The organism is Pedobacter psychrodurus, from assembly GCF_004331735.1.
GTDB lineage: Bacteria > Bacteroidota > Bacteroidia > Sphingobacteriales > Sphingobacteriaceae > Pedobacter > Pedobacter psychrodurus.
Genome location: NZ_SJSO01000027.1, coordinates 1 through 57,671, shown reverse-complemented (window position 1 = coordinate 57,671; position 57,671 = coordinate 1). Strand labels below are relative to the sequence as shown.

Annotated in this window: 56 protein-coding genes (1 of these 56 running past the window's edge); 29 read left to right on the top strand and 27 right to left on the bottom strand. The window is 37.8% G+C overall.

Annotation, left to right across the window (positions count from 1 at the left end; genetic code table 11):
* The 4 genes from EZ456_RS22320 to EZ456_RS22305 all read left to right on the top strand — a co-directional run.
* A protein-coding gene (locus EZ456_RS22320) for a PNGase F N-terminal domain-containing protein (RefSeq protein WP_131533987.1) crosses the window boundary here: on the top strand, positions 1 to 34 show its 3' portion. Its footprint begins 1,652 nt before the window's first position; the window shows 34 of its 1,686 coding nt (coding positions 1,653-1,686); its start codon lies off the left edge, out of view; it ends in the stop codon at positions 32 to 34.
* 432 nt (positions 35 to 466) lie between these two features.
* Positions 467 to 3,355, top strand: a complete 2,889-nt coding sequence (locus EZ456_RS22315; protein WP_131533985.1) for a DNA gyrase/topoisomerase IV subunit A — start codon at positions 467 to 469, stop codon at positions 3,353 to 3,355.
* Positions 3,356 to 3,848: 493 nt separating this feature from the next.
* Positions 3,849 to 4,469, top strand: a complete 621-nt coding sequence (gene pnuC, locus EZ456_RS22310; RefSeq protein WP_131533983.1) for a nicotinamide riboside transporter PnuC — start codon at positions 3,849 to 3,851, stop codon at positions 4,467 to 4,469.
* A gap of 35 nt (positions 4,470 to 4,504) precedes the next feature.
* The gene (locus EZ456_RS22305; protein ID WP_131533981.1) at positions 4,505 to 5,593 is read left to right on the top strand and encodes an acyl-CoA dehydrogenase family protein; all 1,089 of its coding nucleotides are present in this window, start codon (positions 4,505 to 4,507) and stop codon (positions 5,591 to 5,593) included.
* Here EZ456_RS22305 and msrA read toward each other — a convergent pair whose 3' ends face one another.
* The 6 genes from msrA to EZ456_RS22275 form a co-directional block, all read right to left on the bottom strand.
* Positions 5,594 to 6,136: a peptide-methionine (S)-S-oxide reductase MsrA gene (gene msrA / locus EZ456_RS22300; RefSeq protein WP_131533979.1), complete on the bottom strand. Its 543-nt coding sequence runs from the start codon at positions 6,134 to 6,136 to the stop codon at positions 5,594 to 5,596.
* A gap of 226 nt (positions 6,137 to 6,362) precedes the next feature.
* Positions 6,363 to 7,412 carry a hypothetical protein gene (locus EZ456_RS22295; protein WP_131533977.1) on the bottom strand — a complete coding sequence of 350 codons (1,050 nt, stop codon included), beginning with the start codon at positions 7,410 to 7,412 and terminating at the stop codon, positions 6,363 to 6,365.
* A gap of 98 nt (positions 7,413 to 7,510) precedes the next feature.
* Positions 7,511 to 8,392 (bottom strand): class I SAM-dependent methyltransferase, encoded by an 882-nt coding sequence (locus tag EZ456_RS22290; RefSeq protein WP_131533975.1) that lies wholly within the window; start codon positions 8,390 to 8,392, stop codon positions 7,511 to 7,513.
* Positions 8,393 to 8,495: 103 nt separating this feature from the next.
* Entirely contained in the window at positions 8,496 to 8,726 is a 231-nt protein-coding gene (locus EZ456_RS22285; protein ID WP_131533973.1) for a DUF2281 domain-containing protein, read from the bottom strand.
* Between the two features lie 21 nt (positions 8,727 to 8,747).
* The gene (locus EZ456_RS22280) at positions 8,748 to 9,500 is read right to left on the bottom strand and encodes an ABC transporter ATP-binding protein (RefSeq protein ID WP_086547603.1); all 753 of its coding nucleotides are present in this window, start codon (positions 9,498 to 9,500) and stop codon (positions 8,748 to 8,750) included.
* The gene (locus EZ456_RS22275) at positions 9,500 to 10,234 is read right to left on the bottom strand and encodes an MlaE family ABC transporter permease (protein ID WP_025145954.1); all 735 of its coding nucleotides are present in this window, start codon (positions 10,232 to 10,234) and stop codon (positions 9,500 to 9,502) included. The genes EZ456_RS22280 and EZ456_RS22275 overlap by 1 nt, the downstream gene beginning before the upstream one ends.
* A 145-nt stretch (positions 10,235 to 10,379) precedes the next feature.
* Here EZ456_RS22275 and EZ456_RS22270 point away from each other — a divergent pair, with 145 nt between their 5' ends.
* The 7 genes from EZ456_RS22270 (at position 10,380) to EZ456_RS22240 (ending at position 18,759) form a co-directional block, all read left to right on the top strand.
* On the top strand, positions 10,380 to 11,069 hold the full coding sequence (locus tag EZ456_RS22270) for an SDR family oxidoreductase (RefSeq protein ID WP_131533971.1): 690 nt from the start codon (positions 10,380 to 10,382) through the stop codon (positions 11,067 to 11,069).
* 19 nt (positions 11,070 to 11,088) lie between these two features.
* Positions 11,089 to 11,784 carry a PspC domain-containing protein gene (locus tag EZ456_RS22265; protein ID WP_165501394.1) on the top strand — a complete coding sequence of 232 codons (696 nt, stop codon included), beginning with the start codon at positions 11,089 to 11,091 and terminating at the stop codon, positions 11,782 to 11,784.
* Positions 11,785 to 11,789: 5 nt separating this feature from the next.
* Complete coding sequence (locus tag EZ456_RS22260; protein WP_131533967.1) at positions 11,790 to 12,767, top strand: LiaF transmembrane domain-containing protein; 978 nt, start codon at positions 11,790 to 11,792, stop codon at positions 12,765 to 12,767.
* An 86-nt stretch (positions 12,768 to 12,853) separates the two neighbouring features.
* The gene (locus EZ456_RS22255) at positions 12,854 to 13,468 is read left to right on the top strand and encodes an RDD family protein (protein WP_131533965.1); all 615 of its coding nucleotides are present in this window, start codon (positions 12,854 to 12,856) and stop codon (positions 13,466 to 13,468) included.
* Between the two features lie 239 nt (positions 13,469 to 13,707).
* Entirely contained in the window at positions 13,708 to 15,054 is a 1,347-nt protein-coding gene (locus tag EZ456_RS22250; protein WP_131533963.1) for an alpha/beta fold hydrolase, read from the top strand.
* 91 nt (positions 15,055 to 15,145) lie between these two features.
* Complete coding sequence (ispG, locus tag EZ456_RS22245; RefSeq protein ID WP_131533961.1) at positions 15,146 to 17,122, top strand: (E)-4-hydroxy-3-methylbut-2-enyl-diphosphate synthase; 1,977 nt, start codon at positions 15,146 to 15,148, stop codon at positions 17,120 to 17,122.
* A gap of 362 nt (positions 17,123 to 17,484) precedes the next feature.
* Positions 17,485 to 18,759 carry a mechanosensitive ion channel family protein gene (locus tag EZ456_RS22240; protein WP_131533959.1) on the top strand — a complete coding sequence of 425 codons (1,275 nt, stop codon included), beginning with the start codon at positions 17,485 to 17,487 and terminating at the stop codon, positions 18,757 to 18,759.
* A gap of 149 nt (positions 18,760 to 18,908) precedes the next feature.
* On the opposite strand, the gene EZ456_RS22235 is transcribed toward EZ456_RS22240, so the two are convergent.
* A complete protein-coding gene (locus EZ456_RS22235) occupies positions 18,909 to 19,733 on the bottom strand; it encodes an alpha/beta hydrolase family protein (RefSeq protein WP_131533958.1) in 825 nt (274 codons plus the stop codon).
* A gap of 241 nt (positions 19,734 to 19,974) precedes the next feature.
* Positions 19,975 to 20,415 carry a DoxX family protein gene (locus EZ456_RS22230; protein ID WP_205945154.1) on the bottom strand — a complete coding sequence of 147 codons (441 nt, stop codon included), beginning with the start codon at positions 20,413 to 20,415 and terminating at the stop codon, positions 19,975 to 19,977.
* Between the two features lie 139 nt (positions 20,416 to 20,554).
* Here EZ456_RS22230 and hemA point away from each other — a divergent pair, with 139 nt between their 5' ends.
* From hemA to EZ456_RS22145, 17 genes are all read left to right on the top strand, one after another.
* Positions 20,555 to 21,781, top strand: coding sequence for a glutamyl-tRNA reductase (gene hemA / locus EZ456_RS22225; RefSeq protein ID WP_131533956.1), 1,227 nt, complete (start codon positions 20,555 to 20,557; stop codon positions 21,779 to 21,781).
* A gap of 449 nt (positions 21,782 to 22,230) precedes the next feature.
* Positions 22,231 to 23,811 carry a hydroxymethylbilane synthase gene (gene hemC / locus EZ456_RS22220; protein WP_205945153.1) on the top strand — a complete coding sequence of 527 codons (1,581 nt, stop codon included), beginning with the start codon at positions 22,231 to 22,233 and terminating at the stop codon, positions 23,809 to 23,811.
* Positions 23,812 to 24,050: 239 nt separating this feature from the next.
* A complete protein-coding gene (gene hemB / locus EZ456_RS22215; protein WP_131533953.1) occupies positions 24,051 to 25,019 on the top strand; it encodes a porphobilinogen synthase in 969 nt (322 codons plus the stop codon).
* Between the two features lie 93 nt (positions 25,020 to 25,112).
* Positions 25,113 to 26,483 carry a glutamate-1-semialdehyde 2,1-aminomutase gene (gene hemL, locus EZ456_RS22210; RefSeq protein ID WP_131533951.1) on the top strand — a complete coding sequence of 457 codons (1,371 nt, stop codon included), beginning with the start codon at positions 25,113 to 25,115 and terminating at the stop codon, positions 26,481 to 26,483.
* 555 nt (positions 26,484 to 27,038) lie between these two features.
* Positions 27,039 to 27,905 carry a sensor histidine kinase gene (locus tag EZ456_RS22205; protein WP_131533949.1) on the top strand — a complete coding sequence of 289 codons (867 nt, stop codon included), beginning with the start codon at positions 27,039 to 27,041 and terminating at the stop codon, positions 27,903 to 27,905.
* Between the two features lie 8 nt (positions 27,906 to 27,913).
* Positions 27,914 to 28,618, top strand: coding sequence for a response regulator transcription factor (locus EZ456_RS22200; RefSeq protein ID WP_109926856.1), 705 nt, complete (start codon positions 27,914 to 27,916; stop codon positions 28,616 to 28,618).
* Entirely contained in the window at positions 28,618 to 29,133 is a 516-nt protein-coding gene (locus EZ456_RS22195) for a hypothetical protein (RefSeq protein ID WP_131533947.1), read from the top strand. Before EZ456_RS22200 ends, EZ456_RS22195 begins: the two co-directional genes overlap by 1 nt.
* Before the next feature lie 212 nt (positions 29,134 to 29,345).
* Complete coding sequence (gene hemE, locus EZ456_RS22190; RefSeq protein ID WP_131533944.1) at positions 29,346 to 30,371, top strand: uroporphyrinogen decarboxylase; 1,026 nt, start codon at positions 29,346 to 29,348, stop codon at positions 30,369 to 30,371.
* Between the two features lie 82 nt (positions 30,372 to 30,453).
* The gene (locus EZ456_RS22185) at positions 30,454 to 30,633 is read left to right on the top strand and encodes a hypothetical protein (RefSeq protein ID WP_131533942.1); all 180 of its coding nucleotides are present in this window, start codon (positions 30,454 to 30,456) and stop codon (positions 30,631 to 30,633) included.
* A complete protein-coding gene (locus tag EZ456_RS22180; protein WP_131533940.1) occupies positions 30,621 to 30,908 on the top strand; it encodes a type II toxin-antitoxin system RelE/ParE family toxin in 288 nt (95 codons plus the stop codon). The genes EZ456_RS22185 and EZ456_RS22180 overlap by 13 nt, the downstream gene beginning before the upstream one ends.
* A gap of 14 nt (positions 30,909 to 30,922) precedes the next feature.
* Positions 30,923 to 31,153 carry a hypothetical protein gene (locus EZ456_RS22175; RefSeq protein ID WP_131533938.1) on the top strand — a complete coding sequence of 77 codons (231 nt, stop codon included), beginning with the start codon at positions 30,923 to 30,925 and terminating at the stop codon, positions 31,151 to 31,153.
* Positions 31,153 to 31,713, top strand: coding sequence for a CopD family protein (locus EZ456_RS22170; RefSeq protein WP_131533936.1), 561 nt, complete (start codon positions 31,153 to 31,155; stop codon positions 31,711 to 31,713). Before EZ456_RS22175 ends, EZ456_RS22170 begins: the two co-directional genes overlap by 1 nt.
* Positions 31,714 to 31,903: 190 nt before the next feature.
* The gene (locus tag EZ456_RS22165; protein ID WP_131533934.1) at positions 31,904 to 33,061 is read left to right on the top strand and encodes a hypothetical protein; all 1,158 of its coding nucleotides are present in this window, start codon (positions 31,904 to 31,906) and stop codon (positions 33,059 to 33,061) included.
* A 355-nt stretch (positions 33,062 to 33,416) separates the two neighbouring features.
* A complete protein-coding gene (locus EZ456_RS22160) occupies positions 33,417 to 33,986 on the top strand; it encodes an RNA polymerase sigma factor (RefSeq protein ID WP_131533932.1) in 570 nt (189 codons plus the stop codon).
* A complete protein-coding gene (locus EZ456_RS22155; RefSeq protein WP_131533931.1) occupies positions 33,967 to 34,728 on the top strand; it encodes a hypothetical protein in 762 nt (253 codons plus the stop codon). The genes EZ456_RS22160 and EZ456_RS22155 overlap by 20 nt, the downstream gene beginning before the upstream one ends.
* Positions 34,729 to 34,824: 96 nt before the next feature.
* Positions 34,825 to 35,622 (top strand): outer membrane beta-barrel protein, encoded by a 798-nt coding sequence (locus tag EZ456_RS22150; RefSeq protein WP_131533929.1) that lies wholly within the window; start codon positions 34,825 to 34,827, stop codon positions 35,620 to 35,622.
* A 168-nt stretch (positions 35,623 to 35,790) separates the two neighbouring features.
* A complete protein-coding gene (locus EZ456_RS22145; protein WP_131533927.1) occupies positions 35,791 to 36,783 on the top strand; it encodes an ABC transporter ATP-binding protein in 993 nt (330 codons plus the stop codon).
* Between the two features lie 7 nt (positions 36,784 to 36,790).
* Here EZ456_RS22145 and EZ456_RS22140 read toward each other — a convergent pair whose 3' ends face one another.
* Positions 36,791 to 37,201, bottom strand: coding sequence for a hypothetical protein (locus EZ456_RS22140; protein WP_131533925.1), 411 nt, complete (start codon positions 37,199 to 37,201; stop codon positions 36,791 to 36,793).
* 134 nt (positions 37,202 to 37,335) lie between these two features.
* Between EZ456_RS22140 and EZ456_RS22135 the strand changes: the two genes are divergently transcribed.
* Positions 37,336 to 37,896 (top strand): DUF4230 domain-containing protein, encoded by a 561-nt coding sequence (locus EZ456_RS22135; protein WP_131533923.1) that lies wholly within the window; start codon positions 37,336 to 37,338, stop codon positions 37,894 to 37,896.
* A gap of 148 nt (positions 37,897 to 38,044) precedes the next feature.
* On the opposite strand, the gene EZ456_RS22130 is transcribed toward EZ456_RS22135, so the two are convergent.
* The 18 genes from EZ456_RS22130 to EZ456_RS22045 form a co-directional block, all read right to left on the bottom strand.
* The gene (locus EZ456_RS22130; RefSeq protein ID WP_131533921.1) at positions 38,045 to 38,395 is read right to left on the bottom strand and encodes a cupin domain-containing protein; all 351 of its coding nucleotides are present in this window, start codon (positions 38,393 to 38,395) and stop codon (positions 38,045 to 38,047) included.
* 120 nt (positions 38,396 to 38,515) lie between these two features.
* On the bottom strand, positions 38,516 to 39,766 hold the full coding sequence (ilvA, locus tag EZ456_RS22125; RefSeq protein ID WP_131533919.1) for a threonine ammonia-lyase IlvA: 1,251 nt from the start codon (positions 39,764 to 39,766) through the stop codon (positions 38,516 to 38,518).
* Positions 39,767 to 40,063: 297 nt separating this feature from the next.
* Positions 40,064 to 41,224, bottom strand: a complete 1,161-nt coding sequence (locus EZ456_RS22120; RefSeq protein ID WP_131533917.1) for a 2-isopropylmalate synthase — start codon at positions 41,222 to 41,224, stop codon at positions 40,064 to 40,066.
* 10 nt (positions 41,225 to 41,234) lie between these two features.
* Positions 41,235 to 42,326, bottom strand: a complete 1,092-nt coding sequence (gene leuB / locus EZ456_RS22115; RefSeq protein WP_057931994.1) for a 3-isopropylmalate dehydrogenase — start codon at positions 42,324 to 42,326, stop codon at positions 41,235 to 41,237.
* 142 nt (positions 42,327 to 42,468) lie between these two features.
* Complete coding sequence (locus EZ456_RS22110; RefSeq protein WP_205945152.1) at positions 42,469 to 43,938, bottom strand: ATP-binding cassette domain-containing protein; 1,470 nt, start codon at positions 43,936 to 43,938, stop codon at positions 42,469 to 42,471.
* A gap of 145 nt (positions 43,939 to 44,083) precedes the next feature.
* On the bottom strand, positions 44,084 to 44,671 hold the full coding sequence (gene leuD / locus EZ456_RS22105) for a 3-isopropylmalate dehydratase small subunit (protein ID WP_131533914.1): 588 nt from the start codon (positions 44,669 to 44,671) through the stop codon (positions 44,084 to 44,086).
* Between the two features lie 87 nt (positions 44,672 to 44,758).
* A complete protein-coding gene (locus EZ456_RS22100; protein WP_131533913.1) occupies positions 44,759 to 45,052 on the bottom strand; it encodes an antibiotic biosynthesis monooxygenase family protein in 294 nt (97 codons plus the stop codon).
* 135 nt (positions 45,053 to 45,187) lie between these two features.
* Positions 45,188 to 46,591 (bottom strand): 3-isopropylmalate dehydratase large subunit, encoded by a 1,404-nt coding sequence (gene leuC, locus EZ456_RS22095; RefSeq protein ID WP_131533912.1) that lies wholly within the window; start codon positions 46,589 to 46,591, stop codon positions 45,188 to 45,190.
* A gap of 107 nt (positions 46,592 to 46,698) precedes the next feature.
* On the bottom strand, positions 46,699 to 48,180 hold the full coding sequence (ilvC, locus tag EZ456_RS22090; protein WP_131533911.1) for a ketol-acid reductoisomerase: 1,482 nt from the start codon (positions 48,178 to 48,180) through the stop codon (positions 46,699 to 46,701).
* 326 nt (positions 48,181 to 48,506) lie between these two features.
* Positions 48,507 to 48,968, bottom strand: coding sequence for a DinB family protein (locus tag EZ456_RS22085; protein WP_225876599.1), 462 nt, complete (start codon positions 48,966 to 48,968; stop codon positions 48,507 to 48,509).
* Positions 48,969 to 49,176: 208 nt separating this feature from the next.
* A complete protein-coding gene (ilvN, locus tag EZ456_RS22080) occupies positions 49,177 to 49,815 on the bottom strand; it encodes an acetolactate synthase small subunit (protein WP_131533909.1) in 639 nt (212 codons plus the stop codon).
* Positions 49,816 to 49,945: 130 nt separating this feature from the next.
* Complete coding sequence (gene ilvB / locus EZ456_RS22075) at positions 49,946 to 51,697, bottom strand: biosynthetic-type acetolactate synthase large subunit (RefSeq protein ID WP_131533908.1); 1,752 nt, start codon at positions 51,695 to 51,697, stop codon at positions 49,946 to 49,948.
* 21 nt (positions 51,698 to 51,718) lie between these two features.
* Complete coding sequence (locus EZ456_RS22070; protein WP_131533906.1) at positions 51,719 to 52,291, bottom strand: ORF6N domain-containing protein; 573 nt, start codon at positions 52,289 to 52,291, stop codon at positions 51,719 to 51,721.
* A gap of 48 nt (positions 52,292 to 52,339) precedes the next feature.
* Positions 52,340 to 54,022 carry a dihydroxy-acid dehydratase gene (gene ilvD, locus EZ456_RS22065; protein ID WP_131533905.1) on the bottom strand — a complete coding sequence of 561 codons (1,683 nt, stop codon included), beginning with the start codon at positions 54,020 to 54,022 and terminating at the stop codon, positions 52,340 to 52,342.
* A 244-nt stretch (positions 54,023 to 54,266) separates the two neighbouring features.
* Positions 54,267 to 54,845 (bottom strand): O-methyltransferase, encoded by a 579-nt coding sequence (locus tag EZ456_RS22060; protein WP_131533904.1) that lies wholly within the window; start codon positions 54,843 to 54,845, stop codon positions 54,267 to 54,269.
* 96 nt (positions 54,846 to 54,941) lie between these two features.
* Entirely contained in the window at positions 54,942 to 55,832 is an 891-nt protein-coding gene (ilvE, locus tag EZ456_RS22055; RefSeq protein ID WP_131533902.1) for a branched-chain-amino-acid transaminase, read from the bottom strand.
* Between the two features lie 861 nt (positions 55,833 to 56,693).
* The gene (locus EZ456_RS22050) at positions 56,694 to 56,990 is read right to left on the bottom strand and encodes a HigA family addiction module antitoxin (RefSeq protein ID WP_131533901.1); all 297 of its coding nucleotides are present in this window, start codon (positions 56,988 to 56,990) and stop codon (positions 56,694 to 56,696) included.
* Positions 56,991 to 56,997: 7 nt separating this feature from the next.
* On the bottom strand, positions 56,998 to 57,279 hold the full coding sequence (locus tag EZ456_RS22045) for a type II toxin-antitoxin system RelE/ParE family toxin (RefSeq protein WP_131533899.1): 282 nt from the start codon (positions 57,277 to 57,279) through the stop codon (positions 56,998 to 57,000).
* Positions 57,280 to 57,671 lie beyond the last annotated feature (392 nt).

Sequence of the window (57,671 nt, the reverse complement as noted above, 5' to 3'; positions counted from 1 at the left end):
GAATGTTTCGGGTGTATTGTTGGGAGTGGAATAGGGACACGATTTATTAACCACCCCTTGCCTCAATTTCACTGATAAACACAATTGTTGTCAGTCTGAGCTTGTCGAAGACCTTTACTGGTCAAAAGAACATTTGTCCTTCGACGGGCTCAGGATGACAATATTTTTGTTTTCTTCATCGGATAATTATATTGGAGGTCGTTCTATACACCCTGCAACCTTAAATAGCACCACAAAACTATCTTTCTAAACCGGATTGAAGAGGAGATCCTTTTTTGCTGCCCAGGGCAGAGCTGGAGGCAAAAAAGATCGCATCGGAAAGCCGGATGAAACATTAAAAAGCCCTGCGGAACCCTGCTTTCCAAAACCATTAAAAACAAATTTTCGATCTTGAAATGTGAATAACCTCTCTTCATTCTATGAAATCATTTTTATTATATTTACGGCTGCCAATTTTTGTAAATAAATGAGTGAAGAATTAGATCAAAACGTAAACGAAGAGCACAAACATACCATAACCCCAATCAACGGTTTATACGAAAACTGGTTTCTCGATTATGCGTCTTATGTAATTCTCGATAGGGCAGTTCCACACATTAACGATGGTTTAAAACCCGTTCAACGACGCATTATGCACTCGCTTAAGGAGATGGATGATGGGCGTTTCAATAAAGCCGCCAACGTAATCGGTAATACGATGAAGTATCACCCACATGGCGATGCATCTATTGGCGATGCAATGGTGCAGATTGGGCAAAAAGATTTACTGATTGATATGCAGGGTAACTGGGGCGATCCGGTTACTGGCGATAGTGCTGCAGCACCGCGTTATATAGAGGCACGTTTATCAAAATTTGCTAATGATGTGGTGTTTAATGCGGATACCACGGTATGGCAGTTAAGTTACGATGGACGTAACAACGAACCCATAACTTTACCGGTTAAATTCCCTTTGTTATTGGCACAGGGTGCTGAGGGTATTGCGGTAGGTTTGGCTACCAAGGTAATGCCACACAATTTTATCGAATTGTTGGATGCATCGATAGAAGTATTAAAAAATGTCCGTCCAAATATTCTACCCGATTTTTTTACGGGTGGAATGGCCGATTTTTCGAATTACAATGAAGGGCAGCGCGGAGGTAAAATTCGCGTGCGTGCAAAAATAACCGAGAAGGATAAAAAGACTTTGGTGATTACCGAAGTTCCATTTAGCACCACCACGGGTTCTGTTATTGATAGCATTTTATCAGCTAACGATAAAGGCAAAATCAAAATCAAAAAGATTGAAGATAATACTGCAGCCAATGTAGAAATTGTGGTGCACCTGGCACCTGGCATTTCGCCCGATGTTACCATTGATGCACTTTATGCTTTTACAGCCTGCGAAGTGTCTATTTCGCCAAATACCTGTATTATTCAAGGTGATAAGCCACTTTTTTTAAGTGTGAACGATATTCTTATTGAGAATACAAAACACACCAAGAATTTATTAAAATGGGAATTAGAGATTCGTTTGCACGAGTTGCAGGAGAAAATTTTCTTTAGTTCTTTACTCAAAATATTTATTCAGGAGGGGATGTACAAAAATCCTGAATATGAAAACTCAACCAATTTTGAAAAGGTTGTAGAGGTATTACATCTTTTATTTGATCCATTTAAACCATCATTATATCGCGAAATTTTACCTGAAGATTTTAAGAAACTAATCGATAAGCCAATGAGTAGCATCACCCGTTTTGATGTGAAAAAGGCTGATGAGCAGATGAAAAATCTGGAAGATGAAATTAAAGTGGTTAAAAATCACTTAAAACACCTTACCGATTATGCTGTTGCCTGGTATCAAAAACTGAAGGATAAATACGGAAAGGGAAGAGAACGTAAAACCGAAATCCGTTTATTTGATCGGGTAGAGGCATCGAAAGTAGCGCTGGCCAATGTAAAGCTGTATATGAACCGTGAAGATGGATTTATCGGATCTGGTTTACGTAAAGATGAGTTCGTAGCAGACTGCTCGGATATTGATGAAGTAATTGTTTTCCGTGAAGATGGTAAATGCACTATCACCAAAGTTGCCGATAAGACCTTTGTAGGTAAAGGCATCATACACGCACAGGTATTTAAGAAAAATGACGAACGGACCATTTACAATATGGTTTATAAGGATGGCGCTAGTGGTACATCTTACATTAAAAGGTTTGCAGTTGTTGGTGTAACACGTGATAAGGAATACGATTTAACTAAAGGATCGAAGGGATCAAAGGTTTTATACTTTACAGCCAACCCGAACGGAGAGGCAGAAATTGTGAATGTTGCATTAAAACCGCACTCTAAATTGCGTAAACTTCAGTTTGATCAGGATTTTGCAGAAGTTGCCATTAAAGGACGTGGCTCGCAGGGGAATATCATTTCGAAATATCCCGTTAAGAAAATTATTTTGAAGAGCAAAGGCGTTTCTACCTTATCAGGACTGAAAATCTGGTATGATGATTTATTAAAACGCTTAAATGTTGATGGCCGTGGAAAATACCTTGGCGAATTTGATGGCGACGATCGTATTTTACAGGTACATAAAGATGGCTTTTACGAGTTAAGTTCTTTCGAATTGAGTAACCACTTCGATGACGGCCTGATCTTGATCCAGAAGTTCGATCCGGAGAAGATTTTTGCTGCGGTTCATTTCGACGGTAAAGCACAAAATTATTTTATCAAACGTTTTGCATTCGAATTGCAGGCCAACGGTAGAAAAACCATTTTCATCAGCGAGGAACAGAAATCGAGGTTATTGTATTTAACAGCTAATCCTGCTGCTAAAATTATTGTCGATGTTTTAAAAGGCAAAACGCAAATTCCAGAAACTTTGGATTTAACCTTGGCAGAACTGATTGATGTTAAAGGGCTGAAAGCGAATGGTAATAGGCTGTCACCACATGATGTTCAGAAAGTGGTGTTAGAAGAACCTGAGATAGAACTTGAAGAGGTTGAGGAAATAGCAGTTGACGAAGGAGAGGATTCAGCAATTGAAGATGGTGATGAATCAACTGCCGAAGATGGCGATACAAATGAGGAAGCAGCAACAGAAACTGAGCTGCCCCAAAAGGTGATCGATAAGCCTGTTGTGGAGCAGCCAAAACCAAAATTCGAACGTAAGGAAGAACCTGCTGTTAAGGCCGGAAAATCTGTTACTATAGAAAAATCGGTGGCTGAAAAACCAAAACCCGAGCCTGTTAAGCAGGAAGAGACCAAAGTTGAAGAAAAACCTGATACAGAAGAGAAACCCGTTAAAAAGGTAGATTTCGAAATCACCAATCCGGATGATATCGATATTGATGATAAAGGGCAGTTAGGCTTGTTCTAAATAGATTCTATGGTTGTCAATTTAATTGATTTGGCCATATATAGTCCTCGGCGGTTTGTCATTCTCACGCAGGTGGGAATCCTAATGTAATAAGCTTTAAGATTCCCAATCAAGTTGGGAATGACAAACCTCTTATAATAGCTATTTGAACACCAAAGCTTTGCTAAAAATTAACCTCTCAGAACTGCAAACTCGAATAAAAATCAAAACCCTTCATTTTTTAACCTATATTTGCCTTGCTCAAAGGGGTGCTTTTTGATGTTGCAATTTCTGTTGTCATCAATTTGCTGAGATTATACCCATTTAGAGGTTTAAGCCAAAAGGTTTAAGGTATAGGTTTTTTTAACCTTACACCCTACACCACAAACCTTCCACCTTCTAATGAACCTGATGCGGGTAATGCCGCCGTAGGAAGAGGTTAAAATTTACAAAACTGTTTCGCCCCGAAAACGGTATCTAATTATTTTACCGGCTGCAAAGCAAATTATTGTAAATGAATTTTCAAGATTGGTTTAAGCTTTTTCAGGAGCAGATTTTACACACCTCATTAATCGAATGGCTGGCTGTTGGTTTTGGGGTATCTGAAGTTTTATTGGCAAAGAAGAATAGTATCTGGCTTTATCCTACAGGAATAATTTCGATCCTGTTATCGATGTTTCTACTCTTAAATGTAAAGCTGTATGCAGAAACTTTGCTAAGCATTTATTATCTGGTCATGAGCGTTTACGGATGGATAATCTGGAAAAAAAGAAAACAAGATGGTGAAAACCAGGTTTCATGGTCGAGCAATAATGAATTAACCATTGCTGTTTTAATTTCTGTGATTGGTTTCGGGGTGCTTTATCTGGTATTGAAACATTATACTGATTCGGATGTGCCAGTTTTTGATGCCTTTGTATCTTCAACAGCATGGGCGGGCATGTGGCTGTTAGCCAAGCGTAAAATAGAAAACTGGATTTTCCTGAATATTTCTAATATTGTAGCCATTCCATTGCTGTTCCATAAAAAGCTTCCACTTATGGCTTGTTTAACTACGTTTTTGTTCACAGTAGCAATATTTGGGTTTTTAGACTGGAAGAAAATCATCAATAAGAGCAGACTCAAATTGGTTTAATTATCTTCTTACACGAAGCAAGAAAAAAAATAATCATGCAAGAAACATTAACCACCACCTGGCAGGAAAAAGTAAAAGCTTATGCCGCACTTTCAGAAGAAATGGGTAAACTTCATCCCGAAATTTTAGAACTGGCCTATCAGGAAAATTGGTTTAAGCTTTTTGTACCCGAAATTTATGGTGGACCAAATAAAAAGCTTCCTGAAATTTTAAGGCTAGAAGAAGAATTGGCTGAGGCTGATGGAAGTTTAGGCTGGACCATTACACTTTGTGCCGGTGCAGGCTGGTTTGCCGGGTTTTTAAATCCTGAATTGGCTGAAGAGATTTTTGCCGATCGTGAAGTTTGTTTTGCCGGGAGTGGTGCTGTTGGCGGCGTGGCCATTAAAACACAAACGGGTTACCTACTCAATGGGAAATGGAGTTATGCCAGTGGTGCATTACACGCCACCATATTTACAGCCAATTGCACACTTAAAAATGAAAATGGCGATGATATTTTGGATGAAAACGGAGAACCTGAAATTAAATCATTCATCGTTAAGAAGGAGGAAGTAAATATATTACCAGGTTGGTCTTACTTTGGTTTGATTGCAACAGGTAGCCATGCTTTTGAAGTTTGCGACTTATACGTTGATGAAAATAGAACCTTTAAAATTAATCAGCATATAGAAGTAGCTGATTCTGGCTTTGATTATCCTTTTTTACAGCTCGCAGAAACTACGTTAACGGTAAATAGTTTAGGAATGACCAATCATTTTATTAAACTGGTAGAACAATCTTTTTATTCGCGTTCTGGACTAGGAAGATATAACGAGGAGCAAATTTTGTTTTTCAACAACGAACTTAACCGTTGTAAAGAAGAAGTGTTAAACCTTCGTGCAAAATTCTACCATACGTTTGACGAATCCTGGAATCAGTTAATGGAGAATGGTGAAATTAATGAGGATAAATTAATTGAGGTGAGCTCAATCAGCCGTAAATTGGCCCATACCTGCTGGAAGTCGGCAGCTACTTTATTTCCGTACTGTGGTTTAGAGGCTGCAAAAAAAGAATCAGAAATTAATAGGGTTTGGAGAGATATTCATACTGCTAGTCAGCATGCCTTACTTACCTTCGAAGTTTAATTATTCCAAAAGCTCTGGTTTAATTTTATCTTTAAAATCTTTAGCAAATTTATTCAGCTTTGGTTGTATCACAAATGCACAGTAAGGCTTCCCTTGGTTGTCGCTGAAATAATTTTGATGATAGTCTTCAGCCTCATAAAATTCGGCTATAGGAGAAACTTCTGTAGCAATTGGCTTGTCGAAAATATGTTGTTGGGTTAAATCTTCTATCATTTCCTCCGTCTGTTTTTTCTGATCTTCATTTTCGTAAAAAATCACCGAACGGTATTGCGTACCAACATCATTACCCTGCCTATTTAGGGTTGTTGGGTTATGGGTTTTAAAGAATACCAATAGAAGTTCATTGAACGAAATAATACTTTCATCAAATGCGATTTGAATCACTTCTGCATGCCCGGTATTACCATTACAAATTTCCATATAGGTTGGATGCTTTAAATCTCCCCCCATGTAGCCTGATGTAATCTGGCTTACTCCATTTAACGTCTGAAAAATGGCTTCGGTGCACCAAAAGCAGCCTCCGCCAAATGTTGCTGTTTGCATATTCTACATATCTAAAATCTATTCCAACTTTTAAAACAATCAAAAAAAGACATTTTTTTGATATTACAGTATGACTAAAGACCGATTATTCTTATAGGTTTTGAAGCCAATAACTTACAGGGGATCAATATAGTATTTATACGCTGTACAAAAAATTATAAACTTTTTCTGTCAAAAATTATTTGATAAGCAAAAAGCCCGTGATTTTCGGTCACGGGCTTTAGTATTATTGATATTGAATATATATTGGTTTTGGAGTAAGCTTTAAGAGCTCTTCTGGAGTCATCAGGCGCTTAGGGTCTTTCTTTAGATCATTCTTGTAAAATATTTTAAAACCCGTAAACTGTACAGGTTCACCCTGTATAAAGTGGCGATAGGTTCCTTTTTTTAATTCAGGTTCACCCCATCCATCCATATGCATTACCACCTGAACTTCTGGGCGTAATTTGATACTTGGAGAATTGGTTACCATTTTCTTAGTAAAACGGTGCAATACAAATACTTTTGGAGGCAAATTGTATTTTTTAACAAGATCTGCTAAATAGCCCGTTACGTAATTAATATCAGCTGCATCGTATGTGCCGATTTTTTTGCCGGGTAATGTTCCGTCTTTCATTGAGAATTCAGGATCGATACCTAAATGAACGTATGGCAATTGCAGATACTTTTCGATATGTGGTAACTCAGCTTTTATAGTGCTTAAAGCCACCTGAAGATCTAGAAATACAATGGTGTTGGGTTGCATTTTGGCGATTTTCAAAACTGAGTCGATTTGTTTATTGCCCATTCTATTGATGTATTTTCCATCTTTTCCTGGTGTTCCACTTGCTACGGCAGCAATATAGTGTAATCCTGGTTGTACCGGAGTAGAAGGATCAGCTTTTTCCCAATGTTTAACCTCGGCATTTAAGCGCTGCCACATTTCTTTAGGCGCATATTCGCCAAGTGCACCCATTTTTTTTGAATGCAGGTTTCCATAATAAACAACTATGCGTTTAAAAGGTAAAATAGCCCCGGCCAAAGGATATGGTTGTTTTTTTACAGGCCATCTTCCGGTAGTATCTCCGTTTGCCAATTTTTTCACCAACGAATCGTAAAGCTTTGGATCAACCGGTTTCATTACGTTTACCGTTGAGTCCGTTTTCTTTTTGGTCGAATCAGATGAAAAGATTTTACCGATACCGCCACTACTCTTGCCGTCTGAATTACAGTTGGCAAATAAGCTGATTGCGGCAAAACCAAGTATTAGTGTGCCTGCTAATTGAGGAAATTTCATAGATATTATATAGATAATTAAAGTTTAGACAGTTTTCCGAATCTGTTTTGATGAAAGTAGGGTGGAAATCTGGTAGTTTAAAATAAAGTAATCAACATTTACACATTGCAGAATTTGCCAAAAACACCCAGCGGTAGTTTAATGCCCGATGTAGCCTGTAGAAACAATTCTCCTGTTTCGAGGTTTTTAGCAGATGGAAATGATGTACGGATTAAATTTTCTACAATTACCGACGAAAAACCTAGTGAATAAGTATTTAAGATTAAAAAATGCTCTGTTTCATCCAGAAGCTGTACCACATCCTGCATCATTTCCTGGATATGATCTTCGAGTTTCCACTTTTCGCCATTAGGGCCATGGCCGTAAGCAGGAGGATCTAAAATAATTCCATTGTATTTTTTGCCTCTTTTTAGTTCTTTTTTCACGAATTTTAGAGCATCTTCTACCATCCAACGGGTATCTTTCAATCCGGAAAGTTCCTGGTTTTCATTTGCCCAGGTAACTACCTGTTTAATTGAATCTACATGGGTAGTTTCAGCGCCTGCTGCATTGGCAATTAGTGATGCAGCACCGGTGTAGGCGAAAAGATTTAAAACTTTAGGCTGTGGCGTTTTAAATTTTTTAATCGAAGAAGAGATAAAATCCCAGTTTACAGCCTGCTCAGGGAATACACCTACATGTTTGAAAGAAGTTAGGCCTAAACGGAGTTTAATGGCCACTTCGTTGTTTTTATATTCTACATGCCAACGGTCTGGGATGGACTGATTTTTTTTAACCCATTCGCCAGAGGTAGCCGAACGGCCCCTGAAAGTAATATTGGCCGTTTTTTTCCAATCCTGTTCTGAATATGTTTTTTTCCATACTGCCTGAGGTTCGGGGCGGATAAGGGTTACATTTCCAAAACGTTCTAATTTTTCAAAATCCCCGCAATCTATCAGTTCATAATCTTTCCAGTGAGTTGGGGCAAGTAATTGTATCATGTATTATTATGTATAGTCCGTCATTGCGAGGCACGAAGCAATCTTAATGCGATAAATATACAGAAGGAGATTGCTTCGTGCCTCGCAATGACGATTTTATTTATTATAAATTTATCGGCTCGTTAAAATCATCAGAAACATAAAGAATTGTACCTTTTGCAGCACCATATAAGCTTTTTGGTTCTTCAACAATTTTTTTGTTTTCAGTTTCTGACTTATAAAGGTTCTTGGAGTGTTTGGCTTTTAAAAAATCAATAAAATCTTCAACCTCGTTTACCATGCTTTCTGGTAAGGTTTCCAATTTATGAAGGATATTTTTTGTGGCCGTAGTCATAATACAAATATAAGAATTTTCCTAAAACTTATCTTTTGCAGCTTTCATAAAGCGGCTAGCGAATACAAAATCATTTAATTCTTTAATATCCGTATGTGCAATTTCTTTGTTGCTACCTTCCCAGAATTTCTTTCCTTCGTGTAAGAAGAGAATATAATCACCAATACCCATCACGGAGTTCATATCGTGTGTTACAACAATGGTTGTGGTTTTGTATTCTTCAGTAATTTCCTGAATCAGTTCATCAATTACGATCGAGGTTTTAGGGTCTAAACCCGAGTTAGGCTCATCGCAGAACAAATATTTCGGGTTCATAGAAATGGCACGCGCAATACCCACGCGTTTTTTCATTCCACCAGATAGTTCTGCTGGGAATAATTTGTTTTTACCTGCAAGGTTAACCCGTTCTAAACAAAAATCAACTCTTTCAAGCTTTTCTTTTCTGCTTTGATCAGTAAACATGTTTAATGGAAACATGATGTTTTCTTCAACAGTCATACTATCGAAAAGGGCAGATCCCTGAAATAACATGCCGATTTCTTTACGCACCTCGATACGTTGCTCGTAGGTCATCGGTGTAAAATCGCGGCCATCGTACAATACCGAGCCAGAGTCTGGCTGATGCAAACCTACCATGCATTTCAGTAAAGTTGTTTTTCCTGATCCGGAACCACCGATAATTAAATTGGTTACACCTTCTTCAAACTTTCCGGATATGCCTTGTAATACATCATTTCCAGAGAACGATTTATAAATATCTTTAATTTCGATCATTACAATAAAAGTTGAGTAACTAAATAATCGCAAACAAGAATAGAGATACAGCTAATTACAACGGCTCTGGTACTGGCCTGCGAAACTTCTAAAGCACCACCTCGAACATAAAAACCTTCGTATGCCGGAACTGATGTAATGATGAACCCAAATACAAAAGCTTTTACTAGCGCAACTACGATGGTATAAGGATTAAAATCAGTAGTAATACCTTGTATGTATTCTGCAGGCGTAACCGCTCCAGAAATAGAACCACCAATGTAGCCACCTGTAATACTTAAGAACATAGAGATGATAACCAGCATAGGTACCATGGTTATGCCCGAAATAATTTTGGGAAGGATTAAGTATCCTGGAGCATTTATACCCATAATTTCCAGTGCATCAATCTGTTCAGTAACACGCATCGAACCAATTTCTGATGAAATGGCCGAACCAATTTTTCCTGCCAGTACAATGGCACTAATGGTTGGGCTTAACTCTAATATACTAGAGTCGCGGTTTACAGAACCGATAATTGTTTTGGGAATAAAATCACTAACCAGCTGGAAAGCAATTTGTAAAGTCATTACTGCACCGATAAAAGTAGAGATAATAGCAATTAACCCTAAAGAGCCTACACCAACATAATCCATTTGTTTGGCGATTTCTTTCAGGTAAATTTTCAGTTTTTCCGGCCTTCTGAATACAGACTTGAGTAGCAGGATGTATCTGCCGAAATTGGTAAAATTCATTCCGTATGTATTTGCTTAATTTAAATGATCATTATAATACTACAAAGAAACGATAAAAAAGTTGGAGCGCTTTGCTAATTGCAAAAATATTCGTGGTTTTGAATATAAATATGGTTTTTTGTTAACAAAAATTAAACCATAAATAATGAAAGCTGTAATTACGGGAGCAACTAAAGGAATTGGCAGAGCTATTGCGATTAAATTTGCCCAAAATGGGTACGATTTAATTTTGGTAGCAAGAGGTTTAGCTGAACTTGAAAAGTTTCGACAAGAATTAACCCTTTATGGGAATGCTATTTTTATCCAGGTAGCCGATTGTTCAGTTAAAGAAGAAGTGTATGCTTTTTTAAATTCGACCGCTATAAATTTTGATCATGTAGATGTTTTAGTAAACAATGTGGGGATCTTTTTACCTGGCAGTATGCTCGATGAGGATGATGAAACCTTCGAAAAGCAGCAGCATTTAAATACGAATGCCAGTTATTACATCAGTAAATTTTTTGGTAAAAAAATGCGCTCTGCAAAGCGAGGCCATATATTCAACATCTGTTCAGTGGCCAGTAAAGCACCTGTAAAAAATGGAGGTAGTTATAGTGTAACAAAAGCAGCGATGTTAAGTCTTAATCATGTATTGCGGCAAGAGTTAGCACCTCACAATGTAAAAGTAACTGCATTTTTGCCAGGCTCTACCAAAACTTCATCCTGGGAAGGAACAACAATTCCTGATGAAAAATTTGTACAGCCTGATGATATTGCAGAAACTTTGTTTACCATTTTAAACTTAAGTAAAGGGGTAAATGTAGATGAGGTTTTGATTACTCCGCTTGATTTTTAAACACAAAATGAACAACGTTATGGAAAAGAAGCTTTTTAGAAACGAACACGATAAGATGATTGCCGGTGTAGCTTCGGGACTTGCAGATTACATGCAGGTGGAGGTTACCATAATTAGATTATTGTTTGCATTATCGGCTATATTTATGGCTGGAGGTGGCTTGGTTGCCTATATTATAATGTGGATTATTGTTCCGGTTAATAATGATCCGGCTGCAAGATTCTCGAAATTTAATGATTATTTCGGTAATAAAAACCCAAATCCACAACCATTTGGAACTGCCGATCCTTTTGCGGGACCTGCTAATCAGGGAAATCAGAATTGGACACAACCTGTAGATGGTACACAGAAAACACCTTTCGAAACACAGCCCAATTTCGACAAATTCAATAAATCTAATGATACTGGCCGCACTATAGGTGGATTGGTATTGTTAGTGATAGGATGTTTTTTCCTGATGCGTGAAATGGATTTTATACCCGATTGGTTTAGTATCCGCAATTTATTCAGGTACATGTGGCCATTGATATTTATTGCCCTAGGTGTAAGTATTATAGCCAAATCAAAAAGAAAGAATGACTGGGCGGCTTTTCAGAATCAACAGGAGGCTGAACAACAAAAAACAGCCGATTTTTCTGGAACCATTGTAGAAAATGAGCCTACAACACCTGGTAACAAAGACGATAATTCAACATCCGCTAACCCTCAAGTATAAATAAAATGAAATTAGATAGATTAATTTGGGGTATTATCCTGCTTTTTATTGGCGGTGTACTTCTACTCGAAAATTTTGGCGTAATCAATTTTTATTGGCGCAACGTTTGGAGCTTTTGGCCGGTATTCTTAATCATAGCAGGTTTAAATATCCTGTTTAATAAAAACAATTCGCAAACAGGCAGTATCATTTCTATTGGCGTTTTAGTGGTGGCTTTGTCCTTCCTTTTTTATAAAGGGCAGCAAGTACCTGAGCGTGGTAACTGGTGGGGACGTCATTTTAAAAAAGATATAGATGTTAATATCGACCATAATGATGGCGACAACGATGATGAGGATAGCGACACTTCGTATAATCACCTAAGTTTATCTGAGCCATTTGTAGCTGCCGATAATGCGAAAAAAACGGTATTAAATATTTCTGGGGGTGGCATTTCATTTAATCTTGATGGCGAAACATCGGAGTTGATCAGTGCCGACGTAAAGAAAAGACATGGTAACTTCTCTTTAAAGAAATTGCTTACCGATAGTGCTACTGTACTTACTTTCCAAATGGAAGATAAAAAGAGCAAGTGGAATTTTGGCGATGGGGGCAACGATGTTAACTTTAAATTAAATAAAGAGGCCAACTGGGATATTTTAATGAAACTCGGTGCTGGTGAAGCAAACTTTGATTTTGCTAGTTATAAAGTGCGTACCTTCCGTTTTGATGGTGGAGCGGCAGCTTTGGATATTAAATTCGGAGATTTATTGCCAATTACCGATGTAGTTGTAAAATCTGGTGTGGCCGATGTGAAGATTAAGGTACCTACTAACTCTGGCTGCCGAATTAAAACCAAAACAGGTTTGTCAGCGAAAGATTTCGATGGTTTTGAAAAGTTGAGCGATGGCGTTTACGAAACCTCAAATTATAAAACCTCGACCAAAAAAATCTTTATTAATTTAGATGGTGGATTGAGTAACTTTGAGGTAAGTAGATACTAGAAAGGTTGAAGGTTTGAGGGTGGAAGGTTTAAGACTTTACATGGTCTGGCCTTTAAAAACTTTGATCCTAAAATCTTAAAATTCCAATGAATCCTGATAAAGAATATATAGTTGTAATTAATGGAAAGCCACAAGGCCCTTACAATTTAAGCGAACTGAAAGATTTAAACATCAGTGCGAATACTTTTATACGTAAGCCCGGAATGGACGATTATAAAGAAGCTCACGCAATTCCCGAATTGCGTGAGCTTTTGGGTTTTAGCTATCAAAAAACTGCACCTCAATATTTTGCCGCTTTTGATCAAAGGTTGTTGGCATCGGTGATTGATCATTTTATTATTTTTGGAATATATAGCATTATCATTTTAACGAGTTATCTTTTTATCGAAGGGAAAGATCAACGGATTATGGCTTTCCTCATCCCATTCCCATCAATATTTATCATTAAACTAATTTATGGCAGTATTGCCGAGGCATCAGCCAGCCAAGCCACTATAGGTAAAAAACTACTTAATATTAAAGTAACCGATTTAGAAGGTAGCCGGGTTTCTTTTGGTATTTCTTTGGTCCGGAATTTTTCTAAAATCTTATCCGTAATTCCTGTTTTCTTTGGTTATCTCTACAGTTTCCTGAATAAGAAAAATCAGTGTTGGCACGATATTGCGGCCAATACACTGGTGATAAAGGACCGACTAATTTAAGCAGAAAAGCAAGGTTATTACATCTATTTTCGTTACCCGGGCTGTACGCTATATCTCCGATGAAAAATCGGAGTATGCCGCTTTCATCCCGTTTATAAAACCTGGGCCGATGCAATAATGCCAAACCCACCCACGGTTAAAAAAGAACTCAATTTCAATTTACGCTTTCAGTTAAAAGATGTTAAATAAAATTAGGCGATTGTACTATTTGTTAGTTTTAGTGAAAATTAATCTAACATATGTTACGTTCACTTCTCACTGCAGCTTTTGCTTTTTATCAACTTACCTCTTTTTGCCAAACCGCATCAGATCCGTTAAAGCCGCTAAATAGTGAGTATAATCTGGGTTTTGAGAAGTTAATATTGGGAACTAAATTACCACTAGGGTGGAGCGTTGGTACTCCAGGTAGTGGTTATAAAATAGAAGTTGATTCTGCCGAAAAGCATAGTGGTAAATACGCGTTGTTGATTACAAAAACTGATGAAGAAATAAAATCAACTTATGATTTTTCAAAAATTGTTCTTCCTGTAAAATGTGAAGGCAATAAACTAGAGATAAAATTTTTTCTGAAATTAGAAAATGTAGATAATTACGTAGATTTTTCTTCCTGGGTTGAGGATGAAGATAATGGCATGTTACAATATACGAATTTATCGGCCAACAAAATTAATGGCACAAAAGGGTGGCAGCAATACAGCTTAAAGCTATCCCTTCAAAAAGAGGCTTCAAAAATTTATCTTTTTCCAGTACTTTACGGTACCGGGAAGCTGTGGATTGATGATGTTCAGGTATTGATTGACGGGGTAGATATTAGTGAAGCAAAAATAAAACTAGATTACGATCCTAATCCACAGCCCATTAATTACGGAGGCAATACAGCTGCAGCTGGCAGGGTGAAAGTAAAGGATGCCGAATTATATTACGAAACATATGGAAAAGGTGAGCCTTTGTTATTATTGCATGGAAACAGCCAATCGATCAGTGTTTTTAGAAAACAGATTAAAATATTCTCCAAAACATATAAAGTTATTGCAGTAGATACCCGTGGACAGGGAAAAAGTACCGATTATAGTACTGGACCACTTTCATATGATCTCTACGCTGATGATATGAAAACATTACTTGATTCTTTACATATCAGCAAAACAAACATTTTAGGTTGGAGTGATGGCGGAAATACCGGACTGATTATGGCGGCTAAATACCCTAAATATGTAAAGAAACTCGCCATCACGGGAGCATGTACAAATCCAAATGAAGCTGTTTCAGCTAGCACGCTAGAAGAAGTTGGCAGGGCAATTGAAAGTTTGAAAACAAGACCAGATGTTAAATCCAAGTATCAGGTTAGGTTATTTACCATGTTGCTTACTGAGCCACATATTACCACTTTAGATTTAAAGCGAATTAAGGCACCAGTTTTGGTAATGGCGGGGGAGAAGGACATGATTTTAGAGAAACACACTAAATTTATTGCGGCTAATATCTCTAAATCGCAGCTGTTTATTTTTAAGAAAGCTACGCATTACGTACCTCTAGAAATGGTTTCCGAATTTAATACTAAGGTGCTTTCCTTTTTAGATAAATAAAAACAAGTAAGGTTATTAGCCTTTCACTGGCTCCATCTTTTACAACATTCCAACATTAAAACATTCCAACAATCCTTATCTTTGCAAACAGATGGAAAATATATTGGCAAAACATGATCTGGCTGGCGGATATTGCAACAGTTTAACCGCTTATTCGAGGTATTTAACCCGCGAAGTGAATATTGGTGATATTGCATTGGGAGGGCATAATCCAATTAGGATCCAATCGATGACGACTACTGATACCATGGATACTTTGGGTACTGTAGCGCAGACTATCCGTATGGTAGAATCTGGCTGCGAATATGTTCGTATCACTGCACCGAGCATTAAAGAAGCCGAAAATCTGGCCAATATTAAAAAAGAACTACGTTTTCGCGGATATAATGTGCCATTAATTGCCGATATTCATTTTACGCCAAACGCAGCAGAAATGGCTGCGCGTATTGTAGAAAAAGTAAGGGTTAACCCCGGTAATTACGCAGATAAAAAGAAATTCGAAAATATAGAATATACGCAAGATGCTTATAATGCAGAGCTAAGCAGGATTTACAAAAAGTTTATCCCTTTAGTAAAAATCTGTAAAGAGTATGGCACGGCCATGCGCATAGGCACCAATCATGGATCGCTTTCCGACAGGATTATGAGCCATTATGGCGATACTCCCCGTGGAATGGTTGAGTCGGCAATGGAGTTTATCCGCATGTGCGAAGACCAGAATTATTATAATCTGGTGATCTCGATGAAAGCCAGCAATACACAGGTGATGGTTCAGGCTTATCGTTTGCTAGTAGAAACCATGGCTAAAGAGGGGATGAATTATCCTTTGCATTTAGGCGTAACAGAAGCCGGCGATGGAGAAGACGGCCGCATTAAATCAGCCGTTGGTATTGGAACTTTATTAGAAGATGGACTGGGCGATACCATCCGTGTTTCGTTAACGGAAGATCCTGAGTTTGAAGCACCAGTGGCTAAGGCTTTGGCAGACCGATACTCGAAAAGGAGTTTGGAGCTTGGAGTTCGGAGTTTTGAGTCGCCTGCAAAGGTCCCAACTCCCAACTCCCAACTCCCAACTTATTCCCCTTACGAATACAACCGCCGTATTACCACTGCTGTACAGCATATTGGTGGCCATCATCATCCGGTAGTGATGATCGATGTTTCGAAAGAAAACTTAAAAGATCCTTACTTTTTAAGTTCAGTTGGTTACAATTACAGCGCAGGTTTAGATAAATATAATTTAGCCGATCAGGCTTGCGATTTAGCCTTTTTAGGGGATAATTTGCCATCTTTTTCTTTCCCTGGAAATTTAAAACAGGTTTACAACTACCAAACCTGGTTAAAACTTAAAGATAAAAATAATTGTCATCCTTTATTTTCACTGGAAGAATTTAATAAAGCTGACCTTAAAGATGAGTTATTAAACTTTGTTGAGGTTGATGCACAGCAATTATCCAATTTAACAATTAACCAGTTAACCAATGTTGTTTTAATCCTCAAAACGTTAGCCGTGCACGGAATGGCAGAACAAAGAGCATTTTTTGTTGCTTTACAGGAGAAAAACATTCGGATTCCGGTTATTGTAAAAAGAACCTACCAGGATGTAAATGCCGACAATTTGATGCTGTATGCATCAACCGATATTGGTGCCTTATTTACCGATGGTTTTGGAGATGGTGTTTGGATTGATGCACAAGGTCAAAACCTGTCATTATTAAATTCAACCAGTTTTGGGATTTTACAGGCTACACGTACACGTATCAGTAAAACGGAGTACATCTCTTGTCCAAGCTGTGGTAGAACACTTTTCGATTTGCAAGAAACCACTCAGTTAATCCGTTCCCGTACCGACCATTTGAAAGGAATAAAAATCGGTATTATGGGCTGTATTGTTAACGGCCCAGGCGAAATGGCTGATGCCGATTATGGTTATGTAGGCACTGGGCCAGATAAAATTACTTTATATCGCGGTAAGGAAGTGGTAAAGAAAAATGTAACTACTGCCTATGCTTTAGACGAACTGATCGACATTATCAAAGATGACGGCAATTGGGTAGAGAAGGTTTAATAAGATAAACGTTGCGCGCCCTGGTCTGTGTCTCACAAATTACGGTGTTGTCATTCTGAGCGCAGCGAAGAATCTATATCCTGGTAGAAACGAACTTATCCCCTGGTCTGTGTCCTCACAGACCAGTATAAAGTGTAATTTAATTAACTCATTTTGTTTTCGGTGTGTGGGATGACAGACCAAGGAATTCTCAAATCATTTTGCCATATGTCATTCTGAGCCTGTCGAAGAACCTTAAGTTTTTGTAAATGTGTTTCGACTACTTGTCCCGATTTTTAATCGGGGAGCTCAATCTGACACTCGAAAAATTATCAATTAGGGTACCATTTAAATTTCTGATCAATAAAACCTAAATTGCCTTAATGAATATCCCGGAGTTTCAATCCATATTTAACGAGCTTAGAAACTGGCTTGCAGGCAAAGGCCTGGCTGGTGGCGAACTGATTTATTCTTACTTTTTTATTGGCCTTGTTGGGGTTACGTTATTCCTGTTTATTACCATATTTGTAACCCGACAGGTTTTTATCGGTGTGGTAAAAAGTGCCAAAACAAAGTCAGACTGGCAAAAAGCTTTATTCGAATTTAGGGTTTTCAGGGCTTTTGCTTTGATATTTGGGGCCTATATCATCTATAATGTTGTTCCTTATCTTTTTATCGATTTTAAAAACGGGTTATTTTATGCTTTAATATTTGCTAGAATCTACATGGTTTTAGCCGTAATGTTTGCTGTAAATGCGTTTCTGAATGCTTTGGTATCCATCATGGAATCATCAAAGAAATACGCTGATAAACCGATTAGGAGTTATAAGCAGGTAGCCAAAATTGTGTTTTACATTGTTGGTTTTGTACTTATTCTTTCCATTATTTTGGGTGAATCACCATTATATGTTTTCGGTGGATTTGGAGCGGTTACTGCTGTTTTTATCTTGATTTTTAGAGATCCGATTTTAGGTTTTGTAGCTTCGGTGCAAATGAGTGCCATCGACCTGGTTAGGGTGGGCGATTGGATTACCGTAGAAAAATACGGTGCAGATGGTGAGGTTACCGAAATTAATTTAACTACGATTAAGGTGCGGAACTGGGATAAAACCGTCACTATTGTTCCGAGTTATGCCATAGTAAGCGAGTCGTTTAAAAATTGGCGTGCTATGGAAGAAAGTGAGGGGAGGAGGATTAAACGGCACATCAACATTAAAATTTCGAGCATTAAATTCTGTGATGACGAATTGATTGGAAGACTGCAAAGTATTGATTTTCTGAAAGATTACCTCAAAGAAACACAAACTTTTATTGAACGTTATAATGCCGAAAATACAGTTAATCCCAATAATCTGGTTAATGGTCGCCATATGACCAATATCGGAACCTTCAGGATTTATGCAGAGAAATACTTGGAGAGTAATCCGCATATTAATACCGATTTAACATTTATGGTGCGCCAGTTACAGGCCACAGAAAATGGTCTTCCTATTGAGATTTATGTATTCTCGAAAGAAAAAGGATTAAAACGATTTGAAGAAGTGGCCGCAGATATTTTTGATCATTTGTTAGCTGCGGTACCTTATTTCGATCTGGAGATTTTTCAAAGCCCAAGCGGTAGCGATATGCGGAATTTTGTGAGGAGAGGGGATGATTAGACAGCCTTTGTGTGCGCCAAATAAAAAATATTGACCATTAAGGAGTTAAGGTGATTAAGATTTGATTTGCAGCATAGACCCTAAACTAAATTACCTTCGGTGAGTTCGCCAAGGCTCGGTTCAGGGTGACGACCACGAACTAAGGAACACTATTCTTCCAAAAATATCAAAACCTTTTCGCAAACCTTAAATAAAAGTGGTGGCAAAGTTTCGTTGGTATAAGGCTGGGTTGCCCCATAAACATGATTGGCACCTTCAATTTTAACTAACCTGCTACCAGGGTTGGCCTCTGCGAGGGTTTGTGCGGTTTCAAAAGGAACATTCACATCATCATCGCCATGGATAATTAACCAGGGAACGTTTACCCGTTTTGCTGCATCTAAAATATTCAATGCTGCTGCATTTTCTTCCATATCTTCTAATAAGGTTACGTTTAAAGGCATCTGCTCTTTCGTTCGGGCATTGGTAACGAATATTTTGCCATTCTTTTTCCAATCAGCCTCCTGTTCCTTTTTCCAGAGACTGCTAAAATCGCCAATTGCGCTCCAGGTAATCAGTTTGTTGATCCTTAAATCGTTCGAAGCCTCAATAATCGATAATCCACCGCCACGGCTATGACCAATCAGGTTCACCTTTGTGTCTTTACCGTATGCTTTTTCGATAAAATCGAGCACCGCATTTAAATCAAAAAGTTCTTTCGATACGGTATTACTGGCAAAGGCATTCATATCGGTTACATCTTTCGGATTATCAACTGGTACGCCACTGTGTGATAAATTGAATTTAATATAACGATATCCATTGCTGGCAAAATACCTGGCCACTAAATTATGCGCGCCCCAATCTTTAAAGCCTTTAAAGCCATGTACAAAAAGTATGATTGGTGTATTAGGGTTTTTCTCGTCGAAAGTAATATCACCGATAATTAATTTTCTGTCAGAACCGCTAAGGCTAAAGTTGCTTTGAGTAATCATAGTTTAAGGAATTAATACAAATTATAAACCTACGAAATCTAATTTTGTTGTGTGTTTTTGCAATGATTAGATTATGTATTTATTGGGCGAGCGTCAAGAAAACCGTTAATAATACCAAAGGCCACTGTTATCTAAACCCGATAACAGTGAAAATACTTTTTATTGCAACTACCCTAAATATGCTGTCATGCAGAGGCACGAAGCATCTGCTCCCGATGAAACAGGCTCTTTTCTCTTACGATCAACTTTTAAAATTCCGTAATCTCTTTTGTAAAGATTGCTTCGTCGTTCCTTCTCGCAATGACGACAAAGAATAATAATACCAGGCCCATCCGATAAACAACAACTGAAAAGGCAGTCTGATCCAAGCAATAAGCGGAGTTACCAGTATTTCCCCCAACATGAACGGCGCCATCTGGATCATGTAGATATGCGCCGGTAAAAATGCAATTAACATGAGTGTAATCAACAGTGCCGCTAACTTTCTGGTCTTCTTAATCAGTAATAAAACCCCAAAAACGATTTCTAATATTCCGGAAAAATAAATTAAAAAGCCAGGTGCAGGCAACCATTTTGGCATAATCACGTAATATACTGTAGTGGATAAAAAGTGGTTACATCCAGCCAGGACGTAAAAGAGGGCATAAATCCAGAGAAAAATTTTGCGGATTGGTTTGTTCATATAAATCAATATGCTTTGATTAATCTTTAGGTTCTTTATTTAAAACCGTTCTAAATTGATGTAAATTACAGGTTAATGACAGTCACATGCCTTCACCATGTTACTTTTGTATCCCGATAATAGTTAATAACGGAAGCACTTGGAATATTTAAAAGTAATAGCTTTTACGCATCACCACATCGACCTGAAATCTTTAGGGAAATTAGTTATTTGTGATCAGAGTTTAGATAGCAGGTTGAAGAATGTTCAAGCAGAGCTTCCCGTTAGCGAAATTTTTTATATTGGAACCTGTAACCGTGTAGAGTTTGTTTTCCTTACCAAAGAGAAAACCGACAAAGAATTTGTAACCAAATTCCTGACCGTTTTAGACATGGGGCTGCCTCCTGAGTTTATGGAGCGTTTTCTTGATAATGTTTCTGTTTACGAAAATGAAGAGGCTTTTAATCATTTACTCAGAACATCTTGTTCTTTAGAGAGTTTGGTGGTTGGCGAAAAGGAAATCCTTGCTCAGATCCGTAAAGCTTACGAAAACTGTCGTGATGCAGGATTTACCGGCGATTACATGCGTATGATTATGGATCGTGTGGTTAAAACAGCAAAAGAAGTTTATACGCACACCAATATTTCAAAAAATCCAGTTTCTGTTGTTTCATTGGCCTACCGTAAGCTAAGAGAGTTAAATATGTGTGGCAACTCACGTATCTTGATTATTGGTGCTGGCGAAACCAATCAGAACATTGCTAAATACCTCAACAAACATAAATATTCTAATTTCTCGATTTTTAACCGTACCTTTTCTAAGGCCGAGTCTTTGGCAGCAGAGCTTGGTGGTAAGGCTTATCCTTTAGCCGCACTTGAAGGTTTTAATGAAGGATTTGATGTAATCATTACCTGTACTGGTTCTACCGAAGCGATAATTACCGAAGCGTTATACGCTAAACTGTTAAATGGCGATCAAGGCAAAAAGGTAATTGTAGATTTGGCCATTCCGAACGATGTTACGCCAGCAGTGATCCATAATAACCTTGTACATTATATTGAGGTAGAATCACTGAAAGAGGTGGCACGCAAAAATATCCAGGAACGTTATAACGAACTGGTGCATGCCGAAGAAATTATCAGCAACAACATTATCGAATTTTTCTCTGTTTTAAAACAACGCCGTATCGAACTGGCGATGCAGGAAGTGCCAAGAAAGATTAAGGAAATCAAAAATACAGCCATAAATGGTGTGTTTGCCGATGAAATTAATCAAATGGATGAGGCGTCGCGCGAAGTGTTAGAACGTGTAATGAACTACATGGAGAAAAAATACATCAGCGTTCCGATGGTGATGGCCAAAGAAATTTTGGTAAATCAATCTTAATTTTAACCTCAAAGGGGGCTAAAACAATCGCAAAGAACGCCAAGTCTAGTTTTATATATCCCTTTATTCTGTCATTTTGAACGCAGTGAAGAACCCGAAGGCTCTGCGAAGCAAATCTTTTGTTTTTTAGATAAATCCCGCAACCAATTCCCTTATCGTCTGAACTTGCTTCAGCATCTTTCATTCAATCAACTTAAATGGACTTATATTCCTTATATGGTTCAACCGCCATCTAGCATAAATTACATTTGAATTTTATTTATGGAGAGAGTCGTGTCGCTTAGAGATTCTTCGCTGCACTCAGAATGACAAAACGTTGCATTGCCAATCGCATAATGTCATAGAAATCCTTTAAATCACCCATTCTGTAACCTCACTGTCTCATTTTTAAACAATTCATGGTATAAACCACTAATTAAATTAAATTTGCAACTCATTTAACCTTTATAGTGAAGAAATTAACCATCGGAACACGCGGTAGCGACCTGGCTTTATGGCAAGCAAATCATATAAAAGATGAATTGGCTGCAATTGGAATAGAAGCAGAAATAAAAATCATTAAAACGCAGGGTGATAAAATCCTGAATTTAAGATTAGATAAACTGGAAGGCAAAGGCTTTTTTACCAAAGAATTGGAAGAAGAGCTTTTGGGTGGAACAATTGATCTGGCTGTACATTGCCTTAAAGATTTGCCTACAACACATCCTGAAGGATTGGTTATTGCTGCTTTACCACCACGTGAAGAAGCAAGCGAATATCTTTTGATTTTAAAAGATTGTGTAGATGTTTCGCAAAAGCTTTCGTTAAAAAAAGGCGCAATGGTTGGCACTTCATCCAATCGCCGTAAAGCACAGTTATTGGGGTTACGTCCCGATTTAGAGGTTGAAGATTTACGTGGAAATGTACCCACCCGTATTCAAAAACTTCGTGATGAAGATTATGATGCCATTCTGATTGCAAAAGCTGGTGTTAAGCGCTTAAATCTTGATGTAAGCGATTTACATGTGGAAGAATTGGAAACTACTGAGTTTATCCCTGCGCCTGCACAAGGTGCTTTGGCTATTCAGATCAGGGAAAATGATACCGAACTTTTTGATGCACTACAAAAACTGCACGATCCTGAAACAGCGGAAACAGTAACTGTAGAACGCAAGGTGTTAAACCTTTTCGAAGGTGGTTGCCACATGCCTTTAGGTTGTTATTGCAAAAAAGAAAATGGAAAATTCGAAATTTGGACTTCAAAGGCCGAAACTGCCGACCATTTTCCTGAGCGTTTGTTTTTACGTGCAGAAAGTACCGAAGGTTTGGCAGAAAAAATTGTGAGCAAGTTTAATGTAGAAAGAAAGAAACCGGCAAAGGTTTTCATCTCGCGCGAAATTGGCGAACACAGTTATTTCCGTAGGGCATTAGAAAATAATAATATTGAAATAGAGGGACGTTCGTTAATCCGTACGTTCCCAATAGTAACTGTTTTAGATCAGTTTATCTTGAGGCATGTGGACTGGGTTTTCTTCAGTAGCCGCAACTGTGTGGAATATTTTTTCAACTTAAAACCAGTGCTGCCAAAGAAAACAAAATTTGGTGTAGTTGGAAGAGGTTCGGAAGATGCATTGCGTAAGTTTGGCCATTTTGCCGATTTTGTTGGTGAGAGTGGTGATATTACCGAAGTCGCAGAAGATTTTGCGCAATTGGTTGCTGGTCAGCAAGTATTGTTCCCAAGAGCACAGGATTCTTTACAATCTATTCAGAAATCATTACCAGCTGATGCTAAAATAATCGATCTGCCGATTTACGAAACGGTAATAGAAGAAGATATAGACCAGAGTTATGCCGATGTGCTCATTTTTACCAGCCCATCAAATGTTGATGCGTATTTCGCTGATAATTTATTGGAACCAGGTCAACAGGTAATCGCCATCGGAAATTCTACCGGTAAGAAATTTGATGAAATGGGGGTGAAATACGCTTTGCCTTATTCGCCTGATGAAATTGGATTGGCTGAAGCTGTTTTTGGGATAGAGATAAGGTAGGTTTAAGGCTGAGGTTATAGAGGTTGAAGGTGTATGGTGTTTAAAGCTAAAAGACCAAGGCTTAAAGCGAAGAAATCGATAACTCGTCATTGCAGGGCAATCTGCTACAAAAGGTCGTCATGCTGATCCGATAGCCATCGGATTCAGTTCAGCATCTTCGGCGCACAATGCTTTTTTCAAATAATAACAAAACAATAGTTCGCGTTAACGCTCGATACTAAATACTTGATACAGAGAATATGTTAAATCGTCCGCGTAGATTAAGGAAAAACCCACTAGTGAGAGAGATGGTAGCCGAAACCCGGTTATCGAAAGATATGTTTGTGTACCCTTATTTTATAGTGCCAGGCAACAATGTTACCCACGCCATTGATGCGATGCCAGGTGTAAACCATTATTCGATTGATACCCTGGTGAAAGATGTTGAGGCTGGAATGAAAAAAGGACTCAACAAAATTATGCTTTTCGGTGTTGGCGATGAAAAATCAGAAGACGCAAAATCCGCCTATCACGATCATTCTTTAGTGCCAACTGCAGTGCGCGAGTTAAAAAAACAATTCGGTGATGATTTATATGTAATTACCGATGTATGCGTTTGTTCTTATACCACCCATGGTCATTGCGGTATTTTAGAGAACGATTATGTTCAAAACGATAAAACGGTAGAGGTAATAGCTAAGATGGCTTTAACGCATGCCGAAGCTGGTGCTGATATGTTTGCGCCGTCGGATATGATGGATGGCCGGATTGAAGCCATACGTAATCTTTTAGATGATAACGGTTTTGTAAATGCAGCCATTATGAGCCATGCAACAAAATTTGCTTCTGCCTACTATGGCCCATTTAGAGAGGCCGCAGATTGTGCGCCAAGCAAAGGCGACAGAAAAGCTTATCAGATGGATTTCAGAAACCCATTAGAAGCTTTGCGCGAAGCACAGCTGGATGAGAAAGAAGGTGCAGATGTTTTAATGGTGAAACCAGGTTTAGCTTATCTGGATATTATTCAACGGTTAAAACAAGATACCAATTTGCCAATTGCAGTTTACAATGTATCTGGCGAATACTCAATGGTAAAAGCAGCTGCCGAACGCGGCTGGGTAGATGAACAAAAAGTAGTGATGGAAACTATGCATGCCTTTGCCCGCGCAGGTGCAAGTATTATTACCACTTACCATATTAAAGATATTTTAAATAACGACTGGATGTAATTAAGCAGAAAGACTAAAGCAGAAAGATCAAAGCGCTGTGTGGCGATTAACTCTGACTTTAAGCTTTAGTCTTTTAGCTTTTAGCTTAAAATAATGTTAGATTCATTAAAAAAAATGTTTTCAGGCAACGAAGCCGATATTCCTTTAAATACAGGAAGTAAGCCTGATATTTCGAGGGTAAAATCTGCCGAATTATACGAGAAATCAAAAACGTATTTCCCTGGTGGAGTAAACTCACCTGTAAGAGCTTTTAAATCTGTTTATGGCACACCACTTTTTATCGAAAAAGGTGATGGCTGCTTTATCTGGGATGCCGATGGTAATCAGTTTATCGATTTCTGTGGTAGCTGGGGGCCGTTGATTTTGGGGCATAACAATCCTAAAATCCGCGAGAAAGTTACCGAAGTAATGCAGAACGGAATGAGCTTCGGCGCACCAACAGCTTTAGAAAATGAATTGGCCGAGCTAATTATCAAAAACAACCGTTTTGTTGAGAAAATCCGTTTCACGAGCTCAGGAACTGAAGCTGTGATGTCGGCGATACGTTTGGCAAGAGGTTTTACAAGTCGCGATAAAATTTTAAAATTCGAAGGCTGTTACCACGGTCATAGCGATTCGCTTTTGGTTAAAGCAGGTTCTGGTTTGGTTACTTTTGGCGAAACATCTTCTGCAGGGGTACCAAAATCTTTTGCCGAAGAAACTATTGTTGTTCCATTAAATGATAAAACAGCTATTGAACAAGCTTTCGACCAGTTTAAAGATCAAATTGCTGCGGTAATTATAGAGGGTATTCCAGCAAATAATGGACTGATTATTCAAGATGAAGAATATATTCATTTCTTGCGTAAAATCTGTACTGATAATGGTTCTCTTCTGATTTTTGATGAAGTGATTACTGGATTCAGGGTAGGTTTTGAAGGAGCAGCGGCACATTACGGTGTTACACCTGATATTGTTACTTATGGCAAAATCATAGGTGGTGGATTACCTGTTGGTATGTATGGTGCCCGTGCTGAAATTATGGCACATATTTCTCCTGATGGTGGTGTGTATCAGGCAGGAACCTTATCCGGAAATCCGGTGGCCATGGCAGCAGGAATTGCCACTTTAACAGAACTGAACAAATCGAGCTTTTACAAAGATCTGAATAATAAGACACAAGAATTTGTGGCCAGTATTCAACGTTTTGCAACAGCACGTAATTATAAATTTAAAGTATTTACCATAGGCTCTATCTTCTGGTTTGCTTTTACAGATAAAGATAAAATCCAATCTGCTGATGATATTGATGCGAGCAGCATGGAGAAATTCAAAATTATGCACCGGGAGTTATTGAATAGAGGAATTTATTTAGGCCCATCGGGATATGAAGTTGGTTTCGTATCTTCAGCACATACTAAGATCGAATTAGAGAAAGCGAAAAGGGCTATTTTTGAAGCATTAGATTTGGTGTTTAAGAAGTAAGTTTTTTGTTTAACCACAGAGGACACTGAGTTTTTACAGAGAACAAAGAGGTTCTTAACCTTATAAGACATATAAGTTGGGTTATAAAACTTTGAGGGTTTTACTCCCATCCTTATTTCAAGGAGGGGTGCCTGAAAGGCGGGGTGGTCTTAAGTTAAAGCGAATAACTTATGTTATCTAAACCTGATTGGAGTGAATGCCGATCCTTTACCGATAAATCGGCACTAAATTAGCATCGGCAGAAAACGGAAAGCGGGGCTGGGATAACCGAAAAGCATAGAAACCTGCTTTTCAAGTAAAATTAAAATGGTTCGTGAAGACACGAACCATGGGGAGTTTTCTTAATAGATTTATTTTATTAAAATAGCTATATTAATAAGATTGCTTCGTCGGCTGAAAAACCCTTACAGCAATGACGGACAAGAAAAACAATCTGTGTAATCAACCCATAAGGAAAAAATGGTTCGTGAGGACACAAACCATGGCGATAAATAATAAAAAATAGTAATGGTTAAGGAATAAATATTAAAATCCTTAAATCATAAAAATCCTGGCATGAAGAAATCCATTATCATATTTTACGCATTATTGCTTTACGCACTCATTCAACTCATTTCGTGGGGAACATTGGTGGTGCGTTTGCAGCCAAGCCGCATGACCATGATTATGGGCGAAGGTTCTGTGTTTTTGTTTTTGCTGTGCATTGGTGGGTATTTCCTTCATCAGTCGTTAAAACGCGAAGATAAATTAAGAGAGCAGCAACAGAATTTCTTGATGTCGATTACGCATGAATTAAAATCTCCTTTGGCTGCGATTAAACTTTCTATCCAAACTATTGTTAAAAGAGATTTGGACAAGGCGCGTCAAACTTCATTGCTAAATAATTCGTTAAAAGACATTGAGCGTTTAGATGATCTGGTCGAAAATATGTTGTTGGCCACCAAGATCGAAAACCGTTCCTACACTTTTCCAAAGGAAGAATTTAACTTCTCGGAGTTGGTATACAAAATCACGGATAGGCTACAGGTTCATTCTTGTGGATGCGAACAGATCATAAACGCTAAAATTCAGCCAAATTTGCAGATAATGGGTGACAAATTTGCCTTATCGTCAGTAGTAACTAATTTAATTGAGAATGCAGTAAAGTATTCGAACCCATGTGATGAGATAAATGTGCATTTAAACAAGGTTGATGGGCATATTCAATTAAGTGTGATGGATCAGGGGCCAGGTATTTCAGATGCCGAAAAAATGTTGATATTTGATAAGTTTTACCGCGTTGGTAACGAGAATGTCAGAAAAGCGAAAGGAACAGGTTTAGGCTTGTTTATTGTGAAAGAGGTTTTACAATACCATGATGCAGATATTACAGTAAAAGACAATCTGCCTCAAGGAAGTATTTTTGAAGTAACATTTAGTTAATCTCAATTATGTCACAAAAATTAAGAATTCTATTGGTAGAAGACGAGGATCACTTGTTAGATGCTATCAAATTAAACCTCGAACTTGAGGGTTATAAAGTTCACGCCGTTAAAGATGGCAAAACCGCTCTTAAAATTTTTAAAGAAGAACGCTTCAATCTAATTATTTTAGATGTAATGTTGCCTGAAATGGATGGTTTCCAGGTTTGCGAAACAATCCGTTTAGAGAATGCAGAAGTTCCAATTATGTTTTTAACAGCTAAAAATACTTCGGAAGACCGTGTTTTAGGTTTGAAAAAAGGTGCTGATGATTATTTGGTTAAACCTTTCAACTTAGAAGAATTAATTCTTCGTGTAGGTATTTTAGTTAAACGCAGTTTAAAATCTGATGATTTAAAAGAATTGAATTCTTATAAAATCGGCGATAAAACAATCTATTTTAACTCTTTCGAATTGAAACATGATGATGGTACCATCACACCGTTAACCAAAAAGGAAACGATGTTGTTGAAACTGTTGATTGAGCGTAAAAATGATGCAGTTTCGAGAGAGCAGATTTTAGAAACTGTTTGGAATTATGATGTTTACCCATCAACCAGAACAATCGATAACTTCATTTTAACGTTCCGTAAGTATTTCGAGCCAGATCAGAAAAATCCTGTTTATTTCCATTCCATCCGTGGTGTAGGCTATAAATTTACCGATATTCATTAATGTACAATAATAAAGGCAGATATGCTTTAATGGCAGTTTTTGTGCTGTCTGCGTTGGTTTGTGTTTTTTACAATCAATACCAGTTGGCAGCTGTTTCAGGGCTATTATTTGTCTTTGTTGTTTGGAGCCATTTTAAACATGGTTCGGTGTTAATGGCATCGAAGCATTTCAAAAATAACGAATTCGGTAAAACCAAAGCTTTATTGGCTGAGGTGGTTAAGCCAGAGCGCTTGGCCAAAAGCCGAAGGGGTTATTACGAATTTATGCAAGGTAATATGGCTTTGAAGGAAGAAGATTATGATAAGGCTGAATATCACTTTCAGCTGGCGAGTCGTTTTCCGGTTGGAGGTAAGAACGAGAAATCGTATGTACTGATCCATTTGGCTAACCTGGCTTTGAGGAAGAAAGACAGAGAAAGGGCAGAAGCATATACCAAATTGGCCAAAGAACTTGCCGAAACGCAACGCTCGAAAGATATTATCGTTAAAATTGAAAAAGAAATAAGCAAAATATAATATTAGTATTGTCATTTTGAATAACGAAGCACCGGTTTAGGAATAAAAAGGTACTTCGTTTTTTTTTTATTTATACCTTTGCGCAATTAAAATTTTAGACCACTCGTCATGCTGAACTTGTTTCAGCATCTTTTTTGCTATTAAGACCCTGAACTAAATCCGATAGCTATCGGATCAGGGTGACGTTGACTAATGAACACCAAATACAAATCATGAAGAATAACTTATTTTTAGACGCAGCATTTTCAAAACAAACCGAACGCCCACCAGTATGGATGATGCGTCAGGCAGGTCGTTTTATGCCACAATATTGGGAAATTAAAAACAAATACTCTTTTTTAGAGATGTGTAAAACCCCGGAAATTGCAGCAGATGTGACCATGTTACCTGTTGATTTGTTGGATATTGATGCGGCAATCTTATTCTGTGATATTTTGGTAACTGGCGAGGCTATGGGTGGCGATTTAAGTTTTACTCAAGGCGTTGGCCCTAAATTTGCCAACCCAGTACGTACTGCTCAAGATATTGAAAACTTAAATGTAGATTGTCTAGACGAATTGCAATATGTTGCTGATGCCATTAAAGTGATCCAACAACGATTGGACGGAAATATTCCTTTAATCGGTTTTGCAGGTGCACCATTTACGGTAATGAGTTATTTAATTGAAGGAGGTTCTTCTAAAGATTTTAAATTAACCAAGCTCTTTATACACAACCAACCAGAGTTGGCGCACAAACTTTTGGCTAAAATTGCAAAGGTAACGACTGATTATCTAAACCTTCAGATTGCTGCTGGCGTTAACGCTGTTCAAATTTTCGACAGTTGGGCGCTTGCCTTATCATGGAATGATTACCAGGAGTTTTCTCACCGTTATATTCAGGAAATTATTGCTAACTTAAACAGAAAAGATATTCCTGTGATTTCTTTCTGTAAAGGAAGTTCGGTTTTTGCACCAATTATGGCAGAGGCTAAACCAGATGTCATTTCAGTTGATTGGAATGCCGATTTATTGAATATTAAAAATGCTTTGCCAAAAGGTATTGCTGTTCAGGGAAATTTAGACCCACACATTTTATATGCTGATAAAGCGGTAATTAAGGCACAGATCCATAAATTATTCGAACGCATGCGCGGTACTGAAGGATTTATCTTCAATTTAGGCCATGGTATAATGCCAGATATTCCTTTCGATAACGTTAAATACGCAATTGAAGTAGTTAAAGAGTTTAGGTATTAACCCCTAAGAAGGACTTTGGATAGCAAACACAAATTGTTATATTTGGATATATAAGGGCTAAACTTATTCTAAAATTTTTCTAATGAAGAAGATCGAAGTTATAGATACGTTGAAAGAGATGCCAGATGAATTTTCTGCAGATGAATTAATTGAAAGAATTTTATTACTTCAAAAAATTGATGCAGGATTGAATCAGGTTGGAACGGGTAAAATTTATTCTGAGGAGGAGGCCGAGAAAAAATTAGAGAAATGGCTAAAATAGTCTGGACAGAAATAGCCATTGATGATTTAAATAATATTGCCAATTTTCATAGTCAGTATTCTCATAATTTTGCCGCAGCTATAATTAAGAAACTCTTTAACAAACCTAAGATTTTAAAGGAAATGCCTGAATTGGGTAGGATTGTTCCTGAAAGAGATAATGAGTCAATCCGTGAACTTATAGAAGGGAATTATAGGGTTATTTATTTTTTCGATAAAGAAATTGATACTATTGAGATCATAACTGTTCATCATGCAGCCCAACCCTTTTTGTAGTATCATAAATTAGTATGCCTGCATCCACACAATATGATAATGATTTAGCTATAACAGAAATGATTAAAGCTATAAATAAACATATGAAAGAAATTCATAGTGTCATCTCTGCTTTGGATTTGGGAATAACAGAGGTTAAAGACGATGGCGTTTATAGAACATTCAACAACGGCGATGTTCTAAAAATAGCCTCTGGGTCATATAAAAAACTTCAAGTACCATCTAAAAGAATTAAACTCTTCTAATGATAGAAACCCTGTTGCCGTATTACCAATATTTCAAAGCAGTACATATTGTATTTGTGATTAGCTGGATGGCTGGATTGTTCTATATCCTGAGTCTTTTTATTTACCATACTGAGGCAAACGATAAGCCCGAACCAGAAAAAAGTATCCTCCAAAAGCAGTTTGTTAAAATGGAGGCCACTTTATGGAAAATTATTGCTACTCCGGCAATGATCATTTCTGTTCTGGCAGGAGCATCCATGTTGACTTTAAACCAAGGTTTGCTCCAAGCCGATTGGATGTGGGTTAAACTCGCTTTTGTTGTTGGTTTACTAATCTATCACTTCATCTGCCAAAACATCGTTAAACAGCTTAAAAATAACGTTTATAAGCTAAGCAGCTTTCAGCTGAGGTTGTGGCGTGAGCTGGCTACCATTTTTATGATCGCTATTGTATTTGTGGTGATCTTGAAAAATGCCATTAACTGGATTTACGGTTTAATTGGCATAATGGGGATAGCCATGGCCATTATGATTGCGGTTAAACTATACAAGAACTATCGTAAAAAACGTGGCGAATAATCTTATACCACAAAGTCACTAGGGCACCAAGAATATTGCTTGTAATAAGAGGTGTTAAGAAAAACTTTGTGTTCTTTGTGCCTTGGTGGTCAACCCATAAGTAACTTTGTTTCCTTTGCGTAAACTTCGCGTTCTTTGCGGTTAAATAAACCAAAAACTATTCTAAATTTGGGCGATAAAATTTAAGCGCATGTTTACATCTACAGGTCTGAAAAAGACCTTACTCTTAATATCTTTTCTTTTTAGTTCTTATTTGGCTTCGGCCCAGTTCAATCAATCGGCTTTCGAAAATCGCATCCGTCCTGATAGCAGCTTAACCAATGAAGTTCACTTTAACTTTTACAATTTAAACTACGTCCGCAATTACGAGTACACCAATGATTTCCATGATGGTTATACTTTATACGGAACGCAGTTACAGCCACAAATTGTTTATTACGCGCATCCAAATTTGGCCATCACTGCAGGTGCTTTTATCAGAAAAGATTTTGGAAGAAACGGAATTTCGGATGCGAAACCTTTATTCAGCGTAAAATACCATAAAAGAAACCTCACCTTAATTTTTGGAAGTTTAGAAGGTAATATTCAACATAAGTATATCGAGCCATTATACGATTTTGAAAGAACCTTAACTACGCCGATTGAATATGGAACACAGTTATTGGTTGAGCGTAAGAAATTTACATTAGATGCCTGGATAGCCTGGCAAAAAATGATCTATAAGGGCGATCCTGCAAAAGAGGAAATTATAGGTGGTTTATCAACAGAAACTACAATTGCAGAAGGTAATGGTTGGAAATTTAGTTTCCCTGCGCAGTTTTTGGCCTTCCACCAGGGCGGACAGATTGATGTGCTCAAGGAAATCCCGATTACCACCATGTTTAACGGTGCAACTGGTTTGAAGTTACATAAAGCAATTAATGCCAATATTAAACAGCTATATACTGATAACTATATTGCCGTTTACAAAGATTTATCTCCTGATAAAAGAAGAGCTTACCAAGGTGGCTTTGGTTTATGGTTAAACGCCGGTGTAGAAAGTAAATGGGGAAGCTTGGTGGCTTCTTACTGGAAAGGAAATAACTTTATTTCTATTAAAGGTATGCCGCTGTACGAATCGGTTTCTGACAATCTGTATAGTCCTGGGTTGAAGCAAAGCGCCAGAAACATTGTTTCGCTGCGTTATGCTTACCAAAAAGAATTAATTCCACATTTATACCTTGATGTGCGTTTCGAGCCACATATCGATTTAGACAATACCGATAAACAACTTCAGTTTAACCACTCCTTTTTCTTGACTTATAAACAGGATTTTAAATTGTTTAAGGTGAAAAAGGATGGAAGGTAGAGGGTAGGAAGGTTTAGGAGAAAAAATCACTTAAAATTTAGACCTCGTAGGTTTCCAAATCTACGAGGTTTATTATTTTTAAGCCGTTCCCCTGGTTTCTAAACCCGATAGCAGCGAAAAACACGAAGGTGAGGAACGAACTGAGGCTTTGAAGCGAATAGCGGGACTGCTGACTCCGATGAAATGCTGAATGTTCATTTTCAAATAAAAAATCTATATCTTTCTTGAAAATTATTTAAGCTGTATCTGTTTGATAATCAGTAAGTATTAGGCTAATTTTAACTTTATTTAACTTTTTTTCTCTCCCTATGCAACCATTGTTTGTAATCTGCCATCTTCTATATACAAACACACAATGAAATTGACGCGAAGCTATACGATAAACGATTTGATGGAAGGCTGCAAAGCTGGCGACCGGAAGATGCAAGAGCTGCTTTACAAGCAAACTGCATCGAAAATGTTGGCCGTTTGCATGCGCTATGCCAAAGATAGGATGGAGGCAGAAGATGTGCTACAAATGGGATACATCAAAATCTTCCAAAAGATAAAAGAGTATAGGGGCGATGGTTCTTTTGAAGGTTGGATTAGAAGGGTAATGGTGAACACTGCAATTGAAAGTTACCGTAAAAATTTACGCAGCTTAAATGTGGTTGAAATAGATGAAGCTTACGAGCAACCATCAACCGGATTTGATTTTGGCACTTTAGGGATGCAGGATTTAATGAAGGTAATACAAAAATTGGCAGATGGTTATCGCATGGTTTTTAACATGTACGTAATAGAAGGCTATTCGCACAAAGAAATTAGTGAAACGCTTGGGATCTCAGAAGGCGCGAGTAAATCGCAATTATCGAGAGCAAGAGCAATATTAAAAGAAGAAATTATAAAAATGGAGGGATTTGGTTATGCAACCTATACGGGATAAGGATTTTGATCAGTTATTTAAGGATGCTTTTGCTGATGCAGAAGTAGCACCTTCGAGGGATTTATGGAGCAATATTGAAAGCGAAATAACGCCTAAGAAAAAAAGGATCATACCTATTTATTGGTTATCGGCAGCAGCGGTGTTATTGATTGCTACCATCGGAATTTTCGTTTATCAACAACAGGATACCACTAATGCAGGCAAGCAATTAGCCAGTACCACAATTGAAAAAACTAAACCAGCAGTGCAATATCCGATTGTTAAAGATTCTGCAACAAAGCTTGTTGAGCCAGTTGAAAATATTGCACCAGTTTTGCCAGTTCAACCTAAAGCGGTAAGTACTATTGCTAAAACAAAGGTAAAACAAGGCTTTAAACATTCTGTGGAGCAACCGCGCATAGTTACAGGCCCTGAAATGCTAAAGCAAGAAACAATGATTGCTCAGGTTGAAGATCTTAAACGTGATATTAAAGCACAAATTGAAGCGGCAATTCTTGAGCAGCCTAAAGTAGATATTGCAATTGCAGCCAATCCAACAACAGTTAAAACGGACGATGCTGTTAATGAAAACGAACAAAGTAATAAAGGCATCCGTAATGTTGGCGATGTGGTAAACCTGATTGTAAACAAGATGGATAAAAGAAAAGATAAATTAATTCAGTTCCGTACTGATGATGATGATTCTTCTTTGGCATCAATCAATATCGGTCCATTTAAAATAGGGAAACGGAATAAAAAATAAGCTAGGATTGATCAGAATTTACAGATTTTAGGATTTAGGTATCACAGCATTCTCTCATTCAATAATTCACTCATTCAACATAACAAACACACATATATGAAACGTCTAATTTATACAACACTTTTGGTAAGCGGGCTTGCCGGTGTTATGGCTCCAGGAGCTTTTGCTCAACAAGATAGTACAAAGAAAAATAGGAAAGATTTGAACTATGGTATTGTTAGCATTACCAGAGATGAAAAAGATAGTACTAAAATAGATTCTAAAAAAGGTCGATTTGTAGGTGGAATTACTTTTACCAGGGTTGATTGGGGTTTCTCGAGGTTAATTGATAATGGCAGTTTCAATTTATCTCCTAACAACGAGTTCTTAGATTATAAAGGTGGTAAAACCAGTACATTTTCTTTTGATGTTTTACAGTTTGGCTATCGTTTTAATTCTAATTTTAAAGTTTATGTGGCAGGTGGATTCGACTGGACATTAATCCGTTTACGAAAAGATATTACCATTGCTAAAAATTCAAACGAATTTGTATATACCGATCAAGCGCCTGTACATTTCTCTAAAAACCGTTTCTCTAGTAGCTATGTGCACATTCCCTTAAATTTCGAATTCCGAACTAAAGAAAACCATAACAGCAAAAGATTTTATTTGGTTTTAGGTCCAGAAGTTAGTTTTTTACTAAATGGAAAAATTAAACAGGTAAGCGAAGAGCGTGGTAAAGAAAAACAATATGACAGCTACCACTTTCAATCGGTTCGTTACGGCGGAACAATTAGATTTGGCTATGGTGGTATAGGTTTGTTTACCAAATATTACTTTAACGATATGTTTACTACCGCTCAGCAAGCTGGCTTAAAGAATATGAGTTTCGGGGTTACTTTCGGATTAAATTAACCCCTAAACTCCTTAAAGGGGACTGATAAAACCCTCCTGAAAGATAGGGTGTCAATACACAAATAAAACAGATCCTGTTTCGGTTAGGCGAGACAGGATTTTTTGTGTGCAGTTTTTTGCTTTAAGCTTTAGTCTTTACACTTTAAGCTTATTCATTATCTTTACCGTGTGAGCAATACCATAATCAGCGTTAAAAATTTAACCAAGCAATACCAGGCAGAACAGGCCGGTGGAATTAAAAATGTAAGTTTCGAAATTAAAAGGGGCGATGTAGTAGCCATTATTGGCGAAAGCGGAAGCGGAAAATCGACCTTACTGAAATCTATTTACGGGTTGTTAAAAACCGATGAAGGTGAAATCTTTTTCGAAGATAAAAGGGTTAAGGGACCCGATGAACAATTGATCCCTGGGCATAAACAGATGAAAATGGTTACGCAGGATTTTTCATTAAACATTTATGCCAAGGTTTACGATAATATTGCCTCACAGTTATCGAACACCGACCTTAAAACCAAAGCTGAAAAAACGCTTCAGATTATGGAGCATCTTCGGATTTTACCACTTCAAAATAAAAAAATTATTGAATTGAGCGGGGGAGAGCAGCAGCGCGTAGCCATAGCAAAAGCAATGGTTGCCGATACACAGGTTTTACTTTTAGACGAACCTTTTAGCCAGGTTGATGCCTTACTTAAAAACCAGCTACGCGCAGATATCAAACGTGTAGCCTCAGAAACCGGTGTTACCGTAATTTTAGTCTCCCATGATCCTGCCGATGGCTTATTTCTGGCCGACCAGTTACTTATTCTGAAAAATGGAGAACTGTTACAAACCGGAAAACCTTCAGAAATTTATCAGCATCCAGCGCATATTTATACCGCTCAGATTTTAGGTAATGCTGTGGTTTTATCGAGAGCTGATGCTGAAAAAATTGGTTTAAAAACGGAAAAAGATTCGGTTGTATTTTATCCCGAGTGGGCCGAAATAAGCAATAGCTGGAGCAGCAGACGTTTTGAAGTAAAAGATGTGTATTACAAAGGTTTTTATGATGAACTGCTTTTAGAAAGAAATGGTGTTAGCATCCGTGCCTTGCAGCTGAACAGGGGAGAGCATAAAAAAAACGACCATGTTCAATTGAACATCAGTCGTTTTTTGGAGTTTTAAATAATAGTTATAAATCGTTTCCAACAAGAACTATTTTTACCCTTACTGTTGATGTAGGTTTTATTGGAGTTGTTGCCTGATAATCTGAGCTTTGCACGTCGATAGACACACCACCTTTGTATACCTCGAAGCTATAGGCATCTACATTATAAACAAACGGTAGTGCTATATAACTTGCGCCACTATTGTAAGAAATGTAAACCAAAGTTCCTTCATTATCAAGGTGGAATTGATCTATTTCTGGAACGGCAATATTCGCAGAAAATGTTTTTCCATCGCTACTTAATGCCCAGGCATTAGTAGAAATGTCTCTAACTACGGTTAAAATTGTATTGTTTTGTTGAACAAGTGTTTCTTTTTTGCAGGAAGCTAGGCCTAGCGTAGCAATGCAAAGCATTAAGATGGTAAGTTTTTTCATTGTGATTAGTTTTTATTTGTGTGTGATATTGGTATTACAAATCTGCTGCCAAAAAAATATAATTAAAGATTTATGGATTAATTATTGTGCAACACATTAAATACACAAATATTAGTAACCTATTTTTTTTAATTATGAAGCTCTTTTTTCGCCTCTTACCCTGGTTAATTTTAATCGTTGCAGGGTATTTGTTTATCTCCAAAAAATTTAGCATCAATACCACTGTAGAAAGCAAACATCAGCTTCTGGTAGAGAAAATTGAAGCAATTGGGAAGTTAGAGCTGGTGAGATATCAGATCAGTGATGTTTTGGAACACAAAAACAAAACAGATTTTTTGCCCGAAGCCAGCGTTTTATTGATTGTTAAAGCCGAAGCAGTAGGCTGTATCGACTTAACTAAAATTACCCGCGAAGATATTGATATTGATGCGGATACCGCTGTAGTAAATTTGCCACAGCCTGAAATATGTTATGTAAAAATCGACCATAAAAACTCTCGTGTTTACGATACGAAGATGGCTTTCTTCCGCGAGGCTGATTTGGTAGATGAAGCGTATAAAGCAGCTGAAAGGCAAATTACTGCTGAAGTTAAAAAATCAACCATTTTAACGCAAACCAAAACCAATGCTACGACGGTACTTAAACCGATTATTGAAGGATTGGGCTATAAGAATGTGAAATTTACTTTTGAATAGGGCTAAAGGTGAAAGGTTTTGGGCGTAAGGTTAAGCGATCGTCACATAGTGTCGTCATCTCGACCGGAACGCAGTGGAGCGGAGAGATCTTCCTCGAGATAGATTTCTCGACTGCGTTGCACTCCGCTCGAAATGACGTCCATCGGTTTTATTTCAAAAAATCTTCTCTGTGCGGATTAAAAACATCAACCAATAATCCAGCTTCTAAACAAAGTACACTATGGAATACATTTGATGGGGCAAAGAAAACGTCGCCCTCATTTAGTATCTTCTTATCATCGCCCATGCTAACCTCAAAACTTCCTTTTGCTACATAACTCATTTGCAAATGAGGATGATTGTGAATGGTACCAATGGCATCTTTTTCAAAGTCTACCTTAACCAGCATCAGCTGATCATCGTAAGCCATAATTTTGCGTTTAACGCCTCCTCCTAAATCTTCCCAATCGATATCGCTATCAGAAATTAGTGCTTTGTTGGTTAACTCTTTGAAATTCATTTTTTTTATTTTTTGCGTCACCCTGAATTTAGTTCAGGGTCTTCTATACTAGAAAGATGCTGAAATAAATTCAGCATGACGATTGTATTAGAACCTTGTGTGCTTTGCGGTTAAATATCCTTAAACTAAATATTCAAACAAAGTTTGATCTTGGTTCAGTTCGATAATCTCGAATTTAAAATCTTTCATGCGCTGCAATAAACTTGCATAGTCGTTTTTATTAGAAAGTTCTATACCAACCAATGCAGGGCCATTTTCTTTATTCGTTTTTTTAATAAACTCGAAACGGGTAATATCATCCTGTGGGCCCAAAACTTCATTTACAAATAATTTTAATGCACCTGGTCTTTGTGGGAAACGTACAATGAAATAATGTTTCAAGCCTTCGAAAAGTAAAGATTTCTCTTTAATCTCCTGCATGCGCTCAATATCGTTATTTCCACCGCTTACAATACAAACTACAGTTTTACCGGCAATCTGGTCTTTCAGTTGATCTAACGCAGCAACAGAGAGTGCTCCGGCAGGTTCAACCACAATAGCATCTTCGTTATACAGTTTTAAAATAGTCGTACAGATTTTTCCTTCAGGGATTAAATGCATCTGATCTAGAAGCTCCTTACAATACTCGTAAGTAATATGGCCTATTCTTTTTACAGCTGCACCATCCACAAAACGGTCTATCTCTTCTAAGGTAAAGGGGCCGCCATATTCCATAGCGGTAACCATTGATGGTGCACCCAGCGGTTCAACACCTACCAATTTTACCTCTGGTTTAACGGTTTTCATGTAAGCACTCACGCCCGATGCCAAACCGCCACCTCCTACAGGCATTACGATCATATCCAAATCAGGTAGATCTTCGTAAATTTCTACACCAACCGTTGCCTGGCCTTCAATTACTTTTTCGTCATCGAAAGGTGGGATAAAAGTGGCTGCTTTTTCAGCACTATAAGCTAAAGCTTCTTTTAAACAATCATCAAAAGTATCGCCCACTAAAATTACTTCAACGTTGTCACCACCGAACATGTAGGTTTGTTTAACCTTTTGTTTCGGTGTAATTTCTGGCATAAAAATAACACCCTTAATACCGAGTTTTTTACATGAATATGCTACACCTTGTGCGTGGTTACCAGCACTTGCGCAAACTACACCATTAATTAATGCATCTTGTGGCAAGGAGCTAATTTTATTATAGGCACCACGCAATTTGTATGAGCGCACAATCTGTAGATCCTCTCTTTTTAAGTAGATATTGGCATTGTAATGAGCAGAAAGTCCGGCGTTAAACTCTAAAGGTGTGCGTTTTACCACGCCTTTTAACCGTTGCGATGCAGATTGAAAATCTAATGTATTCGGTGTTGTAGTATTCATAATTTAGTATCAAGAAGGGAGATAGTTTAGTGTGCTAAGAATCAAGTATCTAGTAGCAAGACTGATATTCTCCTTATATTTTTTTGTAAAGCAGGGTTCGGTATTCCATCGGAGGCAGCTGTCCTGCTTTACATTTTATTCCGCTGCGCTTCATGCTCATTCCAATCAGGTTTAGGGAGCAAGGTTTGTGTTTCAAACTTAAATCCTCCCCCTGCCCCCTCCAAAGGGGGACACCCTCTCAAAGTTTTTAAGGCATTCTCAGCTTGCTTTTAGCTTTAGTCTTTAACCTTTCAGCTTTTACGCCAAATGCAAAGCAACCAATTGGTTTAAGTCATGGTCGTTTATACCTTGTTTACCATCAGCCAAAACCAAGAATTGTTTGTAAACAATGTCCAAATGATCTTTTTCCAATTTGTGGCCTAAACGGTCTAAATGGTGTTTTAAAGCATGGCGGCCACTTCTTGCAGTTAATACAATTGTTGCATCAGGGAAACCAACATCTTCTGGCTTAATAATTTCGTAGTTCTCGCGGTTTTTTAAGAAACCATCCTGGTGGATACCCGAGCTATGAGAAAATGCATTTCCACCAACAATTGCTTTATTAGGTTGAACAGGCATATTCATTTGGTTTCGCACCATGTGACTCATTTCGTAGAAACGGGTAGCATCAATCTGTGTGTTTAAGCCTAAAATCTTGTGTGTTTTCAAAATCATGACGACTTCTTCCATAGATGTATTGCCTGCACGCTCTCCGATGCCGTTTATGGTACATTCTACCTGGCGGGCACCATTTTGTAAGCCTGCGATAGAATTCGCTGTAGCCAAGCCTAAATCGTTGTGGCAATGCACAGAGATAATGGCTTTATCGATATTTTTTACGTTTTCTTTTAAGAAAAGGATTTTCGAACCGTATTGATCTGGTAAGCAATAACCGTTGGTATCTGGGATGTTTACCACAGTTGCACCGGCAGCAATAACAGCTTCAACCATTTTTGCTAAAAATTCGATGTCGGCACGGCCGGCATCTTCTGCGTAGAACTCAATATCCTCAACATACTTTTTAGCATATTTTACAGCATCAACAGCACGTTCTAAAATATCTTCACGGGTACTGTTAAATTTATGTTTAATATGAAAATCTGATGCGCCAATCCCGGTGTGGATACGTGGCCTTTTTGCATAACGTAAAGCATCAGCAGCAACATCGATATCGTTTTTATTTGCACGGGTTAAAGCGCAGATAATTGGGTTGGTTACTGCCTTTGATAATTCAATTACACTATTAAAATCTCCTGGGCTAGATACCGGGAAACCTGCTTCAATCACATCAACGCCTAAAAGCTCAAGTGATTTGGCGATTTCTACTTTTTGGTTTGTATCTAACTGGCAGCCTGGAACCTGCTCACCGTCACGCAATGTCGTGTCGAAAATATAAACTTTGTTCGGGTCGTGAATCATAATCTTAAGTTTAGGAAGTGATTAATTTTTGGGATAAAAATTTAAGTACCAATTTGCCCATTTCAGCTGTGCCTAAAACTTTAAATCGGTTTGTATTTTGGTCGGCAATATCATGTGTTCTAAAGCCTTCTTTCAATACCTGGTCGATGGTATCAACCAATAATTTGGCTTCTTCTTTTAGTCCGAATCCAATTTCTAACATTAATGCTGCCGATAGGATAGAAGCTAATGGATTAGCTAAATCTTTACCTGCAATATCGTGTGCAGAACCATGGATAGGCTCGAAGAAACCAGTGCTTTCGCCAACAGATGCAGAAGCCAGCATACCCATTGAACCTGCAATTTGTGAAGCCTCATCTGTTAAAATATCTCCAAATAAATTGGCCGTTAAAACAACGTCGAATTTTTTAGGATTTTTGATCAATTGCATGGCAGCATTATCAATAAACATATGTTCAGTTTCTACGTCAGGATATTGTTTTGCAATTTCCTGAACGGTTTCGCGCCATAGGCGAGAACTTTCTAAAACATTTGCTTTATCTACTGAACATAATCTTTTGTTACGTTGCTGTGCTGCTTGGTAGGCTTTATGTGCAATGCGCTCTACTTCATAACGGTGATATATCATCAGGTCTGAAGCGGTATTGCGATCTTCAGAACGTATTTTCTCGCCAAAGTATACATCACCAGTTAATTCACGGAAGAACAAAATATCGGTTCCTCTTAAAATTTCCGGTTTGATGCTCGATGCCTGAAGAAGTTCATCAAATAGTAATATCGGGCGGAGGTTAGCAAAAAGACCCAGTTCTTTGCGAATTTTCAGCAGGCCTTGTTCTGGTCTAACTTTTAAACTAGGGTCGTTATCATATTTGGCATGACCAATTGCTCCAAAAAGGATAGCATCACTTTGTCTTGCTTTTTCTAAAGTTTCATCTGGCAAAGGCTCACCAGTAACTTCAATAGCCGCATGGCCCATTAAAGCTTCTTCGAACACAAATTCATGGCCAAAAATTTCGGCAATTTTTTCTAATGCTGCTTTTCCCCAAGTGGTAACTTCGGGTCCAATACCGTCTCCAGGTATTACTAAAATGTTCTTCTTCATTGTTGACTCCTCTTTTGGCGATGCAGTTTTTACCACAGATTTTCACAGATAAACACAGATTGATTCTGTGCCATGGTTTGTGTCTTCACAAACCATTAGATTTTTATCTGTGTCATCCTTTTTATCTGTGGTTAATTTTGCATCAGCTTAATATTTCTACGTTTAAACTTTCGACGACTTTTACCTCGCCTTTTTCTAACAATATTCTTTTTTCTATGCAGGTTGGCAGCTGCGATTCAAAATGGCCAACATAAATTAAGGTCATTCCATTGCTGCACAATTCATCAACCAATTGGTTAAAATGCCGTGTTTGCTGCTGGTCTAAACCCTGGCAAGGTTCGTCCAGAATTAATAGTTCCGGGTTTTTTATAATTGTCCGCGCTAACAATACCAATCGCTGTTTGCCGAGTGGAAGTGCGGTTAATAATTCATTTTTACTAGCTGTTAACCCAAAATATTCAATCAGTTCATCAACTTGTGCTCTCTTGCTATAAGGTAATTGTTGAAACAGGCCCACGGTATCGTAAAAGCCTGAAGCAATGCACTTCCAAACGGTTGAATTGGCATCGAAATACCAATGAAACTCGGGAGATATTAAGCCGATATGCTGTTTTATATCCCATATACTTTCGCCACTTCCACGCCTAATACCGAACAAATAAAGTTTGTTGGCATAAGATTGAGGGTGATCGCCGTTCACTAAGCTCAATAACGTAGATTTCCCTGAACCGTTAGGGCCTTGTAAAAGCCATTTTTCTCCAGCTTTAACTTCCCAGTTGATATTTCTTAAAACCTGTTTTTCGCCATAACTGATGTTTATATCAACCATTTTTACGATGTCAGTTGAGGAATAAATCGGCGACTCCTTTAAAAAAGCAGGGATTTTCTTTTTGTGTATTTCAAGTGGAAGATCTCCAATTTCTCTTGAAAATGATGTTACGATCTGCCCATCTATAATCTCTGCAAAACAATCGATGCTTGCAGGGAATTCTAAGTCGTTACAGATTAAAATTAATTGTACACCTTCTGCTGTAATCTGCTCCAAAAGCGTATTCAGGTTTTTGCGGGAAGCAGCATCTAAACCGGTATAAGGCTGATCGATAATTAGCAATTGGGGTTTTAGCCATAAGGCTTTAACCAACTGCAGCTTTTTATGTTCGCCGCTCGATAATTCGATTAGTTGTGAACTGGCGAATGTTGCAAATCCCAATGCTTCTAAAATTGGTTCAACCCGATCGAAGTGCAAGCCTTTTTCTTTACCATAACTAACCAATTCTGCATGAACGGTCAAAGTTTCTTTTGCCTGCTGACTGGTATAACGTTGTTGGTAATAAAAATTGGCAACTCCTTCCAGGTTTTTAAACTGATACCAGCTTTCTACAAATAAGACTTCGGCAGGTAATTTCCTTTGGACATCGTAATTGATTTCAATGCTTCCCTGTGAGGCGATTAAACCCGCAATAGCTTTAGCCAAAGAAGTTTTTCCGCTGCCACTTTCGCCCCATAAAACCCAATTTTGGCAAACATTTACTTCCCAATACAAATCCTTTAGCACCACTTTGTTGTGGTAACTTAAGTTTAAATTCTGTATGTAAAGGAATGGTTTAAACATTATTTCTCTGTAATTTTAATTTTGGATGCTGGTGAAACTCCCTTTATTCTCCTTTCGGGATGATTACACTGATTAAGCGATTACACCGATTTTTTACTTTGGTCTTTCTGCTTTAGTCTTTTAGCTTTTCAGGCCTTTAACCTTCCTACCCTCTACCTTCTTCGAATTCTTCAATTAATTTTTTTTGGTTTAAGATGAAATCGATATCATCATAACCATTGATCAAACATGATTTTTTGTAAGGATTGATCTCAAATGATTCCTGAGCACCAGTTTCTACAATCGTAACCGTTTGATTTTCTAAATCAACTTCTAAAGCCGATTTTGGATTGTTGTCGACCGCTTTGAAAATCTGCGACAAGAACTCTTCACTCACCTGAATGGGTAGCAAACCATTGTTCAAGGCATTTCCTTTAAAAATATCGGCAAAGAAACTGCTGATTACTGCATCAAAACCGGCATCTTGAATGGCCCATGCCGCATGCTCGCGACTACTGCCACAGCCAAAGTTTTTTCCAGCCACTAAAACCTTACCGCTGTAGGTAGGGTTGTTCATTACGAAATCAGCTTTGGGCTGGTTATCGTTTTCATAACGCCAATCGCGGAACAAATTTTCGCCGAAACCCTCGCGGGTAGTCGCTTTTAGAAACCTCGCAGGGATAATCTGATCGGTATCGATGTTCTCTATGTTTAAAGGCACTACTGCCGATGTTAATTTTGTGAATTTTTTCATTGTTAATGATGATTACACAGATTAAATGATTTCACCGATTTAGGGTGATTTCATAGATTTAATATTTATAATTTGGTTTTCAAACCTTCAGCCTTCCACCATGGTAAAATGTTCAACTGTAGGGAAAGGATCATAAAAGTGATGCAATAACTTTTTCCAATTCTGATACTCTGCTGATTCCCTGAAACCTTCAGTGTGCGATTCTAAAGTTTCCCAATTTACCAGCAGGATATATTTGTTTTCTACCTCTACACATTTTTGAAGCTGATGCGAAATGTAACCTTCCATCGAAGAAATGATTTTTTGTGCTTCGCCAAAAGCTTTTTCAAAATCTGCCGATAATCCGGTTTTTACATTTAATATGGCAACTTCTAAAATCATATATTTATTTTTCCGTCATTGCGAGGTACGAAGCAATCTATTTGGCCTGAAATCGCATTAAGATTGCTTCGTACCTCGCAATGACGATTAGGTTAGGGATTCGCTTTTATCTTCAACCTTCTGTCTTTTAGACTTCTACCTTTTTAGCAAATCCCTCACATCAGTAATTTTTCCGGTTACGGCTGCTGCTGCTGCGGTAAGTGGACTTGCTAATAAGGTACGTGCATTTTGTCCTTGTCTACCTTCAAAGTTCCTGTTTGATGTAGATACACAGTATTTACCTGCGGGAATTTTATCTTCGTTCATTCCTAAACAGGCACTGCAACCTGGTTCGCGTAATTGGAAACCAGCGGCTTCGAAAATCTTATCCAAACCTTCGTTTTTAGCCTGTTGTTCTACTTGTTTCGATCCCGGAACAATCCAAACGGTAACGTTATCTGCTTTGCGTTTATCTTTAACAAAATCGGCAACTTCGCGTAAATCTTCAATGCGAGAGTTGGTACAGCTTCCAATGAACACATAATCAACCGGTTTTCCGATCAAAGATGAATCGTCATCAAAACCCATGTAATCCAATGCTTTCTGATATGATAATTTTTCTTTTTCTGGTTGTGCACCAGTTGCCGGAATATGCTCTTGGATACCCATTCCCATTCCTGGGTTTGTACCGTAGGTAATCATAGGAGCGATATCTTTAGCATCGAAAGTTAAAACACTATCGAATTTGGCATCAGCATCGCTATATAATGTTTTCCAATAAGCCAAAGCTTTATCCCACTCTTCGCCAGCTGGAGCAAACTCTCGTCCTTTAATGTAATCGAAAGTGGTTTGGTCTGGTGCAATTAATCCACCGCGTGCACCCATTTCGATACTCATATTACAGATTGTCATACGAGCTTCCATACTTAAAGCCTCGATTGCGGAACCCGCATATTCAATAAAATAACCTGTACCGCCAGCGGCAGAAATTTTGGCAATAATGTATAAGATAATGTCTTTCGCTCCAACACCTTGTCCAAGTTCGCCGTTTACTTCGATTTTCATGGTTTTAGGTTTCGACTGCAATAAACATTGCGTTGCGAAAACCTGCTCAACCTGCGAAGTGCCGATACCAAATGCTATGGCCCCAAAAGCGCCATGGGTAGAGGTATGGCTATCGCCACAAACCATTGTTTTACCAGGTAAGGTGATGCCCAGCTCAGGACCGATAACATGCACAATCCCTTGGAAAGGATGCCCTAAGCCATACAGCTCCACTCCGAATTCTGAACAGTTTTTGGTTAACATATCTACCTGATAGCGCGAAAGCTCCTCTTTAATTGGCAACAACTGGTTTAACGTAGGTACATTATGATCGGCAGTTGCAACAGTCTGCTTTGGACGCAAAACAGGCAACCCTCTTTTGCGCAAGCCATCAAATGCCTGCGGAGAAGTTACCTCATGTATTAAGTGTGTATCAATGTATAAAATATCAGGAAATCCTTCTTCACTTTTTACAACGTGAGCATCCCAAATTTTTTCTACTAATGTTTTTGACATTTTAACCCCCTAGCCCCCTAAAGGGGGAATTTAAGTTTGTAATTATTATTTTTATAAGACCTGTCCAAAGTCCCCTCTCTTTTAGGAGAGGGGATTTAGGGGTGAGGTTATGCAGTTTTAATTGCTTTCATTGCAGTCATTGCCTTACGCAAAGTAGCACCGATTTGTTCTACTTCGTGTGAGCGGATAGCCTCGTTGATATCGATTAATTGTCTGTTGTCAACTGCACCGTCTTTACCTTCGTTAAAGTTTTTACCAACTAAATCAGTATCTACTTTTTTCATGAAATCACCTAAAAGTGGTTTACAAGCCTGATCGAATAAATAACAACCATATTCAGCAGTATCAGAAATTACGCGATTCATTTCGAACAATTTCTTACGTGCAATGGTATTGGCAATAAGTGGTGTTTCGTGTAAAGATTCGTAGTAAGCCGATTCTGGTTTAATACCAGCCTGTACCATGGTTTCGAAAGCCAATTCAACACCAGCACGAACAAAAGCAACCATCAAAGTATAGTTATCGAAATATTCTTGCTCACCGATTTTAACGTCACCGGCAGGCGTTTTTTCGAAAGCGGTTTCACCAGTTTCAGCTCTCCAAGCCAATAGGTTTTTATCACCATTTGCCCAATCTTCCATCATGATACGGCTAAATTCGCCGCTCATAATATCATCCTGGTGTTTTTGGAACAACGGACGCATAATGTCTTTCAATTCTTCCGAAATTTCGAAAGCTTTGATTTTAGCTACATTGCTTAATCTGTCCATCATGGCAGTAATACCACCTTGTTTTAAGGCTTCGGTAATTACCTCAACACCGTATTGCACCAATTTAGAAGCATAACCTGCGTCGATTCCTTTTTCTACCATTTTATCGAAAGATAGGATAGAACCTGTTTGCAGTAAACCACAAAGGATAGTTTGCTCGCCCATTAAATCAGATTTCACTTCAGCTACGAAAGATGATTTTAACACACCAGCTCTGTGACCGCCTGTACCAGCGCAATATGCTTTTGCCTGTGCCAATCCTTTACCTTGTGGATCGTTTTCAGGGTGAACGGCAATTAAGGTAGGAACACCAAAACCACGAACATATTCTGCTCTAACCTCGCTACCCGGGCATTTAGGTGCAACCATAATCACGGTTAAATCTTTACGGATCTGCATACCTTCTTCTACGATGTTGAAACCGTGAGAATATAACAAAGTAGCACCTTCTTTCATTAAAGGCATAATTGCATTTACAACAGCGGTGTGTTGTTTATCAGGAGTAAGGTTAATTACTACATCTGCATTCGGAATCAGTTCTTCATAGGTACCAACTGTGAAATTGTTTTCAGTTGCATTTTTCCAAGAATCGCGTTTACCTTCAATTGCTTCCTTACGTAAAGTGTAGCTTACATCTAAACCACTATCTCTTAAATTTAAACCTTGGTTTAAGCCTTGTGCGCCACAACCTACAATTACCAGTTTTTTGCCCTTTAGTGCGCTAACGCCATCTAAAAATTCAGAACTGTCCATGAAGTCGCAAACACCTAATTGGTTTAATTTTTCTCTAAGAGGTAATGTGTTAAAATAATTTGCCATTGTTTTTTATTGGTTAATTTCTATTTAATTATCGGTTTGACCATGATTGTCGAGATTCAAGGATTAATAAGATTCTCTTTCTCTCATTTCATAGTATTAATTTTTTATTTTATGCCATGGTTCGTGTCCTCACGAAACATTTTTTCCTTCGGTTTGATTATACAGATATAGTGATTTCACCGATTTATTTGAAAAGCAGATTCCTGTGCTTTTCGGTTGCTTCAGTCCCGCTATTCGTTCCCGATGAAAAATCGGGATTACTGCTATCGGGTTTATTTTAGTTGGGTCTGTTTTTCAAAACCCTCATCCATCTCACATCTTCCATTTTATATCTGTCTCTTCAGTGCCCATGAATAACCTTGGTGTACGTTATCATGACCAATAGTTGTAATCAAAATTTCTTCTATGCTGTTCATCTGTACGCCATAGGTGGCTGTTATAAAAGGAGTGATGCTCGAAAATTTTCCATTTGCATAATCTTCTTTTATTTTTTCAATGCTTTCTAACGCGATGGCTTTCAATTCTGCTACTTCTTCTTCAGTTACAGTATAGGATGGCTTTGTATCCTTTTTATAATACTCGTTAAATTTTACCGAAGCAGCATCTTGTAATATACCTGTACGAACATAACAAAGCGTTTGTGTACTCACTACAATGTGGCCAAAGTTCCAGATGATGTTATTGTTGAACCCATCAGGAATTTTATTTAATTCTTCGATTGTTAAACCATCTATTAACTGAATAAATGCCTTGCGTGAGTTTATTATAAAATCAAATACCTCGTTCATCATTTTATAATCGTATCTATCTAATTATCATTTTGTTTTTCAGCTTCGGTTAATTCTTCATTAAAAGTAATCTTGTTAAAGTTAAATAGGTATGGCTTTATTACATTTCACATTAACTCTATTCTAACCGCACAGGGCGCCAAGGTTTTCGCAAAGGTGGCTAAGCATTATGCTTTTGCTTTCAAGCTTATACCCTCTACCTTTTAGCTTACATGGTAAAAATCTTTCCGCCTTTTTCTAAAAATTCGTTTTCTATCAATTCTTCACCTGGTTCGAAAGCTTCAAATTCTTTCAGTTTTTCGTGGAAACCCGCACTGTCTTTAATAATGGCTACTCTGGCAGATCTTACAAATTCAATTAGCTCGTAAGGTTCTAAAGCTTTTACCAAAGCATCAGTTTCTTCGCGGTGACCCGTTACTGCAAAAACAGTATAATCTTTACGGATCACTACCGCACTGGCACCATATTGTCTTAATAAACGCTCAACAGTTACTTTTTCTGCAATTTCATCAGTAGAAACTTTATAAAGTGCCAGTTCCTGCCAGATAATTTCTTCGTTGGTGTTGAAATAAACTTTCAATACCTCAATCTGCTTTTCAATCTGGCGGGCAAGTTTTCTCACCACTTCGTAACCTTCATGAATAACGATATTGAAACGGTGTATTCCTTCAATTTCTGATGCGGAACTGTTTAAACTTTCGATATTGATTTTTCTTTTCGAGAAAATAATCGCAATCCTGTTGAGTAAACCAATGCGGTTTTCGGCATAAACCGTAATGGTATATTCCTGTTTTCCTTCTAGGTCAACGGTGTCTTCTGTGTATTTTATTTTATCTTCAGTACTCATGATAATTTCTTTTTACGTATTCGTCATTTCGACCTTGTGGAGAAATCTTTAAATGTTGTTAAAGAAAGATCTCTCCGTTTCGCTGCGTTACAGTCGAGATGACGATTACGCTAGCTTTTACTCTTTCTACTTATTTTAATCTGATTTCGCTTACACTCATTCCTTGTGGAACCATTGGGAAAACGTTGTTTTCTCTGCCAACCATTACTTCTAATAAGTAAGAACCTTCATGATTAATCATGGTTTCTAATGCCTGTCGTAAGTTTGCGCGTTCATCAACTTTGCTTGCTTCGATATAGTACGATTTAGCTAAAGCAACAAAATCCGGACTGGTGATATTAACAAAAGAATAACGTTTATCATGAAACAGCTGTTGCCATTGGCGAACCATACCTAAAAAGCGGTTGTTCAGGATCAGGATTTTTACTGCTGCACCGAATTGCATAATGGTACCCAATTCCTGAGGTGTCATCTGGAAACCACCATCACCAATAATGGCGATAACGGTTTTATCAGGAGCGCCATATTTAGCGCCAATTGCGGCCGGTAAACCAAAGCCCATTGTACCTAAGCCACCAGAAGTAATATTGCTGCGGGTATTGTTGAATTTAGCATAACGGCAGGCCACCATCTGGTGCTGACCAACATCGGTAACAATTACCGCATCGCCGCCACAAATTTCATTGATGTTACGTAATACTTCGCCCATGGTCATTTCATCACCTGTTGGATAAAGCTCTGGAGTAATGACTTGATCTATTTCCTCCTGGTTATATTTTCTGAATTTAGCCAACCAATCTTCGTGTTTGTTATCGTTAACTAAATTGGTTAATAGGGGTAAAGTTTCTTTACAGTCGCCCCAAACACCAACCTCAGCTTTAACATTTTTATCAATCTCAGCAGGGTCGATATCCAAATGCACTACTTTAGCTTGTTTGGCATATTTATCTAAACGGCCAGTTACGCGGTCATCAAAACGCATACCGATGGCAATTAAAACATCACATTCGTTGGTTAACACATTAGGACCGTAGTTACCATGCATACCCAACATACCTACGTTTAATGGGTGTGAAGTTGGAATAGCACCTTCGCCCATGATCGTCCATGCAGCAGGGATGCCGGTTTTTTCGATAAAAGCTTTAAATTCTTCTTCAGCATTGCCCAGAATAACACCTTGCCCAAATAAAACGAAAGGTTTTTTTGCTGAATTGATTAATTCGGCTGCTTGCTCAATATATTCTACCCTAACTTTTGGTTTCGGGCGATAACTGCGGATGTGGTTACATTTTACATACTCAGGGAATTCCTCAAGCTGTAATTGCGCATTTTTGGTAATATCGATTAAAACCGGGCCTGGTCTGCCACTTTTAGCGATGTAAAAAGCTTTAGCCAATACCTCTTGAATTTCTTTGGCATCAGTAACCTGATAGTTCCATTTGGTAACTGGAGTGGTAATGTTAATTACATCGGTTTCCTGAAAAGCATCCGTTCCCAATAGGTGAGCGAAAACCTGTCCGGTGATACAAACCAATGGTGTACTGTCTATCTGAGCATCTGCTAAACCAGTAACCAAGTTGGTTGCACCTGGTCCGCTGGTTGCGAAAACAACACCAACTTCGCCGCTTGCTCTTGCAAAACCCTGAGCAGCATGGATACCACCTTGCTCATGGCGAACCAATATGTGTTCTAATTTATCGGCATAATCATAAAGAGCATCATAAATAGGCATGATTGCTCCTCCCGGATAACCGAAAATGGTGGTTACACCTTCTTCAATTAATCCATTCAACAAAACCTGCGAGCCTGTCCCTTTGAATAAGGTTTTTGAGGTTTCTGCTTTCGCCTCGTTTTGTTGTATTGTATCTTGTGCAGTTTCCATAGTTATGTTTTTGCGGTTCTACTATTCTTTAATTTTAAACCCAATTCTCTGTCTGTCGTTCCACTTTAATTGAGCAATTTTCTCGTCTATTAAATTTTCCATTGCATCATAAAGCTCATTGAGCTGAACATCATGTTCGCCAATCCGCTCTTTAATTTCTGTTAATTGTTCATTAAGGTTGCTTTGTTTTAGCAAAATTTTCCGAACATCAACAAAGGCTCTCATAATAGCAATATTCATATTAATCGCCTTATCGCTCTTTAAAACGCCACTTAACATGGCTACACCTTGCTCTGTAAAGGCATAAGGCAAATATTTGCTTGTCCTATTTTGTGGTATGTTATCCATCATCACAAATTGTGATGATGGGTTTTTAACCTGGGATGCGGTAACAATTTGTGACTGCATATCTTTCCACTCTATGGACGTGAGCTGAAACATAAAATCATCTGGAAAACGCTTTATATTTCGTTTTACCGCTTGATTTAGTACTCTTGTCTCAACTTCATAAAGTACTGCCAGATCGAAATCCAACATTACTCTTTCTCCCCGGATTTCATAAATCCTATTCTGAATACTTTTAATTATTTGCATAATTTATTTTATTAGTAATCAATTAATCTGGGGGATGATTTTTTGATTTTAGTACTCGTCAGTTACACAGCCACTTGCTGCGTCTGAAACTGTTTTAGCATATTTATATAAAACACCTTTTGTTACTTTCAATGCTGGTTGAACGTATTTTTTTCTACGCTCGGCAATCACTTCTTCACTTACTTGTAAGCTAATGATGTTGTTCACTGCATCAATCAAAATCCGGTCTTCATCTTCCACCAAGCCGATTAAGCCACCTTTGTAAGATTCAGGCGTAATGTGACCAACCACAAAACCATGTGTGCCGCCAGAGAAACGTCCGTCAGTAATCAAAGCCACCGATTTGCCTAAACCAGCACCAATAATTGCTGAGGTTGGTTTTAACATTTCTGGCATCCCTGGTGCACCTACCGGACCTGAGTTTTTAATTACAATTACATCACCAGGTTGAACCCGTCCGCTGGAAATTCCAGCGATTAAATCGTGCTCGCCGTCAAATACTCGTGCAGGGCCTTCAAATTTCTCACCTTCTTTCCCACTGATTTTTGCAACAGAACCTTTCTCCGCCAGGTTTCCATAAAGAATCTGTAAGTGACCTGTAGCCTTAATTGGCTCACTTAGTTTCTGAATGATTTTTTGATCATAGTCCATGATCGATTTCACGTCAGCCAAATTTTCAGCTATAGTTTTTCCGGTTACGGTTAAGCAGTCGCCATGTAATAAACCCTCATTTAATAAATATTTCATTACTGCAGGGATACCACCATATTGATGTAAATCTTGCATTAAGTATTTTCCACTAGGTTTGAAATCGGCAAGTACTGGTGTTACATCACTCATGCGTTGGAAATCATCCTGGGTGATTTCGATACCGATAGCTTTACCCATTGCAATAAAATGCAATACTGCATTCGTACTGCCACCTAAAATAATAATAGAACGAATGGCATTTTCGAATGCTTTTCTCGTCATGATATCGGATGGTTTGATATCTTTCTCTAATAAAATTTTGATGTATTTACCGGCATCCAAACATTCTTGTTTTTTCTCCTCGCTAATTGCTGGGTTTGAAGATGAATAAGGCAAACTCATACCTAAAGCTTCAATTGCTGATGCCATTGTGTTTGCAGTATACATCCCTCCACAAGCACCTGCACCGGGACAGGTATGTTTTATGATACCCTGATAGTCTTCCTCAGAAAGGTTGCCACAGATTTTTTGCCCCAAAGCCTCGAAAGCCGAAACGATGTTCAATTCTTCTCCTTTGTAATGCCCAGGAGCAATTGTACCACCATAAACCATAATTGAAGGGCGATCTAACCGAGCCATGGCCATAATTGCGCCAGGCATGTTTTTATCACAGCCAGGGATAGAGATAATTCCATCGTAATATTGGCCACCGCAAATGGTTTCGATACTATCCGCAATAACATCACGGCTTACTAGCGAATAGCGCATACCATCTGTACCATTGCTCATCCCATCACTTACCCCGATAGTGTTAAAAACCAAGCCCACTAAATCATTATTCCAGACCCCTTTTTTCACATCTTTTGCAAGATCGTTAAGGTGCATATTGCAGGTGTTACCATCGTAACCCATACTTGCAATACCGACCTGTGCTTTAGCCATATCAGCATCAGTTAATCCGATTCCGTAAAGCATAGCTTGCGCTGCCGGTTGTGTTGGGTCTTGTGTAAATGTTTTACTGTACTTGTTTAATTCGCTCATTGTTTAAATTGTATGTATGCTGTTGTATTTCAATTATTTCTTTTCGAGGCAAAAAAAAACCGCCTCTTTTTGGGAGGCGGTTTCGATAGGGTATATTTTTATATTATACGCAACGATTTCCACCTCTCTTTTGAGAAATGACAATAATTAGGTTGCTAATAATGTTTGTGTTTATATTCATGTTTTTGATGAATCACAAACATACTAACTATTTAAAAAAAGAAAAGAACTATTTTAATATTATTTATTTTTTTACTCCGATTACAATTCCTGTTGCCCAAACCTGCTTGGTTAAGTACAGATCATCACGTAATTCTAAATCTTTGATCAATTTAATGGCCTTATCTTGATGACCATCAGGCCAATTTGACTGGGGTAACATATCATCAATGATGTAAAGTCCACCGGTATTCAGCATGGATATCACCTCGTCTAAGAGCAAATATTTTCCATACCAGGTATCAGCAAAAATATAATCGAACTTTTTGTCTTTATTCTTTTCGATCCACTCGGCACCATCGGTATCAACCAATGTTAAATGATCGTCACCGCCAAGAAACGTTTTGGCAATGGCTAAAAATTTAGCATCATTATCTATCGAGGTAAGTGTACTTTCCTGATCTAAACCATCTAATATCCAGGAAGTAGATAAGCCTGTGCCAGTTCCAAGCTCCAAAAATTTACCTGAGGGTTTGGTGGCAGCAAGTGTCCTGAGTAAAGAGCAAGTCAACACATCAGATGCCATATCAAATCCTGATGCTTTTGTTGCACCATTAATTTGCTGGTAGGCCTTCGGGAAATGTTGATTGATTTCTTCAGTCATCTGCTTTTGCTGCTTAAGCGCTTCTTATTTATTTATGTAATAGTTTTGTTGTTATTCGTTTTTTCGACTTTGGACTCCTGACTTACCGACTTCGGACTATATAATTACCTCATAATTTACCTTTTCCAATACCAGGTTTTTATAGGCACGCTGTATGGTATAACCGAGAGATTCTCTCCACAACGGGCGATAAACAATATCATCAATTGAGGCGATACCCGCTATTTCAGTTGCTGTTCCGCATAAGAAAGCGCTGTCGGCATTTTTTAAATCTTCTATGGTTAACTTTTTCTCAATGCATTCTATATCCAGAACGGTGCAAAGTTCTTTTACTGTTGCACGTGTAATACCCGGTAAAATATTCCCTAAAGATGGTGTATATAATTTTCCGTCTTTTTCGAGAAAAATGTTCGCACCAGATGCCTCTGCCACAAAACCATGCATATCTAAAAGCAAAGCCTCATCGTAACCTTTAATATTTGCTGCTGTAGTAGCTAAAATAGAATTAACATAGTTTCCACTCAATTTCGCTTCCATTGGAGTCGATTTTGGATTTGGTCTTTCGTAATCAGAAACGGTTAGTTTTAACAATTTATTACCAGAATAAGCATCCCATTCCCATGCACAGATTAAGATCGAAACCCCACTCGGCTCGTTTAATTTCATATTCGGGTGGCAAAATACCAAGGGACGGATATAAGCATCTTTCAGCTTGTTTAGCTGAAGTAATTTATAGGTTGCGGCAATTAATTCTTGTTTATCCCAAGGGAAAGGAATATTTGCCAATTGGCAAGAACGCTCTAAGCGATCGAAATGGGCAGCAGCTTTGAAAATGCGGTTACCATTGTGCGTTTTGTAGGCTCTAATACCCTCGAAAGCGGCGTAACCGTAATGTAGCGACTGTCCGTAAAGGTCAGTGCTGCTATTTACAGCCTTTTCAAACTGTCCATCAAGGTAAATAATCGTATTAGAATTATAGTATTTCATCTGTTTATTGTTATTGTTTTTAACCGTCAGATGGAGCTTACCACGATAAATAAGCTTTCCATTTTTTTATTTTGACTATTTATCATGGACGGTTTATAATACTGTGTTTTGTTATTTAAAAAAAGCGTCCCGTTTGTATCGGGACGCTTTAGGTATATTTAGTTTTTTAAAATCTATTTAAACTGCGTCCGCTTATTGCCCCATAAAATGTTTAGGAGTAGGAGGTTAAGTAAAATGACAGGTAACAACACTACATTGCCAGCTGCTTTTGCAGTAGTATATATAGAAAATATGTTGTTCTGAAAGGTCATTATTATCTTATTGTTTATAAAAACCAATTTAGTTTTTGGTTCATTAATATGCAAGAGAAATCAGAAAAAAGTTAAATCAGAATATTATTCTTTTATTTGTTTATAAATCGGAATATTATTCTTAATAATAGTTTGATTAGTTATTTAATGCCGATAGCCGTAGACTAAATATCAAAACGGTATACGGTCTATTTGTTATGCTTGCATTATAAATTTTCTATTTTTCTGCTTAAAATGCCCCAGAGTGCACTGAAAATTGAAAATTTAGACGATATTTTGGCGTTTAAATGTAAAGAAAACTTGCTGTTTTTATATAGGTATAGAATGAGCATTATATTCATTACTACTTATTGGAAATAGTTACGTGCTGTTGGTCCGAACTACTACAAAAATTACAAGTTTAAAAACGAAAAGATAATACAGCTAGCTGGTTCGCATATGCTTTATTATGAAAACAATAAGGAATTTACTGCAGCAGTGTGTGACTTTGTTAAATAGTAATGCAAAACAAAAAACCTCCCTGATTATTAAATCGGGAGATCTTCATTTACTATGATGCTATTGCGAAAAGTTTGATATTTTGAAATTCTTTTTGTTTTTCATTCAATTCACTCTCGATATCGTAATCGTCTTGTAACCCAAGCCAAAATTTTGCAGAGTTGCCAAAAAAGATGCTAAAACGCAGTGCCGTATCTGCTGTAATTCTTCTCTTACCTTTAATTATTTCAGAAATACGCGTTTGAGGAATATTGGTTTCTTTCGCTAAACGATAAGCTGTAATATTTAAAGGGATAAGAAATTCTTCATTCAGAATTTCTCCGGGATGTATGTTTGGTAGCTTTTCCATTAATTTTTTAATGATAATCTATAATTTCAATTTCACTTGCATTGCCGTTTTCCCATTTGAAAATTATTCTCCACTGGTCATTAATTCGGATGCTGTAATAATCTTTCAGATTGCCTTTTTTCTTTTCCAGTTTATTCGATGGTGGTATAGTTAAATCTTGAATGTTTTGCGAATTGCTTATCATTCTTAATTTTCTACGCCCAATAGTTTGAATTTCTAGTGGCATTTTAGAAACCCTGATACCATTCCATATTTTTTCTGTGTCTTTAGAGCCAAAAGAAAGTATCATGCTAACTTTTTACGTTACTAACGTTAAAGGTAGGTAGTTGTTTTTTGAAATCCTAATATAAAAACAAAAAGCCTCCCTGATTCTTAAAGAGGGCACTGAAAAAGTAGACATAAAATGGTCTTCAAACAGAAAAGCGGATGAATAGCTCTTAAGAGTTTTTCATCCGCTTTCTTTTTTGAGGCATTTCATTTTTCTTATTTGATAGCGAACTTTACGTTCGACATTGAGAACTGGAGCACATTGTTAGTTTTTCCCAGAAGATTCTTTGGATTATTATCCTTTTTTTAGAATTTGAGGATTCTTTTAAGATTAACCACGAATATCGCAAGTGCACCTTGCATTTTCATGCTTTCCAGGCCATAGGAGTTCGCCCTGTCATATCCATGACATGA

Excerpts from the sequence above, each read along its gene's own strand:
- EZ456_RS22315 (WP_131533985.1), top strand. The coding sequence starts at position 467 with ATGAGTGAAGAATTAGATCAAAACGTAAACGAAGAGCACAAACATACC.
- pnuC (WP_131533983.1), top strand. The coding sequence starts at position 3,849 with ATGAATTTTCAAGATTGGTTTAAGCTTTTTCAGGAGCAGATTTTACAC.
- EZ456_RS22305 (WP_131533981.1), top strand. The coding sequence starts at position 4,505 with ATGCAAGAAACATTAACCACCACCTGGCAGGAAAAAGTAAAAGCTTAT.
- msrA (WP_131533979.1), bottom strand. The coding sequence starts at position 6,136 with ATGCAAACAGCAACATTTGGCGGAGGCTGCTTTTGGTGCACCGAAGCC.
- EZ456_RS22295 (WP_131533977.1), bottom strand. The coding sequence starts at position 7,412 with ATGAAATTTCCTCAATTAGCAGGCACACTAATACTTGGTTTTGCCGCA.
- EZ456_RS22290 (WP_131533975.1), bottom strand. The coding sequence starts at position 8,392 with ATGATACAATTACTTGCCCCAACTCACTGGAAAGATTATGAACTGATA.
- EZ456_RS22285 (WP_131533973.1), bottom strand. The coding sequence starts at position 8,726 with ATGACTACGGCCACAAAAAATATCCTTCATAAATTGGAAACCTTACCA.
- EZ456_RS22280 (WP_086547603.1), bottom strand. The coding sequence starts at position 9,500 with ATGATCGAAATTAAAGATATTTATAAATCGTTCTCTGGAAATGATGTA.
- EZ456_RS22275 (WP_025145954.1), bottom strand. The coding sequence starts at position 10,234 with ATGAATTTTACCAATTTCGGCAGATACATCCTGCTACTCAAGTCTGTA.
- EZ456_RS22270 (WP_131533971.1), top strand. The coding sequence starts at position 10,380 with ATGAAAGCTGTAATTACGGGAGCAACTAAAGGAATTGGCAGAGCTATT.
- EZ456_RS22265 (WP_165501394.1), top strand. The coding sequence starts at position 11,089 with ATGGAAAAGAAGCTTTTTAGAAACGAACACGATAAGATGATTGCCGGT.
- EZ456_RS22260 (WP_131533967.1), top strand. The coding sequence starts at position 11,790 with ATGAAATTAGATAGATTAATTTGGGGTATTATCCTGCTTTTTATTGGC.
- EZ456_RS22255 (WP_131533965.1), top strand. The coding sequence starts at position 12,854 with ATGAATCCTGATAAAGAATATATAGTTGTAATTAATGGAAAGCCACAA.
- EZ456_RS22250 (WP_131533963.1), top strand. The coding sequence starts at position 13,708 with ATGTTACGTTCACTTCTCACTGCAGCTTTTGCTTTTTATCAACTTACC.
- ispG (WP_131533961.1), top strand. The coding sequence starts at position 15,146 with ATGGAAAATATATTGGCAAAACATGATCTGGCTGGCGGATATTGCAAC.
- EZ456_RS22240 (WP_131533959.1), top strand. The coding sequence starts at position 17,485 with ATGAATATCCCGGAGTTTCAATCCATATTTAACGAGCTTAGAAACTGG.
- EZ456_RS22235 (WP_131533958.1), bottom strand. The coding sequence starts at position 19,733 with ATGATTACTCAAAGCAACTTTAGCCTTAGCGGTTCTGACAGAAAATTA.
- EZ456_RS22230 (WP_205945154.1), bottom strand. The coding sequence starts at position 20,415 with ATGAACAAACCAATCCGCAAAATTTTTCTCTGGATTTATGCCCTCTTT.
- hemB (WP_131533953.1), top strand. The coding sequence starts at position 24,051 with ATGTTAAATCGTCCGCGTAGATTAAGGAAAAACCCACTAGTGAGAGAG.
- hemL (WP_131533951.1), top strand. The coding sequence starts at position 25,113 with ATGTTAGATTCATTAAAAAAAATGTTTTCAGGCAACGAAGCCGATATT.
- EZ456_RS22205 (WP_131533949.1), top strand. The coding sequence starts at position 27,039 with ATGAAGAAATCCATTATCATATTTTACGCATTATTGCTTTACGCACTC.
- EZ456_RS22200 (WP_109926856.1), top strand. The coding sequence starts at position 27,914 with ATGTCACAAAAATTAAGAATTCTATTGGTAGAAGACGAGGATCACTTG.
- EZ456_RS22195 (WP_131533947.1), top strand. The coding sequence starts at position 28,618 with ATGTACAATAATAAAGGCAGATATGCTTTAATGGCAGTTTTTGTGCTG.
- hemE (WP_131533944.1), top strand. The coding sequence starts at position 29,346 with ATGAAGAATAACTTATTTTTAGACGCAGCATTTTCAAAACAAACCGAA.
- EZ456_RS22185 (WP_131533942.1), top strand. The coding sequence starts at position 30,454 with ATGAAGAAGATCGAAGTTATAGATACGTTGAAAGAGATGCCAGATGAA.
- EZ456_RS22180 (WP_131533940.1), top strand. The coding sequence starts at position 30,621 with ATGGCTAAAATAGTCTGGACAGAAATAGCCATTGATGATTTAAATAAT.
- EZ456_RS22175 (WP_131533938.1), top strand. The coding sequence starts at position 30,923 with ATGCCTGCATCCACACAATATGATAATGATTTAGCTATAACAGAAATG.
- EZ456_RS22170 (WP_131533936.1), top strand. The coding sequence starts at position 31,153 with ATGATAGAAACCCTGTTGCCGTATTACCAATATTTCAAAGCAGTACAT.
- EZ456_RS22165 (WP_131533934.1), top strand. The coding sequence starts at position 31,904 with ATGTTTACATCTACAGGTCTGAAAAAGACCTTACTCTTAATATCTTTT.
- EZ456_RS22160 (WP_131533932.1), top strand. The coding sequence starts at position 33,417 with ATGAAATTGACGCGAAGCTATACGATAAACGATTTGATGGAAGGCTGC.
- EZ456_RS22155 (WP_131533931.1), top strand. The coding sequence starts at position 33,967 with ATGCAACCTATACGGGATAAGGATTTTGATCAGTTATTTAAGGATGCT.
- EZ456_RS22150 (WP_131533929.1), top strand. The coding sequence starts at position 34,825 with ATGAAACGTCTAATTTATACAACACTTTTGGTAAGCGGGCTTGCCGGT.
- EZ456_RS22140 (WP_131533925.1), bottom strand. The coding sequence starts at position 37,201 with ATGAAAAAACTTACCATCTTAATGCTTTGCATTGCTACGCTAGGCCTA.
- EZ456_RS22135 (WP_131533923.1), top strand. The coding sequence starts at position 37,336 with ATGAAGCTCTTTTTTCGCCTCTTACCCTGGTTAATTTTAATCGTTGCA.
- EZ456_RS22130 (WP_131533921.1), bottom strand. The coding sequence starts at position 38,395 with ATGAATTTCAAAGAGTTAACCAACAAAGCACTAATTTCTGATAGCGAT.
- ilvA (WP_131533919.1), bottom strand. The coding sequence starts at position 39,766 with ATGAATACTACAACACCGAATACATTAGATTTTCAATCTGCATCGCAA.
- EZ456_RS22120 (WP_131533917.1), bottom strand. The coding sequence starts at position 41,224 with ATGATTCACGACCCGAACAAAGTTTATATTTTCGACACGACATTGCGT.
- leuB (WP_057931994.1), bottom strand. The coding sequence starts at position 42,326 with ATGAAGAAGAACATTTTAGTAATACCTGGAGACGGTATTGGACCCGAA.
- EZ456_RS22110 (WP_205945152.1), bottom strand. The coding sequence starts at position 43,938 with ATGTTTAAACCATTCCTTTACATACAGAATTTAAACTTAAGTTACCAC.
- leuD (WP_131533914.1), bottom strand. The coding sequence starts at position 44,671 with ATGAAAAAATTCACAAAATTAACATCGGCAGTAGTGCCTTTAAACATA.
- EZ456_RS22100 (WP_131533913.1), bottom strand. The coding sequence starts at position 45,052 with ATGATTTTAGAAGTTGCCATATTAAATGTAAAAACCGGATTATCGGCA.
- leuC (WP_131533912.1), bottom strand. The coding sequence starts at position 46,591 with ATGTCAAAAACATTAGTAGAAAAAATTTGGGATGCTCACGTTGTAAAA.
- ilvC (WP_131533911.1), bottom strand. The coding sequence starts at position 48,180 with ATGGCAAATTATTTTAACACATTACCTCTTAGAGAAAAATTAAACCAA.
- EZ456_RS22085 (WP_225876599.1), bottom strand. The coding sequence starts at position 48,968 with ATGAACGAGGTATTTGATTTTATAATAAACTCACGCAAGGCATTTATT.
- ilvN (WP_131533909.1), bottom strand. The coding sequence starts at position 49,815 with ATGAGTACTGAAGATAAAATAAAATACACAGAAGACACCGTTGACCTA.
- ilvB (WP_131533908.1), bottom strand. The coding sequence starts at position 51,697 with ATGGAAACTGCACAAGATACAATACAACAAAACGAGGCGAAAGCAGAA.
- EZ456_RS22070 (WP_131533906.1), bottom strand. The coding sequence starts at position 52,291 with ATGCAAATAATTAAAAGTATTCAGAATAGGATTTATGAAATCCGGGGA.
- ilvD (WP_131533905.1), bottom strand. The coding sequence starts at position 54,022 with ATGAGCGAATTAAACAAGTACAGTAAAACATTTACACAAGACCCAACA.
- EZ456_RS22060 (WP_131533904.1), bottom strand. The coding sequence starts at position 54,845 with ATGACTGAAGAAATCAATCAACATTTCCCGAAGGCCTACCAGCAAATT.
- ilvE (WP_131533902.1), bottom strand. The coding sequence starts at position 55,832 with ATGAAATACTATAATTCTAATACGATTATTTACCTTGATGGACAGTTT.
- EZ456_RS22050 (WP_131533901.1), bottom strand. The coding sequence starts at position 56,990 with ATGGAAAAGCTACCAAACATACATCCCGGAGAAATTCTGAATGAAGAA.
- EZ456_RS22045 (WP_131533899.1), bottom strand. The coding sequence starts at position 57,279 with ATGATACTTTCTTTTGGCTCTAAAGACACAGAAAAAATATGGAATGGT.